The sequence below is a fragment of the Vibrio sp. Hal054 genome, from assembly GCF_037162405.1.
Taxonomy (GTDB): domain Bacteria; phylum Pseudomonadota; class Gammaproteobacteria; order Enterobacterales; family Vibrionaceae; genus Vibrio; species Vibrio diazotrophicus.
Window position 1 is genome coordinate 1,903,157 of the sequence record NZ_JARLUT010000001.1, and the last position, 57,671, is coordinate 1,960,827.

General features: G+C 43.9%; 56 protein-coding genes, 1 tRNA gene, 2 riboswitches and 1 other annotated feature (2 of these 60 running past the window's edge). Of the genes, 15 read left to right on the top strand and 42 right to left on the bottom strand.

Annotated elements, in window-relative coordinates; all coding sequences use genetic code 11:
* Together glgC and topA are read right to left on the bottom strand one after the other, a co-directional pair.
* On the bottom strand, positions 1–403 hold the start of the coding sequence (gene glgC, locus P4S58_RS08815) for a glucose-1-phosphate adenylyltransferase (RefSeq protein ID WP_042481987.1). It extends 815 nt beyond the left edge of the window; 403 of the gene's 1,218 nt are visible here — the first part of the coding sequence; its start codon is at positions 401–403; the stop codon falls past the left edge of the window.
* A 336-nt stretch (positions 404–739) separates the two neighbouring features.
* Positions 740–3,370 (bottom strand): type I DNA topoisomerase, encoded by a 2,631-nt coding sequence (topA, locus tag P4S58_RS08820; protein WP_102963514.1) that lies wholly within the window; start codon positions 3,368–3,370, stop codon positions 740–742.
* A 417-nt stretch (positions 3,371–3,787) separates the two neighbouring features.
* On the opposite strand from topA, the gene P4S58_RS08825 reads away from it, so the two are divergent.
* Entirely contained in the window at positions 3,788–4,036 is a 249-nt protein-coding gene (locus P4S58_RS08825; protein ID WP_102952986.1) for a DUF2498 family protein, read from the top strand.
* 34 nt (positions 4,037–4,070) lie between these two features.
* Here P4S58_RS08825 and aroA read toward each other — a convergent pair whose 3' ends face one another.
* Both aroA and P4S58_RS08835 read right to left on the bottom strand, forming a co-directional pair.
* Positions 4,071–5,351, bottom strand: coding sequence for a 3-phosphoshikimate 1-carboxyvinyltransferase (aroA, locus tag P4S58_RS08830; protein WP_337163651.1), 1,281 nt, complete (start codon positions 5,349–5,351; stop codon positions 4,071–4,073).
* Between the two features lie 135 nt (positions 5,352–5,486).
* On the bottom strand, positions 5,487–5,942 hold the full coding sequence (locus tag P4S58_RS08835) for a glycine zipper 2TM domain-containing protein (protein WP_042481980.1): 456 nt from the start codon (positions 5,940–5,942) through the stop codon (positions 5,487–5,489).
* Between the two features lie 29 nt (positions 5,943–5,971).
* Here P4S58_RS08835 and aat point away from each other — a divergent pair, with 29 nt between their 5' ends.
* The 3 genes from aat to infA all read left to right on the top strand — a co-directional run bounded on the left by aat (position 5,972) and on the right by infA (position 7,713).
* Entirely contained in the window at positions 5,972–6,703 is a 732-nt protein-coding gene (gene aat / locus P4S58_RS08840; protein ID WP_337163653.1) for a leucyl/phenylalanyl-tRNA--protein transferase, read from the top strand.
* A gap of 9 nt (positions 6,704–6,712) precedes the next feature.
* A complete protein-coding gene (locus P4S58_RS08845) occupies positions 6,713–7,414 on the top strand; it encodes an arginyltransferase (protein ID WP_042481976.1) in 702 nt (233 codons plus the stop codon).
* Between the two features lie 80 nt (positions 7,415–7,494).
* Positions 7,495–7,713 (top strand): translation initiation factor IF-1, encoded by a 219-nt coding sequence (gene infA, locus P4S58_RS08850; protein WP_001040192.1) that lies wholly within the window; start codon positions 7,495–7,497, stop codon positions 7,711–7,713.
* 226 nt (positions 7,714–7,939) lie between these two features.
* On the opposite strand, the gene P4S58_RS08855 is transcribed toward infA, so the two are convergent.
* The 11 genes from P4S58_RS08855 to clpS form a co-directional block, all read right to left on the bottom strand.
* Positions 7,940–8,788: a hypothetical protein gene (locus P4S58_RS08855; protein WP_337163654.1), complete on the bottom strand. Its 849-nt coding sequence runs from the start codon at positions 8,786–8,788 to the stop codon at positions 7,940–7,942.
* Positions 8,785–9,927: a beta-ketoacyl synthase N-terminal-like domain-containing protein gene (locus P4S58_RS08860; protein WP_102952981.1), complete on the bottom strand. Its 1,143-nt coding sequence runs from the start codon at positions 9,925–9,927 to the stop codon at positions 8,785–8,787. The genes P4S58_RS08855 and P4S58_RS08860 overlap by 4 nt, the downstream gene beginning before the upstream one ends.
* A 4-nt stretch (positions 9,928–9,931) precedes the next feature.
* Complete coding sequence (locus tag P4S58_RS08865) at positions 9,932–10,201, bottom strand: acyl carrier protein (protein WP_102952980.1); 270 nt, start codon at positions 10,199–10,201, stop codon at positions 9,932–9,934.
* Complete coding sequence (locus P4S58_RS08870) at positions 10,198–11,358, bottom strand: ABC transporter permease (protein WP_337163655.1); 1,161 nt, start codon at positions 11,356–11,358, stop codon at positions 10,198–10,200. Before P4S58_RS08870 ends, P4S58_RS08865 begins: the two co-directional genes overlap by 4 nt.
* The gene (locus tag P4S58_RS08875) at positions 11,351–12,271 is read right to left on the bottom strand and encodes an ABC transporter ATP-binding protein (protein ID WP_269348895.1); all 921 of its coding nucleotides are present in this window, start codon (positions 12,269–12,271) and stop codon (positions 11,351–11,353) included. Before P4S58_RS08875 ends, P4S58_RS08870 begins: the two co-directional genes overlap by 8 nt.
* Positions 12,271–13,269, bottom strand: a complete 999-nt coding sequence (locus tag P4S58_RS08880; protein WP_337163656.1) for a BtrH N-terminal domain-containing protein — start codon at positions 13,267–13,269, stop codon at positions 12,271–12,273. The genes P4S58_RS08875 and P4S58_RS08880 overlap by 1 nt, the downstream gene beginning before the upstream one ends.
* The gene (locus tag P4S58_RS08885; RefSeq protein WP_102967857.1) at positions 13,262–13,687 is read right to left on the bottom strand and encodes a hypothetical protein; all 426 of its coding nucleotides are present in this window, start codon (positions 13,685–13,687) and stop codon (positions 13,262–13,264) included. Before P4S58_RS08885 ends, P4S58_RS08880 begins: the two co-directional genes overlap by 8 nt.
* On the bottom strand, positions 13,687–14,880 hold the full coding sequence (locus tag P4S58_RS08890; RefSeq protein ID WP_337163657.1) for a beta-ketoacyl-ACP synthase III: 1,194 nt from the start codon (positions 14,878–14,880) through the stop codon (positions 13,687–13,689). Before P4S58_RS08890 ends, P4S58_RS08885 begins: the two co-directional genes overlap by 1 nt.
* A complete protein-coding gene (locus tag P4S58_RS08895) occupies positions 14,837–15,751 on the bottom strand; it encodes a hypothetical protein (protein ID WP_102963505.1) in 915 nt (304 codons plus the stop codon). Before P4S58_RS08895 ends, P4S58_RS08890 begins: the two co-directional genes overlap by 44 nt.
* Before the next feature lie 401 nt (positions 15,752–16,152).
* Positions 16,153–18,420 carry an ATP-dependent Clp protease ATP-binding subunit ClpA gene (gene clpA, locus P4S58_RS08900; protein WP_042481962.1) on the bottom strand — a complete coding sequence of 756 codons (2,268 nt, stop codon included), beginning with the start codon at positions 18,418–18,420 and terminating at the stop codon, positions 16,153–16,155.
* 35 nt (positions 18,421–18,455) lie between these two features.
* On the bottom strand, positions 18,456–18,776 hold the full coding sequence (clpS, locus tag P4S58_RS08905) for an ATP-dependent Clp protease adapter ClpS (protein WP_042482186.1): 321 nt from the start codon (positions 18,774–18,776) through the stop codon (positions 18,456–18,458).
* Positions 18,777–19,305: 529 nt separating this feature from the next.
* Between clpS and cspD the strand changes: the two genes are divergently transcribed.
* Positions 19,306–19,527 carry a cold shock domain-containing protein CspD gene (gene cspD, locus P4S58_RS08910; protein ID WP_042481960.1) on the top strand — a complete coding sequence of 74 codons (222 nt, stop codon included), beginning with the start codon at positions 19,306–19,308 and terminating at the stop codon, positions 19,525–19,527.
* Between the two features lie 132 nt (positions 19,528–19,659).
* Here the strand turns inward: cspD and P4S58_RS08915 are convergent, their stop codons facing one another.
* The gene (locus P4S58_RS08915; RefSeq protein ID WP_337163658.1) at positions 19,660–21,888 is read right to left on the bottom strand and encodes an NADP-dependent isocitrate dehydrogenase; all 2,229 of its coding nucleotides are present in this window, start codon (positions 21,886–21,888) and stop codon (positions 19,660–19,662) included.
* 314 nt (positions 21,889–22,202) lie between these two features.
* Here P4S58_RS08915 and P4S58_RS08920 point away from each other — a divergent pair, with 314 nt between their 5' ends.
* Positions 22,203–22,901, top strand: coding sequence for an rRNA large subunit pseudouridine synthase E (locus P4S58_RS08920; RefSeq protein WP_337163659.1), 699 nt, complete (start codon positions 22,203–22,205; stop codon positions 22,899–22,901).
* On the opposite strand, the gene thiD is transcribed toward P4S58_RS08920, so the two are convergent.
* Positions 22,885–23,703: a bifunctional hydroxymethylpyrimidine kinase/phosphomethylpyrimidine kinase gene (gene thiD / locus P4S58_RS08925; protein WP_337163660.1), complete on the bottom strand. Its 819-nt coding sequence runs from the start codon at positions 23,701–23,703 to the stop codon at positions 22,885–22,887. The genes P4S58_RS08920 and thiD overlap by 17 nt on opposite strands.
* A gap of 82 nt (positions 23,704–23,785) precedes the next feature.
* Positions 23,786–23,883: riboswitch (TPP riboswitch) on the bottom strand.
* A gap of 108 nt (positions 23,884–23,991) precedes the next feature.
* Between thiD and P4S58_RS08930 the strand changes: the two genes are divergently transcribed.
* Positions 23,992–24,067: transfer RNA gene (locus P4S58_RS08930), tRNA-Lys, on the top strand.
* A 31-nt stretch (positions 24,068–24,098) separates the two neighbouring features.
* Here the strand turns inward: P4S58_RS08930 and hisIE are convergent.
* The 9 genes from hisIE to P4S58_RS08975 form a co-directional block, all read right to left on the bottom strand.
* Complete coding sequence (gene hisIE / locus P4S58_RS08935) at positions 24,099–24,710, bottom strand: bifunctional phosphoribosyl-AMP cyclohydrolase/phosphoribosyl-ATP diphosphatase HisIE (protein ID WP_042481952.1); 612 nt, start codon at positions 24,708–24,710, stop codon at positions 24,099–24,101.
* Positions 24,707–25,480, bottom strand: a complete 774-nt coding sequence (gene hisF, locus P4S58_RS08940; protein ID WP_337163662.1) for an imidazole glycerol phosphate synthase subunit HisF — start codon at positions 25,478–25,480, stop codon at positions 24,707–24,709. The genes hisIE and hisF overlap by 4 nt, the downstream gene beginning before the upstream one ends.
* The gene (gene hisA, locus P4S58_RS08945; protein ID WP_337163663.1) at positions 25,462–26,199 is read right to left on the bottom strand and encodes a 1-(5-phosphoribosyl)-5-[(5-phosphoribosylamino)methylideneamino]imidazole-4-carboxamide isomerase; all 738 of its coding nucleotides are present in this window, start codon (positions 26,197–26,199) and stop codon (positions 25,462–25,464) included. The genes hisF and hisA overlap by 19 nt, the downstream gene beginning before the upstream one ends.
* 53 nt (positions 26,200–26,252) lie before the next feature.
* Complete coding sequence (gene hisH, locus P4S58_RS08950; RefSeq protein ID WP_102965995.1) at positions 26,253–26,870, bottom strand: imidazole glycerol phosphate synthase subunit HisH; 618 nt, start codon at positions 26,868–26,870, stop codon at positions 26,253–26,255.
* The gene (hisB, locus tag P4S58_RS08955) at positions 26,870–27,943 is read right to left on the bottom strand and encodes a bifunctional histidinol-phosphatase/imidazoleglycerol-phosphate dehydratase HisB (RefSeq protein WP_337163666.1); all 1,074 of its coding nucleotides are present in this window, start codon (positions 27,941–27,943) and stop codon (positions 26,870–26,872) included. The genes hisH and hisB overlap by 1 nt, the downstream gene beginning before the upstream one ends.
* A gap of 13 nt (positions 27,944–27,956) precedes the next feature.
* Positions 27,957–28,997 carry a histidinol-phosphate transaminase gene (gene hisC, locus P4S58_RS08960; protein ID WP_042481943.1) on the bottom strand — a complete coding sequence of 347 codons (1,041 nt, stop codon included), beginning with the start codon at positions 28,995–28,997 and terminating at the stop codon, positions 27,957–27,959.
* Positions 28,998–29,002: 5 nt separating this feature from the next.
* Positions 29,003–30,310 (bottom strand): histidinol dehydrogenase, encoded by a 1,308-nt coding sequence (hisD, locus tag P4S58_RS08965; RefSeq protein ID WP_269348883.1) that lies wholly within the window; start codon positions 30,308–30,310, stop codon positions 29,003–29,005.
* Between the two features lie 5 nt (positions 30,311–30,315).
* On the bottom strand, positions 30,316–31,212 hold the full coding sequence (gene hisG / locus P4S58_RS08970; RefSeq protein ID WP_042481938.1) for an ATP phosphoribosyltransferase: 897 nt from the start codon (positions 31,210–31,212) through the stop codon (positions 30,316–30,318).
* Between the two features lie 53 nt (positions 31,213–31,265).
* Positions 31,266–31,402, bottom strand: a sequence feature (His leader region).
* A 187-nt stretch (positions 31,403–31,589) separates the two neighbouring features.
* Positions 31,590–33,191 (bottom strand): Na+/H+ antiporter NhaC family protein, encoded by a 1,602-nt coding sequence (locus P4S58_RS08975; RefSeq protein ID WP_337163670.1) that lies wholly within the window; start codon positions 33,189–33,191, stop codon positions 31,590–31,592.
* Between the two features lie 116 nt (positions 33,192–33,307).
* Positions 33,308–33,490, bottom strand: a riboswitch (Lysine riboswitch).
* Positions 33,491–33,892: 402 nt separating this feature from the next.
* Between P4S58_RS08975 and P4S58_RS08980 the strand changes: the two genes are divergently transcribed.
* Positions 33,893–34,303, top strand: a complete 411-nt coding sequence (locus P4S58_RS08980; protein WP_042481934.1) for an H-NS family histone-like protein — start codon at positions 33,893–33,895, stop codon at positions 34,301–34,303.
* A 93-nt stretch (positions 34,304–34,396) separates the two neighbouring features.
* Here P4S58_RS08980 and P4S58_RS08985 read toward each other — a convergent pair whose 3' ends face one another.
* Complete coding sequence (locus tag P4S58_RS08985; protein WP_337163672.1) at positions 34,397–35,701, bottom strand: inosine/guanosine kinase; 1,305 nt, start codon at positions 35,699–35,701, stop codon at positions 34,397–34,399.
* A 262-nt stretch (positions 35,702–35,963) separates the two neighbouring features.
* Between P4S58_RS08985 and mnmA the strand changes: the two genes are divergently transcribed.
* The 3 genes from mnmA to purB all read left to right on the top strand — a co-directional run bounded on the left by mnmA (position 35,964) and on the right by purB (position 39,234).
* Complete coding sequence (gene mnmA, locus P4S58_RS08990) at positions 35,964–37,085, top strand: tRNA 2-thiouridine(34) synthase MnmA (RefSeq protein ID WP_337163674.1); 1,122 nt, start codon at positions 35,964–35,966, stop codon at positions 37,083–37,085.
* 11 nt (positions 37,086–37,096) lie between these two features.
* Complete coding sequence (hflD, locus tag P4S58_RS08995; protein WP_337163675.1) at positions 37,097–37,714, top strand: high frequency lysogenization protein HflD; 618 nt, start codon at positions 37,097–37,099, stop codon at positions 37,712–37,714.
* Positions 37,715–37,863: 149 nt separating this feature from the next.
* Complete coding sequence (purB, locus tag P4S58_RS09000) at positions 37,864–39,234, top strand: adenylosuccinate lyase (protein ID WP_102941640.1); 1,371 nt, start codon at positions 37,864–37,866, stop codon at positions 39,232–39,234.
* 59 nt (positions 39,235–39,293) lie between these two features.
* Here purB and P4S58_RS09005 read toward each other — a convergent pair whose 3' ends face one another.
* The 9 genes from P4S58_RS09005 to htpX all read right to left on the bottom strand — a co-directional run bounded on the left by P4S58_RS09005 (position 39,294) and on the right by htpX (position 46,358).
* Positions 39,294–39,824, bottom strand: a complete 531-nt coding sequence (locus P4S58_RS09005) for a DUF3833 domain-containing protein (RefSeq protein ID WP_337164548.1) — start codon at positions 39,822–39,824, stop codon at positions 39,294–39,296.
* The gene (locus tag P4S58_RS09010; RefSeq protein ID WP_102965999.1) at positions 39,824–40,381 is read right to left on the bottom strand and encodes a chalcone isomerase family protein; all 558 of its coding nucleotides are present in this window, start codon (positions 40,379–40,381) and stop codon (positions 39,824–39,826) included. Before P4S58_RS09010 ends, P4S58_RS09005 begins: the two co-directional genes overlap by 1 nt.
* Positions 40,332–40,856: a DUF2878 domain-containing protein gene (locus P4S58_RS09015; protein WP_102967867.1), complete on the bottom strand. Its 525-nt coding sequence runs from the start codon at positions 40,854–40,856 to the stop codon at positions 40,332–40,334. The genes P4S58_RS09010 and P4S58_RS09015 overlap by 50 nt, the downstream gene beginning before the upstream one ends.
* A 2-nt stretch (positions 40,857–40,858) precedes the next feature.
* Positions 40,859–42,100, bottom strand: coding sequence for a cyclopropane-fatty-acyl-phospholipid synthase family protein (locus tag P4S58_RS09020; protein ID WP_337163678.1), 1,242 nt, complete (start codon positions 42,098–42,100; stop codon positions 40,859–40,861).
* A complete protein-coding gene (locus P4S58_RS09025; RefSeq protein ID WP_337163680.1) occupies positions 42,024–42,872 on the bottom strand; it encodes a DUF1365 domain-containing protein in 849 nt (282 codons plus the stop codon). Before P4S58_RS09025 ends, P4S58_RS09020 begins: the two co-directional genes overlap by 77 nt.
* The gene (locus P4S58_RS09030; protein WP_337163682.1) at positions 42,872–44,149 is read right to left on the bottom strand and encodes an NAD(P)/FAD-dependent oxidoreductase; all 1,278 of its coding nucleotides are present in this window, start codon (positions 44,147–44,149) and stop codon (positions 42,872–42,874) included. Before P4S58_RS09030 ends, P4S58_RS09025 begins: the two co-directional genes overlap by 1 nt.
* 12 nt (positions 44,150–44,161) lie before the next feature.
* Complete coding sequence (locus P4S58_RS09035; protein WP_337163683.1) at positions 44,162–44,887, bottom strand: SDR family NAD(P)-dependent oxidoreductase; 726 nt, start codon at positions 44,885–44,887, stop codon at positions 44,162–44,164.
* On the bottom strand, positions 44,884–45,303 hold the full coding sequence (locus tag P4S58_RS09040; RefSeq protein WP_112404731.1) for a nuclear transport factor 2 family protein: 420 nt from the start codon (positions 45,301–45,303) through the stop codon (positions 44,884–44,886). Before P4S58_RS09040 ends, P4S58_RS09035 begins: the two co-directional genes overlap by 4 nt.
* A 188-nt stretch (positions 45,304–45,491) precedes the next feature.
* Positions 45,492–46,358, bottom strand: coding sequence for a protease HtpX (gene htpX, locus P4S58_RS09045; RefSeq protein ID WP_042481914.1), 867 nt, complete (start codon positions 46,356–46,358; stop codon positions 45,492–45,494).
* A 266-nt stretch (positions 46,359–46,624) separates the two neighbouring features.
* Between htpX and P4S58_RS09050 the strand changes: the two genes are divergently transcribed.
* Positions 46,625–46,798 carry a hypothetical protein gene (locus tag P4S58_RS09050; protein WP_167828591.1) on the top strand — a complete coding sequence of 58 codons (174 nt, stop codon included), beginning with the start codon at positions 46,625–46,627 and terminating at the stop codon, positions 46,796–46,798.
* Positions 46,799–46,890: 92 nt separating this feature from the next.
* Here the strand turns inward: P4S58_RS09050 and bioD are convergent, their stop codons facing one another.
* Genes bioD through bioB form a run of 4 tightly spaced genes read right to left on the bottom strand, consistent with a single transcriptional unit; the run spans position 46,891 to position 50,570 of the window.
* Positions 46,891–47,583, bottom strand: coding sequence for a dethiobiotin synthase (gene bioD, locus P4S58_RS09055; protein ID WP_337163687.1), 693 nt, complete (start codon positions 47,581–47,583; stop codon positions 46,891–46,893).
* Positions 47,580–48,383, bottom strand: coding sequence for a malonyl-ACP O-methyltransferase BioC (gene bioC, locus P4S58_RS09060; RefSeq protein ID WP_042481910.1), 804 nt, complete (start codon positions 48,381–48,383; stop codon positions 47,580–47,582). The genes bioD and bioC overlap by 4 nt, the downstream gene beginning before the upstream one ends.
* Positions 48,380–49,534, bottom strand: coding sequence for an 8-amino-7-oxononanoate synthase (bioF, locus tag P4S58_RS09065; protein ID WP_337163690.1), 1,155 nt, complete (start codon positions 49,532–49,534; stop codon positions 48,380–48,382). The genes bioC and bioF overlap by 4 nt, the downstream gene beginning before the upstream one ends.
* Positions 49,518–50,570 carry a biotin synthase BioB gene (gene bioB / locus P4S58_RS09070; protein ID WP_042481905.1) on the bottom strand — a complete coding sequence of 351 codons (1,053 nt, stop codon included), beginning with the start codon at positions 50,568–50,570 and terminating at the stop codon, positions 49,518–49,520. Before bioB ends, bioF begins: the two co-directional genes overlap by 17 nt.
* A gap of 200 nt (positions 50,571–50,770) precedes the next feature.
* Here bioB and bioA point away from each other — a divergent pair, with 200 nt between their 5' ends.
* From bioA to P4S58_RS09085, 3 genes are all read left to right on the top strand, one after another.
* Complete coding sequence (gene bioA, locus P4S58_RS09075) at positions 50,771–52,060, top strand: adenosylmethionine--8-amino-7-oxononanoate transaminase (protein ID WP_337163693.1); 1,290 nt, start codon at positions 50,771–50,773, stop codon at positions 52,058–52,060.
* A gap of 286 nt (positions 52,061–52,346) precedes the next feature.
* A complete protein-coding gene (locus P4S58_RS09080; RefSeq protein ID WP_337163695.1) occupies positions 52,347–53,495 on the top strand; it encodes an efflux RND transporter periplasmic adaptor subunit in 1,149 nt (382 codons plus the stop codon).
* 8 nt (positions 53,496–53,503) lie between these two features.
* Positions 53,504–56,641 (top strand): efflux RND transporter permease subunit, encoded by a 3,138-nt coding sequence (locus tag P4S58_RS09085; RefSeq protein WP_337163697.1) that lies wholly within the window; start codon positions 53,504–53,506, stop codon positions 56,639–56,641.
* A 114-nt stretch (positions 56,642–56,755) separates the two neighbouring features.
* On the opposite strand, the gene nirD is transcribed toward P4S58_RS09085, so the two are convergent.
* Positions 56,756–57,097, bottom strand: coding sequence for a nitrite reductase small subunit NirD (gene nirD / locus P4S58_RS09090; protein WP_337163698.1), 342 nt, complete (start codon positions 57,095–57,097; stop codon positions 56,756–56,758).
* A 2-nt stretch (positions 57,098–57,099) separates the two neighbouring features.
* Positions 57,100–57,671, bottom strand: the 3' end of a protein-coding gene (gene nirB, locus P4S58_RS09095) for a nitrite reductase large subunit NirB (protein WP_337164549.1). Its footprint extends 1,909 nt past the window's final position; the window shows 572 of its 2,481 coding nt (coding positions 1,910–2,481); the start codon falls outside the window, past its right edge; the stop codon is at positions 57,100–57,102.

Sequence of the window (57,671 nt, forward strand, 5' to 3'; positions counted from 1 at the left end):
ACATTTGACGAATATCCATTTTGTAGACGTGGTCAGAGCCAAAAATACAAACATCTGCAGCGCCTGATTGTTCAACAAAGACAATATTCTGATAAATAGCATCGGCCGTACCTTCGTACCAACGTTTACCATCACGCATTTGTGCAGGAATAATGTCGATAAAACGATTAGTAATGCCAGAAACGTTCCAGCCTTTTTTCATGTGAATATAAAGGGATTGTGATTTGAATTGAGTTAGAACATAGATCCTCATTAAGTCTGCGTTAACAAAGTTATTTAGGGCAAAATCAATCAACCGGTAGCTGCCACCGAAAGGCACCGCGGGTTTTGAACGCGTTTCGGTTAATGGCATTAGACGAGATCCTTCGCCGCCAGCCAATATCATTCCTAGTACACCAAACATATATAACTCTCCATTTATTATATTGACGTCTACCTTGCGTTTTTAGTTGGGGGGGACAAGGTAGCGTTGCAGACTGTGCCATGCTTTTTCAAAGAACTGACAGGAAAAGCAACAAGTTACATATCTGCTCTTAAGTTTATAGCAGTAGAAAGTATGTAGAAGATGACATTCCCGTTCATTAGTTATGGGTAATATTCTAAAGTATGAGTTTCAGCACAAGTTCGATGATTCTAATTACACTAACCAGACAATAACCCGTTAGCGAAACGTGCAATTTCAAAAAAGAAAAAAGGGTAGCTATTCGCTACCCTTTTCTATTTAAATCCGAAGATTCATTTAGGATTTTTTACGCTTATCCGTAATGTCCCATTTGCCATCAATGTAAAGCGCGGTCCAGCCTGATGGCTTACCATCGTTCTCTGTACGCACATAGTGTTCTTTAGTCTTACGGCTAAAACGAACAACAGCAGGACGACCATCAGGATCTTTCTCTGGTGCAGTCGCCAAATAATGGAATTTCTCTGGAAGACGTTCCTTATATTTAGCCAGTTCTTCAACTAAAGGCGCGCGAGTTTCGCGAGATTTAGGGAAGTTACTTGCTGCAAAGAACAAACCAGCTGCGCCATCACGAAGCACAAAGTAGGCGTCAGAGTTTTCACATGGTAGTTCTGGGAAATGTACTGGTTCTTCTTTTGGTGGAGCAACTTCACCATTACGAAGAATCTTGCGAGTGTTTTTACACTCCTCGTTAGTACATCCCATGTACTTACCAAAACGGCCATTTTTAAGCACCATGTCTGAGCCACATTTATCACACTCAACAACAGGGCCATCGTAACCTTTAACCTTGAACTCACCTTGTTCGACAATGTAACCGTCACAGTTCGGGTTATTACCACAAACATGCAGCTTACGCTTATCATCAATCAGGTACGCATCCATTGCCGTTTCACAAATTGGGCAACGTTTCTTCGCACGAAGAGCCGCCGTTTCAACATCTTCTTCTAATACGTTGATAATGCCTTCTTCGTCACCAAGGTTGATCGTTGTCTTACAACGCTCCTTCGGCGGCAATGCATAGCCAGAACAACCTAGGAACACACCTGTTGAAGCTGTGCGGATTCCCATCGGGCGTGAACAGGTAGGGCAAAGAATACTGGTTTCAACGATATGATTTGGTTTCATACCGCCATGATCTTCATCTTGCTCTGCTTTTTCCAAATCCGTACTGAAATCGTTAAAGAAGCTATCTAGAACCTCTTTCCAGCTGGTTTCACCGACTGCGATTTGGTCCAGCTTCTCTTCCATACGCGCAGTGAAATCGTAGTTCATCAGGTCATCGAAACTTTCGTCTAGACGGTCAGTAACGATTTCGCCCATTTTTTCGGCATAGAAACGACGCTGGTCAACTTTTACATAACCACGGTCTTGAATGGTTGAGATAATTGAAGCGTAAGTCGACGGACGACCAATACCACGTTTTTCAAGTTCTTTAACCAAAGCCGCTTCCGTATAACGAGCTGGCGGTTTAGTAAATTGCTGTCTTGGATCCAGCTTCTCAAGCGAAAGCTTATCGCCTACTTTCACTGCTGGAAGAATTTGGTCTTCATTCTTACCTAGTGGGCGTTGAACACGAGTCCAACCATCAAACTTCAGAATACGGCCTTTCGCTTTCAAGGTGTATTCAGCAGCTTTAACGCTGACTGTTGTTGAATCGTATTTGGCGTCAGTCATCTGACAAGCCACAAACTGGTTCCAAATCAGTGCATACAGTTTGTGAGCGTCCGCTTCCATACCTTCAAGGTCGTCGGCTTTCACTTCTACACTAGAAGGGCGAATCGCTTCGTGCGCCTCTTGCGCGCCCTCTTTGCTGCCGTAAACTTTCGCTTTTGCAGGTAAGTAATCCGCACCAAACTCAGAACTGATGTATTCGCGAACCGCTTCCACCGCTTCTGAACTCAAATTGGTTGAGTCAGTACGCATGTAAGTGATGTAACCCGCCTCGTAGAGGCGCTGAGCTAACATCATGGTCTTCTTAACACCGTAGCCTAAGCGAGTACTTGCCGCTTGTTGCAGAGTCGATGTTATGAACGGAGCGCTTGCTTTACTGCTGGTTGGGCGGTCTTCACGTTTGCACACTTCATAAACGGCTTTTTGCAACGCAGCCACAGATGCCATGGCATCCGTTTCATTGGTAGGTCTGAAAGCTTCGCCATCTTTCTGCGCAACTTGAAGACGAAACGCTTCTTTAGCTGGCGTTGTTGTATCCGCGTGAATATCCCAAAACTCTTCAGGAACGAATGCTTTAATCGCACGTTCACGCTCTACCAGTAGTTTTACAGCAACAGACTGCACACGGCCCGCAGATAAGCCACGAGCGACTTTTTTCCACAACAGTGGAGAAACCATAAAGCCCACAACACGGTCCATAAAACGGCGTGCTTGCTGCGCGTTAACGCCATCCATGTTCAAGTCTCCAGGTTTTTGGAAGGCTTGTTGGATAGCATTCTTAGTAATTTCGTTAAACACTACACGTTTGTATCGCTCTTCATCGCCACCGATGATCTCACGAAGGTGCCAAGCGATAGCCTCTCCCTCGCGGTCCAAATCGGTTGCGAGATAGACGTGGTCAGCATCTTTCGCAAGTTTCTGTAGCTCTGCTACAACTTTTTCTTTACCTGGCAGAATTTGGTAATTCGCTTCCCAACCATGATAAGGGTCAATACCCATTTTTTTGATTAGGGCGCTGCGCTCTTTCTCTTTTTTAAGGCGAGCTTTTTCTTCTACGCTTAAATTTTTTGATACCGCAGCAGCTTTTTTGGCAGCTGTTGTTGCAGTGCTTTGACCTGCGGTTGGTAGATCGCGGACATGACCGACACTAGACTTAACAATGAAGTCTTTTCCAAGGTATTTATTAATTGTTTTCGCCTTGGCTGGTGATTCCACTATAACGAGTGATTTACCCATAATTTGACTCAAATGCCCTTAATCACTATGAAAACGCTCAATCAAACGGCGCTCTACAAGGTTGCTTCTTTTTTTACTATCGAGCCGAACAACAAGAAGATCAACTTGTTTTTTTAAAATCCTTTTTATTTGCTCGACAAATCGACGAATTGTGCTTCTACGTTCAAAAACCCGCACATACTAGAATGGCTGATTCCCAGACGCGACTATAAACGAATTAAATATGGAGCAAATCACAAAAGTAGCAATTGCACAAATCCTACCATTTCTGTTTTCGATCATGGAATTGAGCACAAGTAGCATTACACTGCCAGATAAATACTCAAACAGTGTGCTGAGTTGACAACCGCCTACCAAGGCAATTTAATTGCCAGTGTTAATTCAGTTTCAGATTTCGTTTTATGAGGTAACACATTAATGAATGATAAAAAAACCGTCAGTGAGTTTGAACTGCTACTAATTGCGAACCAATTAATTCAAGACCACGAGCAGTACTTCGAAGGTTTAAGAGCAGACAGTGTTGAAGAAAAAGACGACGTTCTGGTATTTAAAGGCAACTATTTTCTAAACGAAAATGGCTTACCAACCGAGAAGACTACAGTGGTATTTAACATGTTTAAATACCTAGCTCATCAGCTGTCGAAAGAGTTCAGTGTCGAAAAATAATAAAAGCCTCATTTGAGGCTTTTATTTCAACGGGTTAATGACTCAGATTTGCAAATTTCTCAAAATAATCTGGGAAAGTTTTTGATGTACATTTCGGGTCATTAATCGTCACTGGTGTATCACTTAAGGCAACTAGCGAGAAGCACATGGCCATACGATGGTCGTCATAAGTGTCAATCGCAGCGTGAGTTAGCTTAGCTGGAGGCGTGATAACGATGTAGTCCTCACCCTCTTCCACTTCTGCGCCCACTTTTCGCAATTCTGTCGCCATAGCGGAAAGACGGTCAGTCTCTTTCACGCGCCAGTTATACACGTTGCGAATTGCTGTAGTGCCTTTGGCAAAAAGAGCGGTTGTAGCAATGGTCATCGCCGCATCAGGAATATGGTTGAAATCAAGGTCAACTGCATTAAGTTCACCGCGACGCGAGATAACGTAATCCTCGCCCCACTCAATTTCTGCGCCCATTTTCTCAAGCGCATCAGCAAATTGAATATCCCCTTGAATACTGTTTTTCCCAATACCCGTCACTTTAATCTCACCACCTTTGATTGCTGCAGCAGCAAGGAAGTAAGACGCAGAAGAGGCATCGCCCTCCACCAAAAAGTTACCCGGTGATACATAGTTTTGACCAGCACGAACAACAAACTCTTGGTAATCATGGTTTTCAACCTGAACACCAAACTGTTCCATGATATGCAGGGTGATGTCGATGTAGGGTTTAGAAACCAATTCACCAATAATTTTGATCGTGATGTCGCCTTTAGCAAGCGGAGCTGACATCAAGAATGCGGTCAAAAACTGGCTTGAAATTGAACCATCAATTTCTACCGTTCCTGACGCTAAACCAGTGCCTTTAATACGTAGTGGCGGAAAGTTCTCATTTTCTAGATATTCAATATCCGCACCTGCTTGACGCAGGGCATCCACTAAGTGACCAATTGGGCGTTCCTTCATACGAGGTTCGCCAGTCAGTACATAGTCACCCGAGCCTAAACACAATGCTGCGGCAAGTGGGCGCATTGCTGTACCCGCATTACCCAAAAACAGTTCTTGAGCCTGATCTGCGGTAAACGGCTTACCTAGACCTTCAACTTCACACACTGTTTTATCGTCAGATAATTGATACTGAACACCGAGTTTGGTAAGTGCGTTCAACATATGGCGAATATCGTCACTGTCGAGCAAATTAGTAAGTCGCGTTGTCCCTTTGGCTAAAGCCGCCAACAACAAGGCGCGGTTTGATACACTTTTCGAACCTGGGAGATTCACTTCTCCACTGATTTTTTGAATGGGTTGTAACGTAAGGCTTTCCATTAATGCTGTGTTTCCTTGCACCGCTCTCATATCTCTTTTTATCTGGAGCGATGTAAAATTCTTCGTACTGGCAGACTAACTAAATTCAACCGTGAAAACTAGCCTAAATCTCTAGTCGTCGTGAATTTTTAGTCATCACATTTCTTTGTCCACACGAACGCCATCGTCAAAGTATAAAATTCGCACTTTATCTTTTTTGCTGAACAGCATTTGAGGGTCGACATCTTGGATAACATCAATCCATTTTCCGTCTTTCGTTTCTATCAAAAGTTCCACTAATCGATACTCAATGCTGTAAGTTCGATTCGCATTCTTATGCGCGATACTTCCTCCCGCAATAGCACCTACTGCCGTGGCAACTTCCCGCCCATGACCATCACCAAATTGATTGCCGATCACACCGCCAACCACAGCGCCCAACAAGGTTTCCCAGCCGTTTGCTTTCGACTGAACAATATCTTGTTGGGAAATGTAGCGAACGCTTTCTATCGTTCCAAATACGACTTCGTTTACGGGTCTTGCTTGGTTACGTTGATAACTGGCATTGGCAAACAACGGAAAAATCAATATGATCCATATCCATTTTTTCATTTTCTCTCCTAATCAAAGCTGGGGTTTCGATGACGATTTATCTTCCAGAGCTGGCTGCTAATGATTACGGCTTCCCTTCACCTTATGAAGCATTAGAAGATCCAAACGGTCTGCTGGCTTTTGGGGGAGATCTCAACCCAAATCGAATTTATAACGCCTATAAAAATGGTATTTTCCCTTGGTATGGTCCCGGTGAACCCATTTTATGGTGGAGCCCATCTCCGCGAGCAGTATTTGACCCTAAGACATTCAAACCAGCCAAAAGTGTGAAAAAATATCAGCGTAAACAACAATATTTGGTCAGCATCAACCATGCGACTAAACAAGTCATTGAAATGTGCGCTGCAACTCGATCGCCAGAACAGACTTGGATTCATGCAGAAATGCGCGAAGCCTATAGTGAGCTGGCGGATCTTGGCAAATGCCACTCCGTTGAAGTATGGCAGAAGGAACAGCTTGTCGGTGGTTTATACGGCATTCAGATGGGGCAGATTTTTTGCGGTGAATCCATGTTCAGCACGCAAACCAATGCTTCCAAAGTTGCGTTATGGTATTTCTGTCATCATTTTGCAAAGCATGGTGGGCAGCTCATTGACTGCCAAGTAATGAACCCACATCTCGCATCATTAGGTGCATTTGAATTACCACGTGACGAATTTATAAATTCGTTGCTATCTTTTAGAGATAAAGCAATAAAAGAAGCGTGTTTCAAACGCCAGTGGCTCAGTATTAGCATTACAGATGAATCTGAGTCTGTTTAGGAGTAAAGCGTGAGTTCTGATATACACCAAATTAGAATTGGCCTGACAAACAATCACCCATGCAGTTATCTCAAAGACCGCATGGAGCGTGTTGCTGTCGCACTTGATAGCAGTATGCAGTCTGACGAAAATTATGAAATTCTTCTCGCGAATGGTTTTCGCCGAAGTGGCGATACGATTTACAAACCCCACTGCGATACATGTAGCGCCTGCCATGCTTTGCGTGTTTCTGTTCCTAGTTTCACCCCTTCAAAAAGTCAGAAGCGTTTAATCAACAAAATGAAGCCGCATCTGACTTGGGAACTTAAACCCAAGTTAGATGAGAACTGGTTCTCTCTCTACTCTAAATACATTAAGGCTCGTCATCGCGATGGCACCATGTATCCACCGCAGAAAGATGAATTTGATAAATTTGCTAATTCCCAATGGCTGAACACCCAGTTTCTTCATATTTATGAAGATAATCAGCTCATCGCGGTTGCAGTAACCGATATTCTGCCTAATAGTGCGAGCGCGTTTTATACCTTTTTTGACCCAGAATCCTCACTATCTATTGGAACTCTGGCTATTTTGATTCAGTTGGAATATTGCAAAAACAGCCGTAAACAGTGGCTTTATTTAGGTTATCAAATCGACGATTGCCCCGCTATGAACTATAAAGTGCGCTTCCAACGCCATCAAAGGCTAGTAAATCAGCGTTGGCAAGGGTAGAATACGCCCCAACTTAACTTGTTTAACAATCATCGGCACGATAGGTCGTTGATTTGCGCCACATTTCTAAAGAGGATTAAATGGCTAAAGAAGACGTAATTGAGATGCAAGGTACTGTCCTTGATACTCTTCCAAACACAATGTTCCGTGTTGAGCTTGAAAACGGTCACGTAGTAACGGCTCACATCTCTGGTAAAATGCGTAAAAACTACATTCGTATTCTAACGGGTGACAAAGTTACTGTTGAGATGACTCCATACGACCTATCAAAAGGCCGCATCGTCTTCCGTGCTCGTTAATCTCTGATTTTCGAATACAACAAAAAGCGGAGCTTAGGGCTCCGTTTTTTGTTACGGTTCTAATGAATACAACGCATCTTGAAATGTAAGGGACAATTTAGCTTTCTTTTGGGGATCACCCTCTACCAATAGAAAACACAGAGGGAGCTATTTAATTGTTGAAATGCTTGATGTGTTAAATCCAGAATGGGAAGCACAAGCTCCCCGTCATTTCACTACCGAACCTTTAGACTGAAACTTCCGTTTTTATCTTCGTGACACAATACTTCCCATCTAAGAAGTTGATAAGCTGCAGTATACCTACCCTAGTTTCAACAAATTGGTTTATCGTATAAAGCATATTCGTTTCATAGAAGTCACAAGCTACATCGAACAGTTCAAGATATTCACACGCCATTACTTTCGCTCGCGATACCTCATCCATTCTGTCACTCATCGCAACATAGCTGGGTTCTACTATCGAATCTAAATATCTTGTGAAGCCATCGTAATCCATCATCTCTGATACATGTACAACTTGAGCTAATGCATTGTTTTCCTCTTGGCTCAGTAGTAGCCAGTTAGAACCTTCCCCAATTATCACGTCATCATTGAGATCTATGTAGCTATGAGGAGAACTGGTCTCGCTCGGCAGCTCATCGATTCCACCAAGCAAGATCTGGGATTCTCGGTTCAGACGTAATTTAGCGTCTGAAAGTCGCAATGCGTTTTCAACCACAAAACCTTGGTGTGATAAATTCAAATTCGTGCTGTCTAAACCCAGATATTTGCTGATGTAAAAACCAGCGGTGTTGCTTAATGAGTTAATAAAATCCACTGGCTTAGGGGGTGTTTTTTCAATATATCGCTGCTCGCATGAACGGCAAAATACAGACAAATCACCCTGACCAGAAACCAGATAAAGAGCGGTGTTCGTGGATACACCTTTTATACCCGATACGCCCAATATTCCTAGTTGAATAAAGCGGTCCGTTCTACGGATATAACTCGGAGCAACTTGTTTGCATTCCTGCTTAATATCAACCGAAAGATCTCGGTGAACATAAAATGAAGAGACTTGCTGGATATACATCATGCTTCCTGCTTTTCAATCAAAAAAACATTGTTATTGCCGCCAAAACCAAAGCAATTGATCAAAAAGACACCTTGTTTACATGAAATAGGCTCTTGAGTAGGAGACCAGTTCATTTCAGGGTCCACCGTTGAAAAATTAGGCGTTTGTGGAATGAAACCATGGTCAATGGCATTCATCATCAACACTAATTCGCTCGTTCCACAACTCCCTAACGTATGGCCTATATAAGGCTTCAGAGAGAAAAACGGAGGGGCTACCTTAAACACTGACCTCATACCATTAATTTCGGCTAAATCGCTCAAATAACTCGCTGTGCCGTGCGCCTTAATGGCACGAATATCCTGACATGATACACCCGCATTATCCAAAGCTTGTTGAATCACTTTCGCCACACCAGATCCATCAGGATTAACACCTGTGACACTGTGAGTTTCACAACGGGCATCTCCGCCAAGAAAGTGCCAAGGAGATGCCTTGATATCGCTACGACTCATGAGAATCACACTTAATGATTCTCCTAGTATCAAACCATCTCTGGTCATATCAAACGGCTTACAACTTTCAGTCGCCAAAAGTTGCATAGAGACAAACCCCTCCACAGAGTGGTCAGCAAAAGTTTCAATCCCGACCACTAATGCGTAATCGAGTATCTGACTTTCAAGCATAGTGGCGGCGTCTAAAATTGCATTTGAACTTGAAGTACAGGCTGTATTGTATGTGAGGCTAAAATCATTTAATCCAAAATGCGCACTTAGTCGTTCAGCATATCTCCCGTTCCCAACTCTCTGCTTTGCAATGGATAGTGTTTCTTGTTGCTTGATGCTTTCACCAAGGGGAACAGACAAAGATAGATCATTAGAAGCACAGCCGACGAACAAACCACATCGCGAGCGCTGACTAGGCTCAATTGCGCACTGCTCGAAAATCGAATCGATTAATGCTGTTAAATATGGAACAGGGTCGAACAACGCATCGAACTTTCCTTCATTCCGTATCGCATAGTAAGGAATCGTTCGTTTTTGGTCGAATACCTGAATGGCTTTACTCTGAACGAAAAACTCACCATTCTGTAACGCTTCTACTTGCTGATGTTTGTCGCCCAAAGCACTAAGAACTTCTCCCGCTAAAATAGTGATCATGAAACTATTCCGGTTGCAGATGATCGGCAAGATGATTCACCGTGGTGACCACACGGCGGAACTCTTTCGGGTCCACTAAACGCAAGTTAAAGTGTCGTTGAAGCAGCATAGAGATCTGTAATCCGTCAACGGAGTCAAACTCAAGTTCACTCTCTGGAGAAAATAGCATCACGTCATCAGACAGTTCATTCGCGTCAATGTCATCACGATCGCACTCTTCAAGAATCATTGTCTTTAGTTTTAATTTGAATTCATTATCCAAAGAGCCTCTCATGCTTCTTTCCTTTTTTTAAATGTAAATATAACAGCCGCAAGGCTAAGAGATATCAAGCCAAACAGACTCAAAGCGATAGCTTCTGGAATGATGTCTCGCACTCCACCACTACGCAAAAAAATATCTAAGAAGCCCTCAAGCCCCCATGACATCGGAGAGATGTTGCTCAATGTTTGCATCGATTCTGGCATCACAACCTTTGGCACCATAACTCCGCCGATAGCACCTAAGAGAATATTAATTATTCCGCCTATGGTTGTTGCTTGCTCCACACTGTCTACCGAAGTCGCAATTAAAATAGACAGACCAATAGCAGAGATACTTAACGCTATAGAGACCAATATCAATCCAAAAACAGAACCGGAAATCGTCAAAGGTGCCGCTCCGAAATAAGGAACGACGAACATACCGACCCCAATCATTAGCCATACCTGAACTTGGTTTATCAACATATAGGGAATGATTTTCCCAGCAAACAAATTAAGAATGCTAACATTCATCGTCAAAAGCCGTCTTAATGTGTTCTGCTTTTTCTCATTGATAAAGATGGTGGACATCGGAATGATGACAAAAAATAAACCGAAGACTATCCAAGAGGGCACACTTTGCTGCGTTGACGTTGGTTTTTCATTTTGTGCAAACTTAGCATAATTCACTTCAATAAATTCTTCGTCGAAAGACTTAACGTCTCGCCCGCCACGCGAACCAAACTGCTTTTGAATAGCTGAACTCATAGTGTCTAACTGATGTTTCATCACAATCAGTGACATCTGACTTTTAAAAATGCTTAACAGTGATGGAGAAGTATCAGCGGCAACCGTCAACTTAATATCTGATAAATCGCTTTCAAAGCCTTCAGGTATATCAACTATAAACAGAACCCCTTCATCTTCAGGGGAGCGGTACGTCTCTTCACTGTAATCCCGTTGTGAGAAAGATGGAGTCTCTGCCAATTCCTCTACTAATGTTTGACTGGCATGAGTCTGGTCTCTATCTATCACGATATAACTCATCAGAGATTTATCGTCATTCATGACATCTTTTAAGGCGATAGACATAATCAGGATAAACACTGCCGGCATAATAAACAGTGCCGCTAACGCATGTTTATCGCGACCTATTAGTAAAAACTCTTTCGTAAGCATCGCCTTAAACATCGTTGCGATCCTTAGACGTTAGCTGAATAAACATCGATTCTAAGGTTGTTGTTCCATAGCGGATATTTTTGACTTTACGTTGATTTGCTTCCAGTGAGTTAAGAACCTGAGTAATCACTGAAGCCTCTATGGTATTGAGCAGCAGGGTTTCGTTATTGATCACTTGCACCATCTGTTGCGCCTCAAAAAGACCATCGATAGATTGATTCTGAGGATAGAGTTCAACAACTACCTGTTGCGCCTCATGATTGTTAACCATCTCATCAATGGTTCCCTGCTTGATTATTTTCCCTGCGTTAATAATCGCAACTTCATCGCAGATCTTCTCAATTTCAGGCATGTAATGAGAGGTATAGACAATCGTTTTATTGTCATTGGCGTAGGCTTTAATACTGTCCAAAATCTCATTACGTGACTCAGGATCGATACCAACCGTCGGTTCGTCGAAAAACAGAATGTCAGGGTTATTCAACAGGCCAATTGCAATATTCAGTCGACGCTTTTGTCCGCCGGACAAAGTTGATGCCTTTCGTGTCAGCATTGAAGATAAGCGGTTTGTTTCGATGGCATATTCAAAATTTTGATGAAAACGTTCACCTTTAATCCCTTGAATACCAGCGAAAAATTTCAAATTCTCTTTCACAGACAAGTGTTCATAAAACGCGAGACTTTGGGGTATCAACGAACAACGTTCACGGATTTCCTTAAGGTTTTTCGCCAAAGGCATCCCAAAGAAACTCACGCTACCCGCGTCATAAGTTAATAAGCCATTCAATATAGACATGAGTGTGGTTTTCCCTGCCCCATTCGGCCCAAGTAAACCAAAGATAGAGTTGGAAGGAATAACTAATGATAAATTGTCTAACGCTTTAACTTCATTGTATGACTTGGTTAGTGCCTCGATTTGGATCATTAAAAGGCTCTCAGAAGTGATTGATAAAGCTTTTGTTCTTGGCCTGCAATGGATTCTAGTTTGGATGCAATCACAGAATAATCAATTGCTTGCTTATTTCTCGGACGAATCACTTTAGCAATCAGTAACGCAAACTCTCGCCATTCATCACCTATTGCCGTCATATCTTTTGATGCCTTTTCCAAAGCTTGATTATGAATAAGTGCGGCAGATTCTTGCAGAAATGACGCGTATATATATCGGAACCCTGCACCTCCCGTACCAATTTCTTCCTGCATACGAATGATATGACCTAAAAACAATTTGGCGTAATGCTCGTCTTTGTTCTCTAGCGCTCGGATATGTTTCGCCAGAAAATACATGCCCTTAAGTCCCGCAATAGGTACTGGTGTTTTCAACATGGATTTGGCGGTTTTCTTGATACTTTTTCTGATGATCTCAGGGTAATCAACCGATGAAGGTACATAAGTTGGATAATAGAGTGCACCTTTAGGTGCCATAACGCCCTTAACAAAGCGGGCTTTTTGCAATGCCGTTTCATCAGAGGAAACCAGATGTTCGAACACCGGATCGCTAATGGTATAGGTATTGTCTTCTTTACCAACAACAACAAGGTTATGAGCATTAAAATGAAAACGCATTTCCTCAGGAAAATATGGAAGCCAAAACACAGAGGTTTGCGCACCTACAATTTTTCCGTCAGCCAATAACGAATCGAGCCTTTTCGTACCTTGTTCTGGTTTGGAAAATGTCTCTACTTTCATTTTCACCCCTAATGCCCTTTGCACACCTTTTATGATTGATTTAGGCATAGAGCGATAGGCTATCAAAGGCATTCCGCTTAGCTTAACAAACGGAAGATAAGCAAAAGTAAGTGCACTGGATAGACCAAACACCATTGGCTCAGATAAAGGCAGACCATGATGGGCCAGTAACGATGACATGACTCCACTTTCGCAGTGCGCATAGTGTTTGTGAGAAAACTCATTACTACTCATGATCGTTTTCCTCAACATTGAGCTCTGGCAAGGTGGACAACTGTTCAACGCTGATCCCCAACGCCTCACTGTATGCATTCAACTTTTTAATTGGAAGCTTGGCAAAAACTGTAGGTTTCATATGACGTTTAACCCGCCATTGGAACCACCCTACTGACTGAGCCAAAACCATAAGATCCATACGTCGAGCATACATATGGTAATACAAAGGAGATTTCTCTCCGCTTTCAACCAGTTTATAAGCTGCTATCGCCTGACGCTCAAATTCATTGAGCGCTTGCTTAGTCACCAACTCTTCAGCTTCCCAACCCGACGATGCCACGACACCGTATTCACCAGACTCACTGGTGGCATACAAAGCTTTAGCGTTATTAGCGTAAGTAGAAGACTGATCTTGAGGTACCTTATTCGCTTCCATTACACCACCTTAAGCTGCATAAAGGCGGTAGAAAAACGCCCGCTTTCTGGTACGTAACACAACAATGTGTCACCTACTTTTAACTGTTTTGAATGGAAGAGCTCTTCCAAAATGATATAGATAGACGCAGATCCCGTATTCCCTTTGGTCGATAAGTTAGTAAACCATCGCTCTTGTGGGATATCGCAATTAGCCTCTAACATGCCTTGATACAATCGATCGCGGAAATATCCAGAAGAGTAATGAGGTAGGAAGTAAGTGATCTCATGAGGATTCACTTTACCACTGGTAACAAGATCTCTTAGCGGACGTGTCACTGTATATTCCACTATATTTTCGTTTAATTGTTTTACGTCCTGTTTTACGGAAAAGATCGATTTGTCTAGCCACGACTGAGTAGAGTATTCTCTCCACCCTTTTAAACATCCATTTTCTAGTTTTTCAGCCCCCGCATACATACAAGCATCCAGCTCGTTTGCATAGGACTTCTGCTCAATCCATTCTATTTCGAGCGAAATACCATGGTCATTTTTTTTGTTGCTAAGAAGAGCAGCACCGGCGCCATCGCTTAACATCCAACGTAAAAAGTCTTTTTCAAATGCGATTTCAGGCTGACGTTCGAGCTCTTCTACCTTACTTGATACTTCTGCTTCAAATTGGCCCGCTCTCATCATAGCGGATGCATTTTCGGAACCAGTAACAACTGCATTGCTGCTTTGACCACTTAATATGGACATATAGCCATACTTAAGAGACATGGTTCCTGCTAAGCAGATTCCCGCCAACGCGACCACTTCACAGCTAGGGATTTTAAGTTCACCATGCACCATTAACCCATGGTTGGGCAGCAACTGGTCTGCGATAGTTGTACCACAAGCAAGAAGCTCTATTTCTTTGATATCAAAAAAATCTGAGTTAAGCCGTTTAATTGCTTCAGCAGTGAGTTGTGCATTCGTATGTGTTGTACTGCCTGTCTCTGGATCAATCGCATAATATCGCTGCTTAATTTGATTGGAGCGTAGTATAAGATTTTTAGCTCTTGATGGACGATCGCCAACTTGTCCTAAAACACTTTCTATCTGCTTGTTGCTTACCGCCTCATTCGGCAAAAAAGCTTGGACATCGTTTATATATACTTTTTTATTCATTTTATCGTCCGGAGGGTTTTTCATAGTATTTAATGCTTTTTTCAATCGAGTCTTTCATCAATGGTGAAATAAGCTTCTTAGCAAGTAAATTAATTGGAACCAGAGTGAGAATCATTGCAACTAAAAACAACACATAGACAGTAATGATCACTTTACGAGATAAAGCGCCCGGCTTTCCCGATAATTGAATTAGCTTTCCCCAAATCATAAACGAACGAGTCGCTATTTTTTCGGAACTAATTAACTTACCGTTAACTTTAACGGCATCCAAATTAGTCAAGAGGGGTTTCTTCTCTTTTTCCAAATCCTGCTCTAATGCCATAGCTAAGCGTTCACCAAACCGAGCACTTTCTTTAATATCTTGTTCGCTCACTCCAGCCGCAGGAAATATCCAAAAAGGATCTTTTTTACCTGTTAACAACCAACGAGGCGTAGTGATAAATGAGTAAATAGTGCCACTTTGATCGGTTAAAACCGCATTATCAATCAAATGTCCACCACACTCAGTTATTAGAGCTTTCATTTTCTCTTGAGCCATAACCCACATATCACGACAAGCAATAAGAGTAACAACTGGTTTATCTTTTAATAGCTGTTTAGCTTGCTCTGTTTTTAAAAAACCCGTAATTGGAATAGCAGGAGCCAAAAACCAAACTGTATACGCGATAATAACTAAATCATACTCATCAGCTAAATTTGAAGCGGATTTTAACTCACAACCATTCATATAAATTGCTTCTGGAAATGCGTCAAAAAAAGGGTAAAAAGACCATGGATATGGATAAGGTTTAACTGGCTCCAAAATGTGATAGTCAACATGTATATCATCACTTTGGCAAAGAGATTTCGTCGATGATTCAACAAACTTTGAAAGCTGGCCACTTTGAGAGTAAGAAACAACTAGAACTTTTTTCATATAAAGGCTTAGATTGATAACTAGCAGTAGAATTAAATAGATAATCTATATGTGTATATTGATGCAAGATTACCATTAATTCATGAAATGTGAATATTTTATCCAAAACTAAAGTTTTAGATACGGTATTCACAAACATAAAACCAAAGCTCTCTTTTTAGATTTACTTCACAAAATTCAGCTTATTTTTTAATACTCGAAAACTTATAAGTTGTTATTCGGGAATCGCTTGCGATGAAGAATATACATATGAATCTCTTAAGCAAGGGCTTAATATTCTCATAAAACAGAAATAGCGTATTCGTTGCAAGATCAAAAATACCCGTCAGATTTCTCAATCTGACGGGTATTACATCTTAAAGATTCGCCTTTTTGGCTACTAGCTACACGCAGTTAAGGTCTCAATGCAGCACTTCCTCTTTAGCACCTAAGTATTCAAAGACAAGATGATCATCTTTCAGAGCCACCTTCACAGTTCCGCCATCAACCAATGCGCCAAATAGCAACTCATTAGCCAGTGGTTTCTTCAACTGATCTTGAATGACACGTCCCATTGGGCGTGCACCCATTTCACGGTCATAACCTTTCACAGCTAACCAATGACGAGCATCTTCTGAAACTTCAAGAGATACACCACGAGCATCCAATTGTACTTGTAGCTCGACGATGAACTTATCAACCACTTGGTGAATTACACTTTCATCCAAACTGTTAAACCAAATAGTATGGTCTAAACGGTTACGGAATTCTGGTGTGAACACTTTCTTGATTTCTGACATCGCATCATGGCTATGATCTTGCTGAATCAAACCAATGGATTTCTTCACTGTTTCAGCCACGCCAGCGTTGGTTGTCATCACTAAGATGATGTTACGGAAATCCGCTTTGCGACCGTTGTTGTCTGTTAGCGTGCCGTTATCCATCACTTGCAATAGCAAGTTAAAGATATCAGGGTGCGCTTTTTCAATTTCGTCTAGAAGAACAACCGCATGTGGGTTCTTAATCACGGCATCAGTTAACAAACCACCTTGGTCATAACCAACATAACCTGGAGGAGCACCGATCAAACGGCTCACAGAGTGTCGCTCACCGTATTCAGACATGTCGAATCGGAGTAGTTCAATACCCAACAGTTTAGACAGTTGAACGGTGACTTCTGTTTTACCTACGCCCGTTGGACCAGCAAACAAGAATGAACCGACAGGACGATTATCCGCGCCTAAACCAGCACGAGTCAGCTTGATGGATTCGGTTAACACATCAATCGCATTATCTTGACCGAACACCAGCATCTTCATTTTCTTATCCAGATTTTTCAGGATATCTTTGTCCGACGAAGAGACGGATTTCTCTGGGATACGAGCCATTTTTGCAACCATGGACTCAATCTCAGCCACACCGACTGTTTTCTTACGGCGACTCGCTGGCATTAGGCGAACACGCGCACCAGCTTCATCAATAACATCAATAGCTTTGTCCGGTAAGTGACGCTCATTGATGTACTTCGCAGACAATTCAACCGCAGCACGAAGTGCCTTGTTGGTGTAACGCACGTCGTGGTGAGCTTCGTATTTTGGCTTCAAACCCATCAAAATTTTGGTGGTGTCATCCAACGAAGGTTCTACAACGTCAATTTTTTGGAATCGGCGTGAAAGCGCGCGCTCTTTCTCAAAAATGTTGCTGTACTCTTGATAGGTGGTTGAACCAATACAACGCAACTTACCGCTACTTAGTAGAGGTTTAATTAAGTTCGCTGCATCAACCTGACCACCAGACGCAGCACCGGCACCAATGATGGTATGAATTTCATCGATGAAAAGAATCGCGTCTTTCTCTTTCTCAAGTTGTTTAAGAATAGTTTTAAAACGTTTCTCAAAGTCACCACGGTATTTTGTACCCGCAAGTAGTGAACCAATATCCAGAGAGTAAATAACGCTGTCTTGGATCACTTCCGGTACTTGTCCTTCAACGATTCTCCAAGCCAAACCTTCCGCTATAGCGGTTTTACCTACGCCTGCTTCACCCACCAATAATGGGTTGTTTTTACGTCGACGACATAGCACTTGAATCGTACGTTCAAGTTCTTTATCACGACCAATCAGAGGATCTATCTGACCTTGACCAGCTAACTGGTTTAAGTTCGTTGCAAAGCTTTCTAGTCTTTCATCGGCTGAAGAATCGTCTGAACTCTCCGTACCAAACGAATCGGAAGATGGGTCTTCACTTGAACTCGATGCTTTAGTAATTCCGTGGGAAATATAGTTAACGATATCCAAACGACTAATATCGTTCTTCTTCAATAGATAGGCTGCGTGAGATTCCTGCTCACTAAAAATAGCAACCAGCACGTTAGCACCCGTGACTTCACTGCGACCAGATGATTGAACATGGAACACAGCACGTTGTAATACACGTTGAAAGCTGAGCGTTGGCTGAGTCTCACGTGTTTCGTCGTTATCTGGGATGAGAGGGGTTGTCTGGTCAATAAATACGTCAAGCTCTCGACGTAAAACGTCAACATCTGCCTGACAGGCCAATAATGCTTCCTTCGCTGCATCGTTTTCTAACAATGCAAGTAGGAGGTGCTCGACGGTCATGAATTCATGTCTTTTGTCTCGCGCTCGAGCGAACGCGCCGTTTAGACTAGACTCTAGTTCTTTGTTAAGCATAAGGCCTCCTTAAAGAACAACCACATCTGCAAATGTTACGCTTTTTCCATCGTACAAAGCAGTGGATGCTCGTTTTCCCGTGCGTACATTGTCACCTGAGCGACTTTCGTTTCTGCAACTTCAGCAGTAAACGTGCCACAAATTGCTTTCCCTTCATAATGAACTCTGAGCATCACTTGTGTCGCTTTTTCTATGTCCATAGAGAAGAAGCGTTCAAGGATTTCTATTACAAAATCCATCGGTGTGTAGTCGTCATTATTCAGTATAACGTTATACATCGACGGCGGTTTTGTTGCTGTTTTTTCTCGCTCCAGTAGATCTGAGTCTGGAGTAACCCATTCGAAGTTTTTACTCATGATGGCCGTATTTAGGAGTGTTTCTCTTAAAAATGTCTCTTCTCTTACTATGTCATCACTTTTGATAACTAAGGCGCTGTCAGTGAAGGTGAAAAACAATCCTTACTTAGAGACTAATGCAGCAATTGTATCGCTGCAAATAAAACATTGCTATTAACAAACGAGTTTATTCTAAACGTTCAAAAACTCGTCACCTTTATGTAACACTATTTGGTTTAAAGTCCCAAGCTGAGTCAGTCATAACCAGCATGAATGCTTGTTTCACGATTGACATCAAATGAATTGGGGATATCTCAAAAGTGATTTGCTTATAAAAGTATGCATTTTTATACCATTCTCCTATTGACTGTGCTCAATCATTGACTACATTGGTCAAATAGTGACTAAAAATTTGGCAGCGGCTGAATCGATATTCACTAATTGGAGTAATCAACATCAAGTCATTTGATCAAACTATCTACGTAGTAAATCAATAAGAGTAATTTCTCCGCAACAACATCAGTAACAAAATGCATGAGGGACGTATAGCATGGCTACAGGTACAGTAAAATGGTTCAATAACGCCAAAGGATTTGGTTTTATCTGTCCAGAAGGCGAAGATGGAGACATTTTTGCTCATTATTCTACTATCCAAATGGATGGCTACCGCACACTGAAAGCGGGACAGCAAGTAGCATATGAAGTTGAACAGGGACCTAAAGGCTACCACGCTAGTAGTGTCGTACCTATTGAAGGGCAACAATCTAAATAGTTCGCTGCCGAGTAAATCCTTACCATTTACTGACCCATTGGTTATTAAAATGCTAACGATTTATAAATTGATAGATATGAAAAACCCGCCAATTGGCGGGTTTTGTATTTTATCGTCAAGCGTCGTTTGAGCTTATGCGCGATCTACGATACTGTTCAGTGTTGAACTTGGACGCATTAGATTAGAAACCATCGCATCGTTTAATGCATAGTAACCACCTAAATCACCCGCAACGCCTTGAGCATCATTTAGCTCAGCAACAATTTTCTCTTCGCTAGCCAATAGCTGCTCAGCCACTGGTGCAAACTCAGCCGCAAGATCGGCATCTTGAGTCTGTTCTGACAACGCTTCTGCCCAATATGTCGCTAAGTAGTAATGACTACCACGGTTATCTAGCTCACCTACTTTACGTGATGGCGACTTGTTAAGATCTAGGAATTTACCTGTCGCTTTATCTAACGCGTCAGCCAATACTTGCGCTTTCGCATTGCCAGTCACCACACTTAGATGCTCTAGAGAAGCAGCAAGCGCTAGGAATTCACCCAAAGAATCCCAACGTAGGTGGTTCTCTTTTTGGACTTGCTGTACGTGCTTAGGAGCAGAGCCACCAGCACCTGTTTCAAACAGACCTCCACCATTCATTAGTGGAACGATTGAAAGCATCTTCGCAGAAGTGCCTAGTTCTAGAATTGGGAACAAGTCAGTTAAGTAATCACGTAGTACGTTACCTGTTACTGAAATCGTATCTTTACCTTCTTTGATACGTGCTAGAGAGTATAGCGTTGCATCTACAGGTGAAAGGATCTTGATTTCTAGGCCAGAGGTATCGTGTTCAGGCAGATACTGATTCACTTTCTTAATCAGCTCAGCATCGTGAGCGCGTGCTTCGTCTAACCAGAATACTGCTGGTGTATTTGTAGCACGTGCACGGTTTACTGCAAGCTTAACCCAGTCTTGAATCGGTGCATCTTTAACTTGGCACATACGGAAGATATCGCCAGCTTCAACTTCTTGTTCAAGCAATACATTGCCCGCTGCATCAACAACACGCACTGCACCGTCAGCATCAAGAATGAAGGTTTTATCGTGTGAACCGTATTCTTCCGCTTTTTGAGCCATCAGACCCACGTTTGGTACGCTACCCATAGTCGTTGGGTCAAATGCACCGTGCTCTTTACAGAATTCAATTACAGCTTGGTAAACGCCAGCGTAACAACGATCTGGGATCACTGCTTTAGTATCTTTCTGCTTACCGTCTGGACCCCACATTTGACCTGATGAGCGGATCATCGCTGGCATAGACGCGTCAACGATAATGTCGCTAGGTACGTGTAGGTTGGTAATACCGCGGTCAGAGTCAACCATCGCCAGTGGCGGTTGAGTTGCATAAACCGCTTGAAGTGCAGCTTCAATCTCTTCACGTTGTGCCTGAGGTAATGCTTGGATTTTCGCATACACATCACCTAGACCGTTGTTTACATCAACACCAAGTTGCTCGAATACGTCACCGTACTTGTCGAACACTTCTTTGTAGTAAACCTTAACAGCATGACCAAAGATGACTGGGTCAGACACTTTCATCATGGTTGCTTTCATGTGTAGAGAAAGCAGAACATCTTGTTGTTTTGCGTCAGCAATCTCTTTTTCGAAGAACTCTACGAGAGCTTTCTTGTTCAAAACGCTTGCATCAATAATTTCTTTGTCTTTCAGTGCAAAAGGCTTTTTCAGTTCTTTCGTTGAACCATCTTTGCCTACAAACTGAATAGAGACTTGTGTTGCACCGTCTACAGTGACCGATTTTTCAGTACCAAAGAAATCTTTTTCACTCATGCTAGAAACGTGAGATTTAGAATCCGCAGACCAAGCACCCATTGAGTGTGGGTTCTTCTTCGCATAGTTTTTCACTGATGCAGGAGCACGACGGTCAGAGTTACCTTCACGCAGTACAGGGTTTACCGCACTACCTTTGATTTTGTCGTACGTTGCTTTAATCGCTTCTTCTTCGTAAGTTGCAGGCTCTTCTGGGTAATTTGGAAGTGCAAAACCTTTGTCTTGAAGTTCTTTGATCGCCGCTTTTAACTGAGGAACCGATGCTGAGATGTTTGGCAGTTTGATGATGTTCGCTTCGGGAGTTTGTGCAAGTTCACCGAGTTCCGTCAGAGCGTCACCAACGCGCTGGTCTTCTTTCAAATGCTCTGGGAAGTTAGCAAGAATACGTCCTGCTAAAGAAATATCACGAGTTTCAATTTCAATACCCGACGATGCCGTAAATGACTGGATAATAGGCAGCAATGAATAAGTAGCTAGAGCTGGGGCTTCGTCAGTGATTGTATAAATAATTGTAGGTTTATCTGTTGGCATGAACTTTCCCTATTTGTTCTAACAACACACGGGCATGTGTTGTGTGAATGTACGGCTCAAGCGGGAAACATCCCAAACTTGTGCACGATAGTCTCACTCTTTCTTTTTTGTATTCGAATACGTCTATGTGTTTTAGACCACAACGAGTCTTAAATACAGTCCTTGAGTGAAGATAGTTATAATTAAACAAAATTAGGATAATAGTCTATCATCTTGTCGTTTATCCTATTTCTGGGCGCGAAAATTGTAGCGCAAAAGCGAGTTTCAGAAAACTTTCAAACACACTTCATTTACATTTTTGCAAGGTAGTTAACATGTCATCCAGCTCGCGTAGAAGCACTGCTAAGGCTCCTCACTCGACTCATAAACCGCGTTTCAAACAAGGGAATCGTTCTTCTGGGCGCACTTCAACAAGCCAAAGAGCACGTAAACCTGCGGTTCAGAAACCAAAAGTGAACATTGAAGATCGTAAAGTCATTGTTTTTAATAAACCTTATGACACGTTAAGCCAGTTTACTGATGGTGAAGGCAGAAAAACGCTCGCCGATTTCATAACAGTAAAAGATGTATATGCAGCAGGCCGCCTCGATCGCGATAGCGAAGGTCTAATGGTGTTAACCAACGATGGTATTTTGCAAGCCAAACTGACTCAGCCAGAATCAAAATCGCCTAAAACCTACTGGGTTCAGGTTGAAGGTGCACCGACAGAGTCAGATTTAGAACAACTTAGAAATGGAGTGACATTAAAGGACGGGTCAACGCTTCCTGCGCAAGTCGTGGTGATTGAAGAGCCCCATTTGTGGCCTCGGAATCCACCAGTGCGCTTTCGCGCAGCCATTCCAACCACTTGGCTTGCGATTACCATCATTGAAGGTCGTAACCGTCAAGTAAGACGCATGACAGCGCACATCGGCTTCCCTACTCTGCGTCTGATTCGCTACTCAATCGGTAATATTGAGTTGGGCGACCTTCAGCCTGGAGAGTGGAAAGAAATTTCTATTGATGCAGCATAAAGAAATGATCGACGGGGCCTCGGCCCTGTCCAACATCAAGTAAATCAGCATGTCCTATCGCTTGGGTAATGTATTCCTTCGCATGACTGACCGCTGAAAGCATATCTTCTCCCTGAGCCAAAAACGAAGCAATGGCCGAAGACAAGGTACAACCCGTCCCATGAGTATTGGGAGTGTGAATTCTCTCAGCACTTAATCTGTGAGTTTCATTTTGGGTAATCAACAGGTCATCACTCTCATCAGACGCCTCTAAATGCCCGCCTTTGAGCAATACCGCAGAAGTACTTAACTGACGCATTGCAGTAACCATCTGCTCAATTTGCTCAGCGTCTCTTGGCATATCGAGTCCTGTCAGTGCTGCGGCTTCTGGTAGATTTGGCGTAATAATGCTTGCGAGAGGCAACAAGCGTTCTTTCAAGCTGTCTATCGCCGTTTCTTTAAGCAGTAAATCGCCACTGGTTGCCACCATCACGGTATCCAAAACAATGTGTTCTGGTCGATATTGTTCCAGCTTATCAGCTACCAAATTGATGATATCGGTATCCGCCAACATGCCAATTTTTACCGCGACAATATTGAGATCTTGGAATACTGCATCTAACTGACTTTCAATATGAGCTAAAGGAATGGGCAAGATATCAAACACACCCAATGTATTTTGAGAGGTAATCGCGGTGATAACCGAAGCGGAGTAACTGCCAGTCGCGGATATCGCTTTGATATCGGCTTGAATACCCGCACCACCACCACTGTCCGATCCGGCAATAGTCAGTACAACAGGAATTGTGTTGGATTTAGGCATAACTGTTCCTTTGGGGTAGGACGTACAAGAACAGTCTCTCGAAAGCGCATCTGAGATAGATACCAGAACGAGATATACAATCGCAAAGATTGGATTAGTTCCCTACGTCAGTATTAACTGAATCAGGTTCAACGGGTCTCGCAATGCGATCTCAGCCCAAAGGCTCCCCGACTAATGGCGGACAGAATAACAATTAAATTGTCCGTTTTGCAATTTATAACTTTCACAACGATAAGTGGCCGAATCGAGACTATAATTCGTTGTATCAAAGTGTATTTTTCAATATGTAGGCCGTTAACTCAGTTGGTAGAGTAGTTGACTCTTAATCAATCGGTCGCGGGTTCGAGCCCCGCACGGCCTACCAATACGTTCTCTTCAACTTATTGAAGCTATGGCTACTTATGACGCTCTTTGAGTTTATTAATCACATCACTCATCGACAGACCTTGGTCTTGAAGCAAGACAAGCAAGTGATAAATCAAGTCCGCAGACTCGCACACTAACTCCGCCTTATCGCCCGACGTCGCCGCAAGCGCGACTTCAACACCTTCTTCGCCCACTTTCTGCGAAATGCGTTTGGTGCCACGTGCATAAAGACTAGCTGTGTAAGAGGAGTCTGGGTCGGCACTCTTGCGGGCAGCCAATAGCTGCTCAAGTTGATGAAGCCACACCATTTGTGATTCCTCTTGCGCATCGCCGTCCCAACACGTTGTTGTCCCTGTGTGGCACGTTGGGCCAATCGGATTTACTTTCACTAGCAAGGTGTCTTGGTCGCAGTCCAAAGCAATATTTTTCAATTGCAACACGTTGCCAGAGGTTTCACCTTTGGTCCACAGGCGCTGCTTGGTGCGCGAATAGAAAGTGACTTGTTCTGTTTCCAATGTTTTCGCTAGTGCTTCTTGGTTCATGTAGCCCATCATGAGCACTTGGCTTGAACCGAAATCCTGCACTATTGCAGGAACAAGACCATCAACCTTTTCCCAATTAATACGTTCCGCTAGGCTCATAGTCTCACCTCAACCGCTTGTTGTTTTAAATATTGCTTGAGTTCACCAATATTGATGATTTGTTTGTGGAATACAGACGCTGCTAACGCACCATCCACATTCGCCAACTTGAATGCATCGGCGAAATGCTCCATTGCGCCGGCACCGCCAGAAGCAATTAATGGAACATGGCACACCGAGCGAACCATGTTCAGTTGCTCAAGGTCGTAACCGTTACGCACGCCGTCTTGATTCATCATATTCAATACGATTTCGCCCGCGCCACGTTTTTGCACTTCCTGAACCCAATCTTTGGTTTCCCACTTGGTCGCTTTAGTGCGCGATTCATCACCTGTGAACTGGTAAACCTGATATTTACCCGTCTCTTTGTCGAAGTATGAATCGATACCGACAACGATACATTGCACACCAAACTTATCTGCAAGGTCAGTGATTAGCTGAGGATTGGCTAATGCTGGTGAGTTAATCGAAACTTTATCTGCTCCAAACTCCAGAATACGCGCAGCATCTTCGGCTGATTTAATACCACCAGCCACACAGAAAGGAATATCAATGACTTCTGCAACGCGAGCTACCCAACTTTTATCAACCACACGGCCATCGCTTGAGGCGGTGATATCGTAAAACACTAACTCATCTGCGCCCTCTTCCGCATAACGTTTGGCTAGCGGAACGATGTCACCAATGATTTCGTGATTACGGAACTGAACACCTTTCACAACCTGACCGTCACGAACATCCAAACAAGGGATTATACGTTTTGCCAACATGCGAACGCCTCCTCTGTGGTGAATTTGCCATCAAGCAGAGCACGACCAACAATCACACCTGCAACACCACTGTCTTTCAGTGCTTCAATATCCGCTAAACTGCCGATACCACCTGAAGATTGGAACTGAACTTGTGGGTATTGTTTGCAAAGGTCAACATACAGTTCAACGTTAGAGCCGGCTAGCGTTCCGTCACGTGAAATGTCGGTGCACAGTACATGTTTCAAACCGACGGTTAGGTAGTCTTCAATCAGTGCTTCGATGGTGACACCTGAATCTTCCTGCCAGCCAGAAATCGCCACTTTGCGAGTACCGTCAGCATCGATATTAATATCCAAAGCCAACACGATTTTTTCTGCGCCGTATTTGGTCATCCAACCCTTAACAAGCTCAGGTTGCTTAACAGCGGTTGAGCCAACCACAACGCGTTGCGCTCCAGCTTCCAGTAAATCAATCACGTCTTGTTCGGTGCGAACACCACCACCAATTTGAATATTAGCGGGGGTACCTGCGAGTAACTTAGCAATAAGGTCTAACTGACGTGCACTGGTGTCTTTTGCGCCGGTTAAATCCACTAGATGAAGCCAGTCAGCGCCAGCTTTGTTGTATAAATTAAATTGTTCTACTGGGTCGACTTTATATTCTGTCACTTGGCCGTAATCGCCCTGATAGAGGCGTACAACCTGACCTTCAATTAAATCTAATGCGGGAATAATCATTTCTGTTCCTTATTCGACTTGCCGCTTTATCGCTTACAGCTTCCGTTTATTATTTAGAGCTCTAGAAAGTTCTGAATTAATTTAGAACCGGCTTTTGATGAACGCTCTGGGTGGAATTGAACGCCGTAATAGTTGCCATTTTGAATCGCTGCGCTAAATGGATTTCCGTAGTCACATTGTGCGATAGTGTAATCACCAACTGGCATTGCAAAGCTGTGTACAAAATAGAAGTACTCACCCTCTTCAATATCTTTGAATAGTGGGTTTCCAGCTTTAGCTGAAACTGTATTCCAGCCCATGTGAGGCAATGGCAAATCACCGGTTTGCATTAAGCGAACTTCACCTTCAACTAAGCCTAGACATTCAACGATATCATCCGCTTTCTGTCCTTTCTCTTCAGAAAGTTTGCCTAGCAGCTGCATACCTAAACAGATGCCAAGTAGCGGTTTATCTACCTTAGCCACAAGCTCGATTAAGTTACGTTCTTCAAGGTTCTTCATCGCTTCGCTAGCTGTTCCTACCCCCGGTAAGAACAACTTATCCGCAGCAAGAACCACTGCTGGGTCTTTTGAAATCGTCACTGGGTAGCCCAAACGTTCAATGGCGAATTTCACTGAAGAGACGTTGGCACAACCCGTATCGATAATGACAACTTTTTGTTCATTCGCCATTAGAGAACCCCTTTGCTGCTTGGCAACTCATTTCCTTGTACTTGAATAGCTTGACGCAGTGTACGACCAAACGCCTTAAACAAGCTTTCAATAATGTGGTGAACATTCTCACCAGTAGAAGACAAGTGCAGAGTGCACGCGAGCGTGTCTGTTAGTGAACGGAAGAAGTGATATACCATCTCAGTGGATAAGTCGCCTACTTCTGGGCGGCTAAACTCAGCGTCGAATTTCAAATAAGGGCGACCTGATAGGTCTAATGCACATTGCGCTAAACATTCGTCCATCGGCAGCGTGAAACCAAAACGACCAATACCACGCTTATCGCCTAAGGCTTCTTTAATCGCCTGACCAAGTGCCAAAGCGGTATCTTCAACCGTGTGGTGATCGTCGATGTGCAGGTCACCATCCACTTTAAGCTTTAATTGGAAACCACCGTGAGTGGCGATTTGATCAAGCATGTGGTCGAAGAAACCTAAACCGGTTTCGATTTCGTTACCGCCCGTTTCATCCAAATTCACCGCGACCTTGATATCAGTTTCTTTTGTCTTACGAACCACACTTGCAGTACGAGCCTTAACGGTGAGATCTTTGACAATTTGAGGCCAGTTCATGGTTTCAGGATTGTACTGAATACCGCGAATAGCCATGTTCTCTGCCAGTTGCAGATCCGTTAATCGGTCGCCAATTACAACCGATGATTTAAAGTCAACTTTGCCGCCTTGAAGGTACTGTTTCACCATCCCTAACTTAGGCTTACGACAAGAGCAGTTATCTTTTTCAAAGTGAGGACAAATCAACACATCATCAAACTTCACACCTTGAGAAGAGAAGATATCCATCATCATGTTGTGTGGAGCATCGAAGTCTTCTTGTGGGTAGCTGCTTGTGCCTAAACCATCTTGGTTGGTGACCATAACCAAGCGATAACCTGCATCTTGTAGAGTCAGCAAACTTGGGATAACAAAAGGTTCCAGTTTCAGTTTGTCTAAACGGTCAACCTGAAAATCCACCGGAGGCTCAACAATTAAGGTGCCGTCACGGTCGATAAAGAGAATTTTCTGTTGGGTGCTCATTGTAGAATCCTTTCTATTGGTAGTAGTTACGAATAAACGCGACCGTCTTTTCGCACTCTTCTCTATTGCCTACGCTAATGCGCACGCAGTCTTCAATTGGTGAATTACGTAAAATAATACCTGCGTCCCAAGCGGCTTTGAACAATGCATCGCCATCAGGGAATTTAACCAGCAAATAGTTGCCCCAACCTTCAAACACTTGAACGCCACTCACCATAGACAGACCTACTTGCATGTAAGCTCGGTTAGCATTCAGATCCAGCACTTGGTATTTAGCACGTGCAAGACCAGCTTCAGACAGCGCTTGTGTCGCAATTTCAGCCACAGGTACTGGCACTGGATAAGGTGCGATGACCTTTAACAGTACATTGATTAGTTCTTCATTGGCCAAGGTAAAACCACAACGTAACCCTGCAAGAGCAAACGCTTTAGATAGCGTGCGTAGAATCGCCAAGTTTGGATACTGTGCCAGCAAATCGACCGTTGATGCTTCTGGGCAGAAATCGATGTAGGCTTCGTCCATCACGACAATCGCGCGGTCTTTGGTCATTTCTAGCAGAGTGACAATGTCCTCACGCTTAACCAAGTTCCCCGTTGGGTTATTTGGGCTACAAACAAATACCAGCTTTACGTTTTCCAGATTGGCTTCGATGTTGGCTAAATCTAACTGCCATTCTGCGGTTAGCGGTACTTTCTTGCGTTCAACGCCAATAGTTTCAGCACTGATTGCGTACATGCCGTAAGTCGGTGGGCAGAACAAAATCGCATCTTGGTTTGGCTCACAGAAAGCACGCACCAATAATTCAATACCTTCATCCGCGCCACGAGAAGTTAGTACTTGCTCTGGCTTCACCCCTGCATATGCTGCATAAGCGTTGATTAACTCTGGTGGCTGGCATTCGCTATAACGGTTTAAGCGAGCAAAATTGGTTTTGTATTCGTTGTTGAATGGCGATTCGTTTGCGTTTAGCCACACATCACCACTTCCGCCAATACGGCGAGCAGAAAGATAAGGCGTTAATTCTTGAACTTGTTTACGAGCGAGTTTTTCCATGATGATTACGCCTTCTGTCCTTTTTCAATAGCAAGCTTTTCAATACGAATCGTAACGGCACGTTTGTGTGCGTCTAAGCCTTCTGCTTCAGCCATTTTTACAACTGTTGGTGCCAGTGCTTTCAGACCATCAGCGCTTAGCTCTTGTACTGTCATACGTTTGCTGAAATCCGCTAAACCTAAGCTTGAATAAGTGCGGGTATAACCGTAGGTTGGCAGCACGTGGTTAGTACCTGAAGCATAATCACCCACTGATTCTGGTGACCAGTCGCCCAAGAAAATTGAGCCTGCATTGTCTAACAGCGGCACTAATTCACGAGGATTCTTAGTCTGAACAATCAGGTGCTCTGGACCATAGTAGTTAGAAATTGAAACAGCCTGAGTTAACGACTCTGCAATTATGATTAAGCTTGAAGCGAGAGCTTTTTCAGCAGTTGCTGCGCGAGATAGCGACTTAAGCTGTTTTTGAACCGCATCAGCCACTTGATCCGCAACGACTGGTGAAGGTGTGACCAAAACAACTTGAGAATCGGGACCGTGCTCAGCTTGGCTTAGTAAGTCTGCAGCAATAAAATCGGCGTCCGCAGTGTCGTCTGCAATCACTAACACTTCTGATGGACCTGCTGGCATATCGATCGCTGCGCCACGGAAATCATTACTCACTTGGCGTTTTGCTTCCGTTACATACGCATTGCCTGGACCAAAAATCTTATCCACTTTCGCTACGCTTTCCGTACCGTAAGCCATTGCTGCAATTGCTTGGCCGCCACCAACGTTATAAACCTCATCGATCTTACAAAGCTTAGCGACATAAAGAATTTCATCAGCAATCGGCGGAGGAGAACACAACACGACTTTACGACAACCTGCAATTTGTGCTGGAACACCAAGCATCAATACGGTTGATGGTAATGGCGCGCTGCCACCAGGAATGTACAAACCCACTTTGTTGATTGCGCGAGTCACCTGTTCACACACAACACCTGGCATAGTTTCAACTTTAATCGGTGCTGCTTTTTGTGCTTTGTGAAATTTAGAGATGTTGTTGTAAGCCAATTCCAACGCTTGCTTCATTTCGTCATCAAGACGCTCACATGCCGCGTCAATTTCTTCTGCCGAAACACGAATTGAATCCGGTTTACACTTATCGAATTTCTCAGTCAGTTCTAACAGAGCAGAGTCACCTTCCGCTCGAACTTTGGCAATAACTTCCGCAACCGCAGCAGTGATATTCGCACCTTCAGCGATAGCTGGACGTTCCAATACTGAGTCTTGCTGAGTTTCACTCAGCGATTGCCAAACAATCGTTCTCATCGGGATTACTCCATCATCTTCTCAATTGGTAATACAAGAATAGAACTTGCACCAAGTGCTTTTAACTTTTCCATTGTTTCCCAGAACAAATTCTCAGCACTGACGAGGTGCACGGCTACGCGAGTTTTATCAGCAGAAAGTGGTAACACTGTTGGGTCTTCTGCGCCTGGAAGTAGCGCCGTGATTTGAGGTAGTTTTTCGACTGGTGCGTGCAGCATGATGTATTTCGATTCTTTCGCTTGTTGCACGCCGTTCATACGAGTAAGAAGACGGTCAATCAACGCAGCTTTATCTGGAGCAAATTCACCAGTACGTTGGATCAGCTTCGCTTTTGATTGGAAAATCACTTCAACTTCTTTTAAGCCGTTCGCTTCAAGTGTCGCGCCTGTTGATACCAAGTCAGCAATTGCATCAGCAAGGCCTGCACGTGGAGCTACTTCAACTGAGCCAGTTAACATACAGGTACTAAAATCGATACCTTGTTCTGCCATGTACGCTTTTAGAAGTTGAGGATAGGTCGTTGCAATACGTTTGCCTTTAAGATCTTGTGGGCCGTTGTATTCCACATCTTTGTCGATTGCGATTGAAAGACGGCAACCACCGAAGTCCATACGACGTAGGTCTACGAATTCGCTTGGCTGGTTTAGAGCAATACGGTCATAACGGGTTTCTTCTAACACGTTTTCACCAACAAAACCCAAGTCAACCACGCCATCCATAATCAAACCTGGGATATCGTCATCACGAACAAGAAGCAGGTCAATTGGCATATTTAACGAGTGAACCACTAAACGTTCGCCCATAACATTAAATTTAACCCCACATTTCTTTAGTAGGCTCTGGCATTCGTTGCTTAAACGACCTTTCTTTTGGACTGCTATTCTTAGGCGTTGTGTTTGCATTACATTCTTCCTTCGTAAAATATTGAAATCTTTAAGTTTTAATTAATCTAGATAGTAAAAAACCCTTGAGAGATTGGTCTCCCAAGGGTCTAAAATCTTAAAATTACTTTGATTTAACCACCGGGAGAATCCTGTCTCCCGGGTATGCGTACATCTCCCGAAAGACTCTTAGGGATGATGGTGATGATGAATATTCATGACAAAATTACGCATACTTAATTACACCGAATGTGTTTACTGGATTGCCTTCAACACTATCTAAGCTCGTCTCATTTTTCAACAAAAAATTTCACTTTTTTCCATCTTTTTCTGGTAGCAACTTTTCGAGCATAAAAAAGGAGGCTGAAGCCTCCTTTAATTTCCTGAAATAAAAAGCATTAAGCTTCGTTACAGGTCACCAACTTAGATTTTGCCAATGCGTTAAATACAAAGCACACTGCGATAAATGCCACTGTGGATGCAGCTAACGAAGCCAGCACGGATAGCGTCATACCAAGAACAATAAAACCAACGCATGATACACCTGCGACCGCTAGAGCATATGGAAGCTGAGTTGCCACGTGGTCAATATGATTACAGCGTGCGCCAGTAGAAGACAAAATAGTGGTGTCTGAAATTGGAGAACAGTGGTCACCAAATACAGAACCCGCTAGTACCGCGCTCAGCATAGGTAGCATCAGAGCAATCTCAGTTGCACCTGCCATATCACCTGCGATTGGCAGCATGATACCGAACGTGCCCCAAGAAGTACCAGTAGAGAAAGCCATAATGCCTGATAGCAAGAATAAAATTACTGGCAACCAATGTGGGTCGATGTTGCCTTGAGCTAACGAAGAGAGGTACGCGCCCGTTTTCATGTCACCGATTACTGAACCAATTGTCCACGCGAAAACAAGAATTAAGATCGCACCAAACATCGATTTAGCACCAATCCACAGCGCACGTGCAGTTTCAGTGATCGCGATACCTTGTTTAACCACAGTGAATAGAGCAACCGCTAAACCAACTAAGCCACCGTAAATCAGTGATGTATCAACCTTGGTATTTTCAAATGCACCTAGCACGTTAAACGCTTTGCCATCAACTGCTAATGCTTGACCACCGGTATACAGCATTGAACCAACGGTCGCGATAATCAGTAGTACGATTGGGAAAATAAGGTCTGAAACTTTGCCCTTTTCACTTTCACGGATATCAAGCTCATCATTTAAATCGCGAGCTTGTTCGTCATTCTCAGACATATCATCATCGAAACCTTGGCCTTGAGAAGCATTGATTTCGTGTTGGCGCATCTGACCGATATCCATTTGGAACCATACAACTGCAAACACCATTAATAGTGCAAATACCGCATAGAAGTTCATCGGAACCAAACGCAGATAAGCACCAAGCGCAGAATACTCAGTAATACCGTGTGATACCAAAATGCCGCCGATGATGGTCATGATGTATGCGCCCCAGCTTGAAGCAGGCATAACAACACACATTGGTGCAGCAGTAGAGTCTAGGATGTAAGCCAGTTTAGCGCGTGAAACATAAAAGCGGTCAGTAACAGGACGAGAAATTGAGCCAACCGCTAAGCTGTTGAAGTAGTCATCAACAAAAATGAAAACCCCTAAAAACGCAGCAAGTAGCTTTGAACCACGTTTGCTTTTCACGCGAACTTGGGCCCACTCGGCGAATGCACGAGTACCGCCAGAAAGCGTTAATAGTGCAGTCATCATTCCCAGCAGCAGCAAGAAGCCAACAATACTCATATTCCAAGTATTCAGGCCACCGTCTTCAACAAATACGTTTGTTACTTTGGTGCCGACATAACTAATTGCATCACCAATGGAGTAATCAGCAAGTAATAACGCGCCAAGGGCGATACCCATTCCAAGAGAAACAAGTACACGACGAGTAATAATAGCGAGACTCAACGCCACTAACGCAGGGACTAGTGACAAAGGAGACGAAGCAAAATCTAATAAATTCATGATCTTCAAAAACCAATAATATTTCGGTTAGAGATCTACTGCAGATAAACCACATCGAATATGTTCAATGCGATTAATGTTGAACTAAGCGAAAGGGAAGTGAACACTCCACCCAACCCTACAGTAGCGCTCCATAGTTTAACAACAATATAGACTATGGCAGTGTTGCCCCTATTCGATGACAACCCCAGCTAGCAGATTGATGGCCTGACTAACTTCGGCGATATGGCCTTTCTCCGGTATTCATTGGCATCACCCCAATACTGGATACTGATCAACATCGCTCCTCTACGTCGAAGATAGAACAATTACCTACGCAAACTTATTATTGCGTGATTATTGAGCTTACTCCGCTTTAGGTGTGACGTATTGTACTTAACAAAACTGTCAATGCAACATACAATTTCATTTTTCATTACCTCTATTTATTCACAGCGTGAATGAATTATATTTCATAACCTAACTCATAGAGTTTTAGACCTAATTACATTAATTGCATAAAAATAGTCCGTACCTGACGCTCTGAAGTCCTAATATTACCTTTCTTTTTTTAAGGCTAAGTTTTAAAAGGCTAACTTTAATTACTACCTATGGTGGAAATTTCAGAATATTTACATTAATGTTGAATTAATTATATTGTAAGAACTAATAAGTCGGTTTATTATTACCCCGTTAATTATTTAATTAAACAGGATTAAGAAATGTCGGAAATCACTAAAACTCTATTAAATATTCGTAGTCTTCGTGCATTTTCACGCGATCTAACTTTAGAGCAACTTGAAGAAGCGCTTGATAAATTAACGATCGTAGTTGAAGAGCGTAGAGAGTCTGAAGAAAAAGAACAAGCTGCTCTAGCTGAACAAGAAGCAAAATTAGCAGCAATTGCTGAGCAAATTGCTAATGACGGTATTGATGTTGAAGCATTAATTTCTGCTCTTGCTGGCGAAACAAAATCTAAATCAAAAGCAAAAGGCAAACGCGCACCTCGTCCAGCGAAATATAAATACATGGACAATGGCGTAGAGAAAACTTGGACAGGCCAAGGCCGTACACCTTCAGCAATTCAAAAAGCTTTAGATGAAGGCAAATCTCTAGAACAATTCGAAATTTAATTTTCTAGTTATCAAAAAAGGCTCCGAATTCGGAGCCTTTTTTATACCTATTATTAAATCATATTGATAGATGTAACTTTATTCAGGCTAGCGTTATCTTTCCCAATATGCTTCTTCTAAGCTATCTTCACGCTCAGGAAGACCTCGAGATAAACGAGGAGAATGCTGAGCTAGCACTTCATAACTTACACGGTTTGCATATTTACAAACTTGTGAGAAAGAAGAATAGGTTAAGAAATTATGTTGGTGCTTACTTGAATTAGGCACATTACCTTTATGATATTTATTGGCTGCCATGTCATGAAGCAATGCAGACAAAGCTGCATCACCTGCCCCATTCGTGTTCTTAATTTTCTCTGGACCACCCATATAAGGTGAAATATGAGAATAAACTCGAGTTGGATTTTCGCAGCTCAGTCTTGTTGCTGGGCGACTAAATTCGAAGCGATTGAACTCTGGAATAGCACCCGGCAATAATGGTAAAGAAGTCTCTCTTTTACTTTCTTCTTCGGTATAACCCGCCATATATAAACCAACAGGCCCTGCGGTACATAAAACTAAATCAACCCAATCTAATGCTTTATCCGATGCCATTAATGGATCACTTTCACCCGTTAATGCTTCTGCTTCATCTTCATTCATTGCAACAACAGAAACGTAATCACGCAAAAATTCTTTCCAATATTTAGGATCATCCTGAATAACGAATTTTGTTCCTAATGTTAATACAACTGGCACGTCATATTTCTTTGCATATTCAATTGCGCGCATTGTAGCTTGTGGCATTGGGTCGCCTTCTTTACAACGAACCAAATATGCGGTGATCACTAACGCAGATGCATTTTTAAATATTTTTTCAGGAATGCTGTCTGGGTGAAGCTTATTCATTTGGCCTTCGCTAATTGCAAAAGTACGCTCACCGTCTTCTGTAATTAAAGCGAAACAACGCCCGATTGCTCCGTCAACACCTTGCAGATAATTTAGATCCATCCGGCTAGAGGTATTACATAAATAACGATAACCGTAGCTGCCAATTTTAATATCTTGGCTCATCACACCCAATAGCGTTGAACGGTCATCGGCTAGCACAGAATAATTGTGCAAGGTATTGCCGATAGTTCCACCCGCAAATTCATTTTTGATTAAACCATTTTGCTTTAACTCAGTGTATAAAGCTTCAGCGGTCTCATCATCAATCACTAAAGAGTGACCTTTGCTCAGGCCATAACGCTCAATGAGTTCGGAATCCACTTTCGCTTCAATATCAACCAAGGTCTGATCAATACCGATAATATGTGTGCGAGATAATCTCTTATTATCTTGCGCTTGGATAACTAATGGATCACGTGCATCGACTGGAAAGTAATGCTTTGACTTACGTTGGCCAGGAAATTTCATAACGATAATTTAGGTGCGTGAGAAGAAAAGAGCCGGAATTTTACCCTGCGTCCAGTAAGGCGGCAACTCAACAAAGGATAGCAAACGTTTACGTGGACAAAGTTTTTTACACAAGAAATTTAGATAACGATTACATTTCTATTTATGGCATCAATAAAGCTTAAATACACCAAATCAGAAGTGTGAACTCAGTCTCTGATCTGTCCTCAAAAAAGTCTTTCTGTTAGAATCTGCGTCCAAGTCAATCAAGTGGTATTAAGTCATGTCAGATAACCGCAACGCAAACAGCCAAAAGAAAGTCATTGTAGGCATGTCAGGTGGCGTTGATTCTTCCGTTTCAGCATATCTTCTTCAACAACAAGGCTATCAAGTAGAAGGCTTGTTTATGAAGAACTGGGAAGAAGACGATAACGAAGAATATTGTACGGCAGCAGAAGATCTTGCCGATGCACAGGCTGTCTGCGACAAACTTGGTATCTATTTACACACGATTAATTTCGCAGCGGAATACTGGGACAATGTGTTCGAATATTTCTTAGCGGAATACAAAGCGGGTCGCACACCAAACCCAGACATTCTTTGTAACAAAGAAATCAAGTTCAAAGCATTTTTAGAGTTTGCAGATGAAGTGTTAGATGCAGACTATATAGCTATGGGTCACTATGTTCGTCGCACCTTCGTAGAAGAAGGTGAAAAGCCACAAATGCTACGTGGTAAAGACAACAATAAAGACCAAAGCTACTTCTTATATACACTGAGCCACGAACAGGTTGCACGCAGTTTGTTCCCGGTCGGTGAATTAGAAAAACCAGAGGTTCGCCGTATTGCTGAAGAGCAAGGTTTAATCACAGCGAAGAAAAAAGATTCAACTGGTATCTGTTTTATCGGTGAGCGCAAATTTACAGACTTCTTGTCTCGCTATTTGCCTGCTCAACCGGGTAAAATTGAAACTCCTGAAGGTAAAGTTATGGGCGAACATCAAGGCCTTATGTACCACACATTAGGGCAACGCAAAGGCTTGCACATTGGTGGTCAAAAAGGTGGCGGCGGTAACGAAGACCCATGGTACGTTGCAGAGAAAGATCTCAAACGTAACGTACTTATCGCAGTACAAGGCGCAGATCATCCGTTATTGAAATCATACGGATTAATGGCTTCACAACTACATTGGGTTGATCGTACGCCAGTGAAAGAAGCGTTCCGCTGCTCAGTGAAGACACGTTACCGTCAAACTGACATTCCTTGTACCGTTATCCCTGTGGATGACAACAACATCAAGGTTATGTTTGATGACCCACAAGTCGCAGTTACCCCAGGACAGTCTGCTGTTTTCTACCAAGGCGATGTATGCCTAGGTGGCGGCATTATTGAACAACGTATTTAAGGAGTATTTACGTGGCTAACACAATTTATGACCGAACTATCGCATTTGCTGGAATTTGCCAAGCTGTCGCTTTAGTGCAAAAAGTAGCGAAAGACGGTTACTGTGATTCAGACGCGTTTGAAACTTCACTGCGTGCAATTTTAGCAACGAATCCAAGTAACACTATTGGTGTTTTCGGTAGCGAAGCTGATTTGAAGGTCGGTCTTGAGTGTCTAGTTAATGGCATAGACAGCACCCCTTCAGGCAGTGCTATTACTCGCTACATAATTAGCTTACTGGCTTTAGAGCGTAAGTTATCCAGTCGTCGAGATGCGATGTCTCAACTGGGTGATCGTATTCAAATGTTCGAACGCCAAGTAGAACATTTTGATTTACTTGATGAACAGATGATCAGCAACTTAGCGAGTGTTTATCTTGATGTAATCAGCCCTATCGGCCCTCGCATTCAAGTTGCAGGGACTCCAGCGGTATTGCAGCAAACTGCTAACCAACAAAAAGTACGTGCACTACTATTATCCGGTATTCGTTGTGCAGTACTTTGGCGTCAAGTCGGCGGCCGACGTCTTCATCTGGTCTTCGGACGCAAGAAGATGGTTGACCAAGCCAAGATATTACTGGCCAGAATGTAATCGTTAGCTCGCACAATGCGAGCTAATTTTTTTGCTCATCGTTTTGAGTAGTAGAAATCTCGCGCAATCGTTTGCGCAATATTCGTGACAATTGCCATTGATACTGGTATAAAGCACACGAAATTTAGAAACCAATTCAGGAGAAGATCATGGAACTGTCAGCATTGACTGCTGTTTCACCAGTAGACGGCCGTTACGGCAGTAAAACTATTGCACTACGCAGTATTTTTAGTGAATTTGGCTTACTTAAATACCGTACTATCGTTGAAATTCGCTGGTTACAGAAGCTTGCAGCAACAGCTGAGATTGCAGAAGTTCCTGCATTCAGTGAAGAAGCAAACAAATTCCTTGATAGCGTTGCAGCAAACTTCAGCGAAGCTGATGCACAACGTATCAAAGATATCGAACGCACAACTAACCACGACGTAAAAGCGGTGGAATATTTCTTAAAAGAAAAAGTTGCTGGCGTTCCTGAGCTTCACGCAGTTAATGAATTCATTCACTTTGCATGCACTTCTGAAGACATCAACAACACTTCTCACGCTCTGATGCTTAAAGAAGCTCGTGATACGGTTATTCTTCCTGAAATCCGTAACATTATTGATGCTATCCGTGGCCTAGCGGTTGAATATCGTGATATCCCACTTCTATCTCGTACTCACGGCCAGCCTGCTTCTCCATCGACTATGGGTAAAGAGATGGCGAACGTTGCGTACCGTATGGAACGTCAATACAAGCAAATCGCGAACGTTGAAATCCTAGCGAAAATCAACGGTGCTGTAGGTAACTACAACGCGCACCTTTCTGCTTACCCAACGGTTGATTGGCACAAATTCAGCGAAGAGTTCGTTACAGAATCTCTTGGCGTAACTTGGAACCCATACACAACTCAAATCGAACCTCACGATTACATCGCAGAGCTATTTGATGCAGTGGCACGTTTCAACACGATTCTTATCGACTTCGACCGTGACGTTTGGGGCTACATCGCTCTAGGTCACTTCAAGCAAAGAACAATTGCTGGCGAAATCGGTTCTTCAACCATGCCACACAAAGTTAACCCAATCGATTTCGAAAACTCAGAGGGTAATTTAGGTCTGGCAAACGCTGTGTTTACTCACCTAGCACAAAAACTGCCTATCTCTCGCTGGCAACGTGACCTTACAGACTCAACGGTACTGCGCAACCTAGGCGTGGGCGTGGGTTATGCAATCATTGCCTACACGTCGACTCTGAAAGGTATCAGCAAGCTAGAAGTGAACCGCGAAGCTCTACTGGCTGAACTGGATAAGAACTGGGAAGTTCTAGCAGAGCCAGTACAAACAGTGATGCGTCGTTACGGCATTGAAAAGCCATACGAGAAGCTAAAAGAGCTCACTCGTGGTAAACGTGTTGACGGTGAAGCAATGCGTAACTTCATTGATGGCCTAGAACTGCCAGAAGAAGAAAAAGCGCGTTTGAAAGAAATGACACCTGCAAGCTATATCGGTCAAGCGATTGAGCTAACTGACAAGCTATAAGCTGTAATTCGATTAAGAAAGGGAGGCACTGCCTCCCTTTTTATTTGCCATAAGTTTATTTATTGACTCTTTTCGAAGAACAGCGTTACCTGCCCCACTTCAATACCAAACTTTTTAATCTTGGTGATGTTAAATACCCGACTCTCATCTTGACGGTAAAGCCAGTCATCAAAAGTCACCTCAATTTCACCATCGTCCATTTTTAACAAGAAATCATACTTCCACTGAAGTGCATTGCCGACTTCCTGCCCGATAGCGTCACCAATAACATCGTCAGCTCGCCCAAGATAGAAACCATTCGACGAACGCTGAATAGCCCAAACCCGTTGGCTCTTCTCGCCATCGTCAAAGACAAAATCTTCGGTCAGTGTCAGAGTGTTGCCGATAATATGCCCTTCAATATCCACTTCAAAGCGTCGAGTCTGCTTGTCAGTATAATCTTGCACCATTCCCCAAGCTTTCGTGTTGCCCTCGAAATAACCGAACAGGTCGAATTTCGGTTCGCTTTGATGATAATCCGATAACTCGGCGCTGCATGCTGTCAATAACAGCAATACTGACGCCACAAAACTCTTTTTAACCCAACTCATCATCGATTCATCCCTAATAGTTGTTGGCGCAAGGTTTGATATTCCGTTTTAGGTGATAACCAAATGGCTAAAAACGCATCATTCAGTGACTCATCGTCTATCGTTCCCACCACTTTCTGTTCACCAACGTTGGAAATATAGACGAACTCACCCTCAGTGCCATCCGTAACATAAATCAGCTTTTCACCAGTTTTCACACTGGGAAATATAGTTGTTAACTTTGGCATCCAAGTGGTTATCTTCTCATCACTGAAACCTTGTTTCTGCCACTGTTCTTCTGTTGCTTCGAGCAACTGAGTACTACTGATATCCCTGAGATAGCGAATTTCCAACGCTATGGGATGCGGTGAAATATCACCCTCTAGTTTGTACTTGCCATCTGGCGAACGTAACTGGGAGGAGTAAATATCCAGCCACAGCCAAGAGAGCGTCGCCTGACCAACAATTGGCCACTGTTGCCATTGACGAACAACATCATTTGTATTTCCCGTTGCGCTGACATTAGCGCTAACGAGTACTATCAGTGTCAGGATTATTGACCGAAACTGAGCAATCATTTGTAAACACCCTCATGATTAACCACGCTACACCAGCCCATTGCACAGTTAATACGACTAGTGAACCTACAACGGATAATGAAAATTCAACCGCTGAAAATTTATATCCAGCCCAGTAACTCAAGGCACCACAGACCCCGACAAACAGCATCACCAAGCCTTTACGGTATTTGCTTAAGTGCGGTACCCATTGTCTTGCGTACCAGACAAACACCAACCAGAGAGCGGCGAGCCACACAGGTACGTGAGCGCTTTTAAATACCAATAGGCCAAATGCGCTATTAAAGGAATCTAAAGCAATTCCTCCGACACCAAGCGCTAATATCCTGCCAATGTCATCACGGCTTGAATAGGCAGCGTAACCTAACGTCACTAGCCCCAAAGCTAAAGTCAGCCACTGAAAGCGCTCCTGTCCCAGAACAGCGAGAAACCAGATTATCTGGAACCAGAGTGATACGACAAATAGGCGCCCCACAGTTAGCCTCGTTGCAGCGTCATATGTATGGTGCTTATGGTTCGCGCGTTAAAGCCACCTTCGCAATAGCAGAAGTAGTAACGCCACATACGAATAAAGCGTTCGTCATAGCCGAGCAGTGACACTTGCTCAAGTGACTGTTCAAAACGCAGCCTCCAGTCTTTCAGGGTTTGAGCATAATCGAGCCCTAAATCAAAAATATCTCTGGTAATCAAATCACTATGCTGAGTAGCCGTTTGAGTCAGCACCGTAACCGACGGTAAAAATCCGCCTGGGAAAATATATTTCTGAATAAAATCAACATTATTGCTGTAATAGTCGTAACGCTGATCGGCGATGGTAATCGCTTGTATTGCCATTAAACCTTTTGGTTTTAGTAACGACTGACACTTCTTGATGTAAGACTTAAGATACTGCTTACCCACTGCTTCAATCATTTCGATAGAAACCAGCTTATCGTACTGACCTTCCAACATTCGGTAGTCTTGCTTAAGTAAAGTGACGCGGTCACCTAAACCTGCGCGCTCAATTTGCTCTTTTGCATAACTGTATTGTTCTTCCGAGATGGTGGTGGTAGTGACATGGCATCCGTAAGTTTGAGCCATGTAAATCGCCATAGCGCCCCAACCGGTACCGATTTCAATCACATGGTCACTCGGTTTCAGTTGTAACTGCTGGCAGAGGCGTTCCATCTTGTTAATCTGCGCTTGCTCTAACGTGTCATTTGGCGATGAGTACAACGCACTTGAGTAGAGCATTCGTTTGTCTAGGAAGGTCTTGTAAAGTTCATTTCCCAAATCATAATGCGCTTCGATGTTTTCTTTGGCCTGATCAACGGAATTTCGTTTGAACCAATGGCCAACCTTATACGCCCACTGCGTCAACCAACTGCTGCGTTGCTCGATTCTGTCTAACGCACTCATGTTTTTCGCCATAAGTTCCATTAGAGCCGTTAGATTTGGGCTATCCCACCAGTCATCCATATACGCTTCTGCGGCTGCAATGCTGCCACCTTTCAATAGTCGCGAATAAAAATCAGGATGTTTAACCCAGATCACTGCATGAGGTTCATCTTGATTTTTATGACCAAACTGCTGCTGATTAGACGCCTGATCAGAAAAAGACTCCACAATCGTTAAGCTGCCGACATCCAAGTACTGCAAACATTTAAATGCAACGTTGCGAGCGCTTTTCTGCCACGCAGATAAGCTGGTTGGCATATCCATAGAAGTCACATTTATCATTGCGTATTCTCCTTACTACGATTGTTTTCTTTTTTTGTGTGTTCGGATGATCATGAATCGGCACACCTTTCATCCATAGTTTCAGCGCATGCAAGTAAATTCCTAATGTCACTTTTATCGCCATAACCGGCGTTTTTGCTAACAAAGCAAGCAAACCTTTGGTGGTAAATTCTTGGCCTTTCATAGCCAGTGTTGCGTCGAATGCTTTACCTTCGCGATGACATTCCAAATGCACCATAAGAGACTCAGTCAACGGCTTTAACTTCCACTGGTACTGCTGATCTATCGGATTAAACGGAGAAACATGAAACGCTTTGTCATGTTGCCAGTTCTCTCCGTCAGCGCCCATTTCAGCCGGTATCGCGTAGTAGTGGCGTTCATTCCAAGGTGTATTGCTGACCTCTGCCAGCAAATAACGCCACTCACCATTTTCGTCATAGATGTAATAAAAATTCACAGGGCTGAAATAGATACCTAAGTAGCGCAAGTGAATCACGGCAAGCACCTTGCCTTCTATTCGGTTGCCCGTGAGTTCAAACACTTTATCTTGTATAGCCTGTTTGAGTTCACCGTCGCCAAGGTAATCTTCACGGCGCAATCTTGCCCAGTGCCACCATTTCTCGCCTAGTCCCCATACTTTTTGCGATAACGAAGTCCATTCATCCAAGTCAATGCAGGGCATAAACAAGGAATAGGTCAACGCATGGTTCTTAGGAGTGAAGCGTCTGTGCCTCACACTGCCTACGAGCAGTTGGCTGTTGAGGGCTGACATTACGCAGCCCCTTTCATCTTGGCTTCATTAACGCGCGCAATATTGGTCACCACATCTAACGCACTTCGTACGCCATCTTCATGGAAACCGTTGTGCCAGTATGCTCCACAGAACCAAGTATGATTTTCTCCGCTGATTTCTGCTTTACGTTGTTGCGCTTTAATCGACTCTTCGGTAAACACTGGATGGTGATAAACAAAGCTGCGAAGAATCTTGTTCGGATCGATGTGCTCACTGCTATTTAGTGACACACAGAAAGTCTCTGGTGCATCAATATGCTGCAAAATGTTCATGTTATAGGTGAGTGAAGGTAAGTGAGAATCCTGCCCTTCATCCCCTCTCAACCAATAGTTCCATGACGCCCAAGCCGCTTTACGCTTAGGCAGCAAATTGGTGTCGGTATGCAAAATGACTTCGTTTGCCTGATAACCAAGCTGAGACAAGATTTGCTGCTCACTTTCTGTTGCGTCTTCCAGCATCGAAAGCGCCTGATCGCTGTGACAAGCAAAAACCACTTCATCGAACCACTCGGTTTTGCCAAGACTTGTCACTTCAACACCACCAGCAGCACGTTTTACTTTGTCGACAGGTGAACTGGTTCGAATACTCTGTTTAAACCCTTGGGTAAGTGGCTCAATGTAGGAGCGAGAGCCGCCTTGAATAACGTTCCATTTAGGACGATTGCTGATATCAAGCAGCCCGTGATTTAAGAAAAAGCGCAGGAAAAACGTTAATGGAAACGCACGCATATCCGCCAGAGACGACGACCAAATAGCTGCGCCCATTGGAAGAATGTAGTTTTCACAGAAATAATGCGAAAAGCCATGATGATTGAGAAACTGCCCAAGAGTTTGCAGATTGACTTCAGACTCCTTGGCTTCTTCTTTGGCTAACTTATTAAAACGCAGAATTTCGGAAATAAAATGATAGAAACGAGGGTTCAGCCAATTACGTTTCTGAGCAAACAGAGTCATGATCGTATGCCCATTGTATTCAAGACCATTCGCATCATTACGAACACTGAAACTCATTTCGGTCGGCGTCGTTGTCACACCTAACTCGGCCATTAAACTAATAAAGTTAGGATATGTACGATCGTTGTAAACAATAAAACCGGTATCTACCGCGTAAGTTTTTCCGCCGAGTTCAACGTCAACCGTCGCTGTATGCCCACCAATATAATCATTGGCTTCAAATACCGTAATGTCATGCTGTTCATGCAGATAGTAACCGCAAGACAAACCAGAAATACCTGTACCAATAATTGCAATCTTCATATTGTTTTCCTTTTAAGACCGAAACAGCAGACCAGTCACTGCGTGCTGCCATGAGTAAGGTAATGACCCCAGTATTCTTAAAATCCAGGTAAATCGTTTGGGGAAATAAATGTTGGACAACCCTTTATCTAAACCTTTCTGAATCGCTTCTGATGCTTGTTCAACGCTGATGAGCATGGGCATAGAAAAGGTATTTTTCGCGGTTAGCGGCGTATCAACGAAACCAGGGAAAATTGTAGATACTTCGACGCCTCGGTCGCGCCAATCCAAGCGTAATGAACGAGCGATGTATCCGACTGCAGCTTTGGATGCACCATAAGCTTCCGCTCGCGGCAGTGCCAGCTCACTGGCGATTGAACTCACCACCGCCACTCTGTGCCCTGAGACTAAATGAGGCTCTATCGCTTCAATAATATTGGTCAAACCGAACACATTGGTTTGAAACACTCGCTCAACCAGTTTCGAATCCATTTCTCCATTATCGATATACTCACAATTGCCCGCATTAAGAAGCCAAAGGTCTGGAGTCAACGGTAAACTGCGCAGCGCATTGAAGGTCTGCACTCGATCCGTAATATCAAACTCGCAAGTCTCAATATTTGAATACGCTTCATCTAGCTTAGCCAAAGATTCTTTATTTCTCCCACAAGCAATAACTTGCCAGCCTCGTTTGGCATAATCCAACGCCAATTGCTGTCCAATGCCAGATGTTGCTCCAGTAATCAGTACCGCACTCATTGGCCCAACCTCCGCTTAATGCTTTTAATGACTCCACCAAGTAAAGGGATGTGCTCGTAAAGCATTTCGCCCAGATCAAAGTAATCTCGGTGGGATATAACCTTGCCGTCGGCAAATTTAAGGTGGCTCATACCATTAACATCAATAGGATTGCCGCCAGATAACTTGGGGTGCTGCAAATGCATGGTCCAAGTGATAAATCCGTCATTGTCAGACTGATGTTGTTCGGCAATTGAAAACTCACATCGCTCAACATTCTGATAAAGGTTAGCAAAATAGCTTTGCAGTGCTTCCAGCCCTTCTATCCGATGCGCCGCATCTTCAAATACCACCTGCTGGTGATAAACCTCTGGCAGCAAATGCAAATTGTCTTTACTGAGCTGCTGATAAAACTGGGCGATAACTTGGATATCCATATTCGCTAAACCTGTACAAATTTATTTTCCGTATAAGTTAAGTGTTAGGATAGCGCACAAAGAAAAGTTGTACAAAAAAATATTTGTACAACTTTTTGTAAGAATTCTTTAGCAGAGAAATTTAACAGTATGCAAGGGAGACAAATGGAAGGCACAAAAAAGCCAGCTAAGAAGCTGGCTTATAAATTTTAAGAATTGCGCAATGCAGCAATACGTTTATCTAGCGGTGGATGGCTCATCAGTAGCTCAGTCATCGTACGCTTACCGTTGATACCGAACGCCATCATAGAACCTTCCAATTGAGGTTCGTAGCTCATCTTCAAGCGCTCTAGTGCCGCAATCATCTTGTGCTTACCCACCAATTGAGCAGCGCCCGCATCAGCATGGAATTCACGATGACGGCTGTACCACATGGTAATGAAGCTTGCTAGGAAGCCTAACACCAATTCAAGCACCATAGAGACACCGAAGTACACCATCATGTTGCTGCCCTGACCTTCTTCGTCACTGTTACGAGAAGCAACAATGTTAGCAATGAAGCGCGACAAGAAGATCACGAATGTGTTCACAACACCTTGCATCAAGGTCATGGTAACCATATCGCCGTTTGCAATGTGGCTAACTTCATGAGCAAGCACAGCTTCGGCCTCATCACGCGTCATGTTATGTAGCAGGCCTGTAGAAACCGCCACTAACGAATCATCACGTTTTGCACCAGTAGCGAATGCGTTCATATCTGGAGAATCGTAAATAGCAACAGTAGGCATACCAATACCTGCTTGCTGCGACTGACGCTTCACAGTTTCCAGCAGCCAGTGCTCCATTTCGTTACGTGGGTTTTCAATTACAACACCACCCACTGAACTCAGAGCCATCCTCTTTGACATTAAGAGTGAAATAAATGAACCGCCGAAACCAAACACGGCTGCCATTACGAGCAATCCAGATAAACTACCCGGTTGCATCCCTGTAGTGGCATAAACAATATTCAAAACAACACTTAGCACCATTACGACGGCTAGGTTGGTTGCCAAGAATAACAATACTCGCTTCATTAATTATCTCCGTTGAGGAAAGCTGACTATTAACCCAAAGCCGGTGAAGTATTCCACACAAAGGCTTCAGGACTTTTCTAATACATAGTGTCTGCGATTTAAAAAACAAGGTTAAGTGTTAAATTGAAACATTTAATGTCAATTATGTGGCTATAATGTAAACAGATCCGATCTCTGTAGAGTTAGACTTTTGTCGTATTGAGGCACAGGTCGAAAGAGATTAAATTCCGAGTAGTGAGAGAGACATCATAACGAAGGATATCATCATGGCTGAAGCTCAAAGTTACAAAATGGCAATCGACCTACTCCGCTGCCATTTAGGCTTAACTGAAGAAGAAGCGAAGTTGCAACTGGGTATTGGTCAAGAACAATCTGTGCAACAACATATCGCTGAAACTCAACAAGCATTCGCTATGCTTGGTTTGAACAAAGAAGTGTAATCAAACAGATTTTAAAAAGGGCTGCATAATCTGCAGCCCTTTTTGTTTTGTCTGTCCCCAAGCTATTTCAGGATACTTGGTTTAGAACCCGACTACGCGAGCTCCTTTTCCATCAAAGGTTCAAGATTGATGTACTTTCCAAGTTCAGTGCGTTTAGCGCTTGGGATATATGGGATTTCGCCAAGTTTCGGCGCATGGATACGAGATTCCAACACCTCAATAATTTCAGCATAGTGCTCGGTGCCCGGGTTAATACGGTTTGCCACCCACCCAACAATTGTCAAACCATCTGCTTCAATACTTTCCGCCGTAAGCAGAGCGTGACTTAAACAACCAAGTTTCACACCCACCACTAATACAACGGGTAGTTTCTCTTGTTTGACCCAAGACGATAAACAATCTGTGTCAGAGACAGGCACTCGCCAGCCACCTGCACCTTCAATCAATACGGTGTCCGCTTTTGTTTTCAGGTAAGCCAGTTTGTCACTCAATACCTTGTAATCAATTGTCAGATTCTCGTGTTTAGCTGCAATGTGTGGCGATGCAGGCAATTCTAGCGCATATGGATTGACGTCGTCATACGGCATTTCTTGTGTCGCTACTTTCATGAGATGAAGAGCGTCAGAGTTTCGTAAACCTTGCTCCGTTCTCTCACAACCCGCCGCTACTGGTTTATAGCCAATTGTTGTAAATCCCTTATTGGCAATCGCTTGCAGTATCGCTTTTGAAGCCACTGTTTTACCAACATCGGTGTCCGTACCCGCAATAAATAATGCATTTATCATCGATAAATTACCCCTAAACAAACCTGATACGTTGCAGGTAAAGAACCTTGCTGACTTCGAAATCGTTCATAGGCCCGCTCTACTTGAATCAGTGCCCGTCTTCCCGTCAACCCCTGAGATCTTGAATGGATATGGTTCGCCCCGATGCCCTTTAGATCGCGCATAAGCTCAAAAGCGCTGTCATACCAAACAATCATCTCGGCCAAGTTTAAGTGATGCTTAGGAATCTCGGCTTGCGCTAACGCAACTTTTACCTGATTGAAAGAGATGAACTCATTAACATGTTGATGAGAATCAATTTTCCGCCATGACTGCTTAAGCTCAGCCAAGGAGCCATCAAGCAACGTAGAAAAGTAACCACGACCTAATGGTTTGAGTACTCGTCGTATTTCCGCCAGAGGCGTAGATAAATCATCACACCACTGAAGAGCCAGACTTGAAAAAACAATATCAAACTCGCCAGAAGGAAAAGGCAGTTCTTCCGCATCGGCATGAACATACGTGACCGAATCCTCACCACAACGCTCTCTCGCCTGCTCAAGCATAGCCGGAGAGAGATCGGCGCACACCACATTCGCCCCTAGCTGCTTAAGTTGTTGTGAAAAGTAACCCGTCCCGCAGCCCAAATCGAGAACCCGAAGCCCAGATAAATCTGCGGGTAGCTGCTTTAATAAGCGATGACCAACATCGCGCTGAAATGCCGCGTGTTTATCATAGGTCGCGGCGGCTTTGCTAAAGGCGCTTGAAATAGCAGATTTATCTTTGCTTTCAATCTCTGAGTGTAAGGCAAGTTCACTCATTTGTTTGACTCCATACACTGAGATAAAGCGTTGGCTAACGCCGTGATATCTTCGATACTGTGATTGGCCGTCAGCGTGATACGTAATCGAGCTGAGCCTTCAGGAACCGTTGGCGGGCGAATAGCTGTCATCCAAAAGCCCTTATCTTTAAGTTGTCGCGCAACGTTAAGTGCCTGTTGAGATTTACCCAAAATAAAAGGTTTGATCGGTGTAGATGTCGCGACATAGCCGTCAGCTGACTGCAATAGTTCATCATAAACCTGAGACAGCTCATGAAGCTTTTCGCGTCGCCAATGCTGAGTCTGAATCATGCCAACGGCGTGAGTAATGGCATAAGCCTGCGCTGGAGGGATAGCTGTCGAATAAACATGATGTCGTGCGAACTGAGTCAGATAGTTCCCCATTTCTTCACTGCACAGAATAGCCGCGCCCGAGAGTCCAAATGCTTTGCCGAACGTCACTACCAGTATCTCGGGATGAATACCCGCTGCATTGCAACTGCCGGCTCCATCTTCGCCTAAAACGCCCACACCATGAGCATCATCGACCATCAACCAAGCATTGTTTCGTGTTAGCTGATGAATTTCTTTCAATGGAGAGCTGTCGCCATCCATACTAAAGACGCCTTCCGTCACCACCAACGCATTTTGGTCACCAGAGAGCAGTTGAGATAGGTGTTGGAGATCGTTGTGCTTAAAGCGCTTCATTGCTGCTTGGCAAAGCATCCCAGCTTCCATTAATGAAGCATGATTTAGCTTATCTTGTAGCAGTAAATCGTCTTTACGCATCAAAGTAAAAAGCAACGCCTGATTAGCACTGAAGCCAGAGCCAAACAATACTGCTCTTTCGTAGCCCAGCCACTCACATAGCGAGCTCTCCAAACTGGCATGCGCCGCTGAGAAACCTGTCACCAAAGGAGAAGCACCACTTCCTGCGCCATAAATATCCAGTCCGACTTGCCACGCACGCGTCAGCGCTTTATCACTGGCAAGCCCCAGATAGTCATTGCTGGAGAAGTTGATAAACTCAGTGTCACCACACTGAGTTGAGACCTGATTTCCGCCTTCTAGCACCTGAAGCGAGCGAGTTAAACCGAGATTTTCCCGTTCGAGCAATGCACCTTGAACGCGAGATCTAAACTGTTGCGTCATAGAATAAATCGTCTGCAGTTGGACGAGAGGCAACGCGTTCTACTACGCGATCAAGAAGCTCATTCTCAGCGATTTCATCCGGTTTCTGCGCTACTTGCTGGCTGTTAATTCCAAGCTTTTTAAACAACAACATATCGCTGTCTTCTGCTGGGTTTGGTGTGGTTAATAACTTGCAACCGTAGAAGATTGAGTTTGCGCCCGCCATAAAACACAGCGCCTGCATCTGCTCGTTCATTTTTTCGCGCCCTGCCGATAAACGCACCGCAGACTTAGGCATCATGATGCGAGCGACCGCGATCAAACGAATAAAGTCAAACGGTTCAACATCTTCAACCTCTTCCAGCGGCGTACCTTTTACTTTCACCAGCATGTTAATTGGCACACTTTCAGGGTGAACCGATAAGTTAGCCAGTTCAACAAGCAAACCCGCGCGGTCGTTTGTGCTTTCGCCCATACCAATAATGCCACCGGAGCAGATTTTCATCCCTGCTTCGCGCACGTGAGAGAGCGTATCTAATCGATCCTGATAAGTACGGGTTGTGATGATGTTTCCGTAATACTCAGGAGAGGTATCAAGGTTGTGGTTGTAATAATCCAAGCCAGCTTCAGCCAGTTCACTCGCTTGTTCTGCATTCAACATTCCCAGAGTCATACAGGTCTCCAGACCCATATTTTTCACACCTGAAATCATCTCTTTAAGGTATGGCATATCTCTACTTTTCGGGTTTTTCCACGCGGCACCCATACAGAAACGTGTTGAACCTGAATTTTTCGCTTTCTGCGCGGCATCAAGTACTCGCTCAACTTCCATTAAGCGTTCTTTCTCCACATCGGTACGATAATGCGCGCTTTGAGGACAATACTTGCAGTCTTCAGGGCAAGCGCCGGTTTTAATCGACAACAAGGTACTCACTTGAACATGGTTGTGAGGCTGGTACTGACGATGAACCAACTGAGCTTCGAAAAGCAGATCCATAAAAGGTTTTTCAAGCAGTGTTTTTACTTCAGACACTGTCCAGTTGTGACGAATTTCCACGTGTAATCCTTATTGATAATTATTGTTCTGTGCCTTTCTCACTGAGGGCTCTTATCTCGCTTAACTCGCCGATCAAAAACCGAACGCTTCTAGGCATTTATGCTTGGTTAGTCTAACGACACGCGATAAACTGTCAACACAATAGATCTCACAAAGTTTACGTTAGATTATTTTTTAATCACATTAATTGCGAGTTTAGAATGGACTTAACCTTTGATCGCCAGCATATATGGCATCCTTACACTTCAACGTTGACACCTCTGACCTGCTACCCCGTGACACATGCAGAAGGTGTTCATCTCTATTTAGAGCAAGGGGAACAACTGGTTGATGGCATGTCTTCCTGGTGGTCAGCGATACACGGTTACAACCACCCTCTGCTTAATCAGGCGGCGCATCAGCAGATTGATAAGATGTCTCATGTGATGTTTGGCGGGATAACCCACCAGCCAGCAATTGATGTGTGCAAAAAACTCCTTTCACTTGCTCCAAGTAATATGCAGCAAGTCTTTCTGGCAGATTCAGGATCTGTTGCTGTAGAAGTCAGCCTGAAAATGGCGTTGCAGTATTGGCACGCCAAAGGGGAAAGCCGCTCAAAATTCCTGACACTACGCCACGGATATCATGGTGATACCTTTGCTGCGATGTCTGTAACTGACCCCGACAACTCCATGCACAGCCTTTATAAAGGCTTTCTTCCTGAGCACATCTTTGCAAACTCACCACAAGGCAACTTTTGGCAAGAGTGGGATGAGTCCGATATTGAAGATTTTCGTCATAAGCTGATCCAACATCACCAGCAAATAGCCGCTGTGATACTTGAACCAATCGTGCAAGGTGCCGGCGGGATGCGTATCTATCACCCAGAATTTTTGCGCCAAGTTCGACAGCTTTGTGATGAATTCAACCTGCTGTTGATATTGGATGAAATCGCGACCGGATTTGGCAGAACGGGGAAATTGTTTGCGTGTGAACACGCCGATGTACAGCCAGACATTCTTTGTGTAGGCAAAGCATTGACTGGTGGCTATATGACTCTTTCTGCCACTCTGACCACGCAAAAAGTTGCCGATACGGTTTGTGGCGGTGAAGCAAGTTGCTTTATGCATGGCCCAACGTTTATGGGTAACCCGCTCGCTTGCGCTGTAGCTTCAGCCAGCTTAGACATCATTGCCACGGAACAATGGCAAAAGCAGGTTAAACAGATTGAGACTTTCTTTGCCGAGGAGCTGGTGCAGTTTGAGTCGTACTCTGAAGTGAAACAGGTTCGTTATTTAGGCGCTATAGGAGTTATTGAAACCCATCATCCTGTCCACATGGAGAATATTCAGGCTCTGTTTGTTGAGATAGGTGTATGGATTCGTCCATTTGGCCGCTTGATTTACATTATGCCACCATACATTAGCCAGCCTGAACACCTGCACAAACTGCTTAACGCCATTAAAGCAGCATTGCTGGAGCCCGCCTGTTTTACCCGAAATGAGAATTAAACTTTCCAAATTGGCAAGTACGGTTTTCCTGACGAAATTGCAAAACTGAACATTATCGGACATTTCTAACCCCTCCTTTTCTTTAATATTGCCCCCAAAGCGAATTGTAACTTTCTATTACATACTCGATTCGCAAAAACAATAAAAAGCAAAAGCTTCTGACTTAGCGTTGAACTACTCATCGCTAAGACGGAAGTTAACCCCGTTGTCTATTCAAAACAGGCTCATCCAATGACAGCAAAAAGCTGCGTTAAGAGAATAACCATCAAACCTACAGGTCCTAATAATGAGATTCGACAACAAGTATGTCCTAACTTCTACAGCTATTGTTTCCCTACTTCTATTGGGCTGTAAGGACGTCACACAAAAACAGCAAGTTGCCGCGCCTATCGTCGAAACGGTGACAATGCAGGCTTCGGAAATTACGCCTTACCATTCTTTTATTGGCAGAACGGTCGCTGAAAATGACATCGATATTATGCCAAGAGTGAATGGTGAACTGACTGAAGTTCACTTTAAAGATGGCGATATGGTGGAGAAAGATCAGGTATTGTTCCAAATCGATCCTCGTCCATATAAAGCTGCACTCGCATACGCGAAAGCTTCATTACAAAAAGCGCAGGCAGAACTCTCTCTTGCTAACCGCGAAGCAGACAGAGCGAAGAAGCTGATTAAAGACAAGAGCATCAGTGAACAACAGTACGATGATGCCATCGCTAAACTGGCGACAGCAACAGCCTCTGTGAAAGGTGCGGAAGCCTCGTTACTTTCATCGCAGCTAGACCTTGAATTTTCAACCATCCGCGCTCCTTTTTCAGGTCGTGTCGGATTTAGCAACTACCGTGTGGGTGACCGCATCACAACATTGCAGTTAAAACCTTTAGTCTCCCTGACACAAATCGACCCTATCCACTTTCGATTCAATATTGATGAAAAACTTTATCGACGTATACGCAACGTTGTCGATGCAGTAAGAGCCGAAGACGGCAAACTCGATGTCGACTTAGACCTAAATTTATCTGACGGCAGTGAATACCCAGCAGACGGTAAAATTTACGCAGTAGGCAACAAAATCGACCTTGATACAGGTTCAATTCAAGCCGAAGCCACCTTTGCCAATACCAAATACTCACTGATGCCGGGTGAGTACGGCAACCTAACCATTAGCTTGAAAGGCAAAACCATCGAAGGGTTACTTGTCCCTGCCGCATCAGTGCAGCAAGACCAGTCTGGTGACTACGTCATGGTGGTAAACAGCGACAATGTCGTGGTGCGCCGTGAAATCGACTTGGGGCAAACATACGGAACCAACAAAGCAGTGACCGCCGGACTAGCTGAAAACGAAAAAGTGATTGTGAAAGGATTACAGAAAGTTCGTGTCGGTATGAAAGTACAAGCCAACGATGTCACCGTTCCAGCGAATAAAGCGAGTTAGGCATAATTATGTTAAGTAAATTTTTTATCTATCGACCTAAGTTTGCACTGGTTATTTCGCTGGCGATGACACTAATGGGGCTTATCGCTCTGAAAGTATTGCCAGTTTCTGAATATCCACAAATTTCTCCTACCGTGATTACCGTCAGTACTATGTATCCCGGTGCAAGTGCTGATGTGGTGAAAAAAACCGTTGCACAGCCAGTTGAGGCGAAGGTGAACGGGGTTGAAGACATGATCTACATGTCTTCCGTTATCGGGAATGACGGTTCATATACCTTGCGCGTCTACTTTCGAGTTGGCGCAGATGGCGATATGGCGCAAGTTCGAGTCAACAACCTTGTCTCTCAAGCGTCTTCCTCTCTGCCGCAAGAAGTTAACCAAATCGGTGTTACTGTTCGTAAGAAATCTTCCGACATGCTTGGCGTTATCACTTTGCGTTCACCAAAGCAGACACACGACAGTATCTACCTTTCCAACTACGCTGACCTGAATATCGTTGAACGCTTAAAACGTATTGAAGGGATGAGTGATATTACCCTGTTGGGTAAAAAAGACTATTCGATGCGTGTTTGGCTGCAACCCAACAAACTGGCGTCGCTAAAGCTGTCGGCATCGGATGTGATTGGAGCAATCAAAACGCAAAACGTACAGGTCGCAGCCGGTAAAATTGGTGGTATGCCTGCTCCAGACGAACAACAACATCAGTACGTTTTACAGGTGAAAGGGCGATTACAAACCGCAGAAGAATTTGAAAACATCGTCGTTAAAGCCAATGCGAATGGTTCATTAATCCGTCTAAAAGACGTGGCGCGCATTGAAGTCGGCGCTCAGGGCTATGAAGCCGATGGCCGAATGAATAACGAGCCAGCCGCTGTGCTTGCACTCTATCAGTTACCGACTGCCAATGCGTTGGAGGTAATGGAACGCATTAAAGAAGCGATGAAACAGTACGAACGTTCATTCCCTGATGACCTCGTGTATGACATTGCGTACGACTCAACCGAGTACGTAGAAACATCGATCGATGAAGTTTATGAGACGCTGATTATTGCCGTGTTGCTGGTGACATTGGTGGTCTACGTGTTCCTGCAAAACTGGCGTGCAACCATTATCCCAACGCTGGCGATTCCAGTTTCAATCATTGCGACCTTTGCCGTAATGGGCGTTATGGGTATGACCATCAATACCATTTCGTTATTTGGTCTGATTCTCGCCATCGGTATCGTGGTGGATGACGCCATCATCGTGGTCGAAAACGTGGAAAGGGTCATACATGAAGAGCACCTAGATCCTATTCCCGCCACTATCCAAGCAATGAAAGAAGTTACGGGGCCTGTACTGGCGACGACTCTGATCCTTCTTGCTGTGTTTGTTCCGGTTGCCTTGCTACCGGGAATTTCAGGAAAAATGTTTAACCAGTTCGCAGTTACCATCTGTGTGTCGGTATTGATTTCGGCCGTGAACGCGCTAACACTGACACCAGCCCTATGTGCTTTGATGCTGAAGTCAGAACATTCTACGCCTATCGCTCCGCTGCGTGCATTTAACCGTGGTTTTGAAGCGATTACATCTAAGTACCGAGGACTTGTGGGCTTTCTTGGTCAACGCATGTTGCTGAGCATAGCGATTTATGGCGCTTTAATTGCCACACTGGCCTTTAGCTTTATGCAGATCCCTTCAGCTTTCGTTCCAAACGAAGATAAAGGCGTATTTATGGTTGAAATGCGCTTGCCTGACGCAGCGGCTTTGCAACGTACAGCGCCATTGATGGAAAAATACGTAAATGAGCTCCGCCAGCTCGACGGCGTAGAAAACGTGGTTTCTGTGGCGGGCTTCTCGGTGATTAATATGGCTGCGATTCCCAACTCAGGTATGTTGATCATCAAACTGGATAACTGGAGCAAACGTAAAGATCCGGCTTTACATCAACGTGTTCTGATGCAAAAAGTGGGACAGATGCTTAATGCCAACCCAGATGCAGCGTCATTTGTGTTTGCAACTCCTGCGATTAAAGGCATGGGCGCGGTTGATGGCTTCAACTTGATATTGCAGGACAACTTAGGTCGTTCTCCTCAAGAATTGGCGAGCACGACCGCGGATTTCGTAGCAAAAATAAACCAGCTGCCAGAAGTAGCGAGAGCATTCTCAATCTTCCGCGCCAATATTCCGCAGCGTTTTATTGATGTCGACCGAGATAAAGCCATCTCATTGGGCGTGCCATTGAATGAAATATTCTCCACCTTACAATCACAACTGGGCGGGGCCTATATTTCCGATTTCAATAAATTTGGTCGTTCATATCAGGTAAAAGTTCAAGCAGAACAACAATATCGCGACAATATTGATGATATCGGTCGTCTCTATGTGCGCAGTGCGACAGGAAACATGGTGCCACTAGGTACACTGATAAAAATCAAACCTATTTTTGGCCCGGATACGCTTTCAAACTACAACATGTTCAGTGCAGCAACCGTCAATGGTGCGCCAGCCGCAGGCTTCAGTTCCGGTGATGTGGTTAAAGCGATTGAGAAACTGGCTGCAGAAGAACTGCCAAGCGGCTATTCGTACGAATGGTCAGGTATGACCTATCAAGAACTGAAAGCTGGCAACATGGCACCGATTGCCTTTGCGCTCTCTTTGATATTCACCTACCTGTTCTTGGTTGCTCAGTATGAGAGTTGGACCATTCCGGCAGCGGTAATGATGGCAGTGCCAATTGCAGTATTAGGCGCGGTTGCCGCATTGATCATGGCAGGCCAAGCGTTCGACCTTTATGTACAGATAGGTGTGGTGATACTGATAGGTATGTCCGCCAAGGTAGCGATTTTGATTGTTGAGTTCGCTAAAGTTCTGCGCGAAAACAGAGGGCTATCAATCCTTGAGGCGGCGATGGAAGCGGCTCGAATCCGTTTCCGAGCGGTGCAGATGACCGCGTTTGCATTCATTTGGGGGGTATTCCCACTGGTAATCGCTTCCGGCGCTGGTGCGGCATCACGTCACTCACTCGGCTTCGCTGTGTTTGGTGGTATGATCTTATCCACCTTTGTTGGCACGCTACTCACCCCAGTGTTCTTCGTGATGATGCAGACGCTGCGTGAGAAGTTTAAGAAAAAACCTAGCGTTGTTGTTGACGACAAATATTAAATAATAAGGGCGTCTTACCTAAGTAAGACGCCCTTATCTTTGCTATATGCCACCTAAATTCGCGATTAAACGCTCTTAATTCAAGACTTTTAACCGTTCGCTAGTCACTGGTATTTAGGCCGCAGCAACGTTTGAATTTGCCAGATACACTTCCCCATCGTCTATGTAAACAGACCATGTTTTTAGCTGGAATTCTGGCTTCTCAACACATTCGCCCGTTTCGAGTTTAAAATGTTGTTTATACAGCGGTGAGGCAACACAAATCTCACCATTCACATCACCGACGATACCGCGACTGATCACATTCGCCTGACCAATCGGATCCCAGTTCTGAACTGCAAACACTTTCTGCTGGGTATGAGGAATCAAGAACAGTGCAACCTGCTCACCCCCAATTAACGCTCCGCAACCTTGTAAAGGCATCAGTTCATCCAGTCTACAAATACGTTCCATCATAATTAAAGCTCCTGAACTACTGGGATACGCTGTTCGCGTATACGTTGATAAGGCAGCGCCATGCTTCCCTCTTGGTGGTTAATAAACGGACGGAATTTACGCAGTTTCTCTTCCGATTCAACCGTGCTCTTCCATTCACACTGATAGGAATTAATGACATGTGACATTTGCTGCTCTAACTGTTGACACAACTCTAGAGAGTCTTCAATCACGACTTGTTTCAGATACTCTAGTCCGCCCTCTAAACTCTCCAGCCATACTGATGTACGTTGCAGTTTATCTGCGGTGCGCACATAGAACATGAGTACGCGGTCAATCAGTGCAATCAGCTGCTCTTTTGATAGATCGGATGCCAGTAAATCGGCGTGACGAGGGCGCATACCACCATTACCACAAACGTAAAGGTTCCAGCCGTTTTCAGTGGCAATCACACCAATGTCTTTGCTTTGTGCTTCAGCACATTCACGAGTACAACCCGATACGGCGAATTTGAGTTTGTGTGGTGAACGTAGACCCTTGTAGCGATTTTCCAGTTCTATCGCCAAACCTACCGAGTCATCCACACCATAGCGAC

Coding starts and splice junctions, on each gene's coding strand:
- bioC (WP_042481910.1), bottom strand. CDS start 48,383: ATGAGTGAACTTGCCTTACACTCAGAGATTGAAAGCAAAGATAAATCT.
- P4S58_RS09030 (WP_337163682.1), bottom strand. CDS start 44,149: ATGAAGATTGCAATTATTGGTACAGGTATTTCTGGTTTGTCTTGCGGT.
- hisD (WP_269348883.1), bottom strand. CDS start 30,310: ATGAGAACGATTGTTTGGCAATCGCTGAGTGAAACTCAGCAAGACTCA.
- P4S58_RS09040 (WP_112404731.1), bottom strand. CDS start 45,303: ATGGATATCCAAGTTATCGCCCAGTTTTATCAGCAGCTCAGTAAAGAC.
- P4S58_RS09035 (WP_337163683.1), bottom strand. CDS start 44,887: ATGAGTGCGGTACTGATTACTGGAGCAACATCTGGCATTGGACAGCAA.
- P4S58_RS08855 (WP_337163654.1), bottom strand. CDS start 8,788: ATGATGTATATCCAGCAAGTCTCTTCATTTTATGTTCACCGAGATCTT.
- P4S58_RS08895 (WP_102963505.1), bottom strand. CDS start 15,751: ATGAAAAAAGTTCTAGTTGTTTCTTACTCTCAAAGTGGCCAGCTTTCA.
- P4S58_RS08865 (WP_102952980.1), bottom strand. CDS start 10,201: ATGAGAGGCTCTTTGGATAATGAATTCAAATTAAAACTAAAGACAATG.
- bioA (WP_337163693.1), top strand. CDS start 50,771: ATGGACTTAACCTTTGATCGCCAGCATATATGGCATCCTTACACTTCA.
- hisG (WP_042481938.1), bottom strand. CDS start 31,212: ATGCAAACACAACGCCTAAGAATAGCAGTCCAAAAGAAAGGTCGTTTA.
- nirD (WP_337163698.1), bottom strand. CDS start 57,097: ATGATGGAACGTATTTGTAGACTGGATGAACTGATGCCTTTACAAGGT.
- mnmA (WP_337163674.1), top strand. CDS start 35,964: ATGTCAGATAACCGCAACGCAAACAGCCAAAAGAAAGTCATTGTAGGC.
- aat (WP_337163653.1), top strand. CDS start 5,972: ATGACGATTTATCTTCCAGAGCTGGCTGCTAATGATTACGGCTTCCCT.
- hisF (WP_337163662.1), bottom strand. CDS start 25,480: ATGTTGGCAAAACGTATAATCCCTTGTTTGGATGTTCGTGACGGTCAG.
- P4S58_RS08860 (WP_102952981.1), bottom strand. CDS start 9,927: ATGATCACTATTTTAGCGGGAGAAGTTCTTAGTGCTTTGGGCGACAAA.
- P4S58_RS08915 (WP_337163658.1), bottom strand. CDS start 21,888: ATGCCAACAGATAAACCTACAATTATTTATACAATCACTGACGAAGCC.
- P4S58_RS09025 (WP_337163680.1), bottom strand. CDS start 42,872: ATGTCAGCCCTCAACAGCCAACTGCTCGTAGGCAGTGTGAGGCACAGA.
- hisIE (WP_042481952.1), bottom strand. CDS start 24,710: ATGAGCCTAGCGGAACGTATTAATTGGGAAAAGGTTGATGGTCTTGTT.
- cspD (WP_042481960.1), top strand. CDS start 19,306: ATGGCTACAGGTACAGTAAAATGGTTCAATAACGCCAAAGGATTTGGT.
- P4S58_RS08825 (WP_102952986.1), top strand. CDS start 3,788: ATGAATGATAAAAAAACCGTCAGTGAGTTTGAACTGCTACTAATTGCG.
- aroA (WP_337163651.1), bottom strand. CDS start 5,351: ATGGAAAGCCTTACGTTACAACCCATTCAAAAAATCAGTGGAGAAGTG.
- P4S58_RS08870 (WP_337163655.1), bottom strand. CDS start 11,358: ATGTTTAAGGCGATGCTTACGAAAGAGTTTTTACTAATAGGTCGCGAT.
- P4S58_RS09020 (WP_337163678.1), bottom strand. CDS start 42,100: ATGATAAATGTGACTTCTATGGATATGCCAACCAGCTTATCTGCGTGG.
- P4S58_RS08875 (WP_269348895.1), bottom strand. CDS start 12,271: ATGATCCAAATCGAGGCACTAACCAAGTCATACAATGAAGTTAAAGCG.
- P4S58_RS09085 (WP_337163697.1), top strand. CDS start 53,504: ATGTTAAGTAAATTTTTTATCTATCGACCTAAGTTTGCACTGGTTATT.
- P4S58_RS08885 (WP_102967857.1), bottom strand. CDS start 13,687: ATGGAAGCGAATAAGGTACCTCAAGATCAGTCTTCTACTTACGCTAAT.
- P4S58_RS08980 (WP_042481934.1), top strand. CDS start 33,893: ATGTCGGAAATCACTAAAACTCTATTAAATATTCGTAGTCTTCGTGCA.
- P4S58_RS08985 (WP_337163672.1), bottom strand. CDS start 35,701: ATGAAATTTCCTGGCCAACGTAAGTCAAAGCATTACTTTCCAGTCGAT.
- htpX (WP_042481914.1), bottom strand. CDS start 46,358: ATGAAGCGAGTATTGTTATTCTTGGCAACCAACCTAGCCGTCGTAATG.
- hisC (WP_042481943.1), bottom strand. CDS start 28,997: ATGGAAAAACTCGCTCGTAAACAAGTTCAAGAATTAACGCCTTATCTT.
- clpS (WP_042482186.1), bottom strand. CDS start 18,776: ATGAGTAAAAACTTCGAATGGGTTACTCCAGACTCAGATCTACTGGAG.
- P4S58_RS08880 (WP_337163656.1), bottom strand. CDS start 13,269: ATGAGTAGTAATGAGTTTTCTCACAAACACTATGCGCACTGCGAAAGT.
- topA (WP_102963514.1), bottom strand. CDS start 3,370: ATGGGTAAATCACTCGTTATAGTGGAATCACCAGCCAAGGCGAAAACA.
- hisH (WP_102965995.1), bottom strand. CDS start 26,870: ATGGCGAATGAACAAAAAGTTGTCATTATCGATACGGGTTGTGCCAAC.
- thiD (WP_337163660.1), bottom strand. CDS start 23,703: ATGCCTAAATCCAACACAATTCCTGTTGTACTGACTATTGCCGGATCG.
- P4S58_RS09050 (WP_167828591.1), top strand. CDS start 46,625: ATGGCTGAAGCTCAAAGTTACAAAATGGCAATCGACCTACTCCGCTGC.
- purB (WP_102941640.1), top strand. CDS start 37,864: ATGGAACTGTCAGCATTGACTGCTGTTTCACCAGTAGACGGCCGTTAC.
- P4S58_RS09010 (WP_102965999.1), bottom strand. CDS start 40,381: ATGATTGCTCAGTTTCGGTCAATAATCCTGACACTGATAGTACTCGTT.
- infA (WP_001040192.1), top strand. CDS start 7,495: ATGGCTAAAGAAGACGTAATTGAGATGCAAGGTACTGTCCTTGATACT.
- P4S58_RS09080 (WP_337163695.1), top strand. CDS start 52,347: ATGAGATTCGACAACAAGTATGTCCTAACTTCTACAGCTATTGTTTCC.
- bioD (WP_337163687.1), bottom strand. CDS start 47,583: ATGATAAATGCATTATTTATTGCGGGTACGGACACCGATGTTGGTAAA.
- P4S58_RS08975 (WP_337163670.1), bottom strand. CDS start 33,191: ATGAATTTATTAGATTTTGCTTCGTCTCCTTTGTCACTAGTCCCTGCG.
- P4S58_RS08920 (WP_337163659.1), top strand. CDS start 22,203: ATGTCATCCAGCTCGCGTAGAAGCACTGCTAAGGCTCCTCACTCGACT.
- P4S58_RS09005 (WP_337164548.1), bottom strand. CDS start 39,824: ATGAGTTGGGTTAAAAAGAGTTTTGTGGCGTCAGTATTGCTGTTATTG.
- hisA (WP_337163663.1), bottom strand. CDS start 26,199: ATGATTATTCCCGCATTAGATTTAATTGAAGGTCAGGTTGTACGCCTC.
- bioF (WP_337163690.1), bottom strand. CDS start 49,534: ATGACGCAACAGTTTAGATCTCGCGTTCAAGGTGCATTGCTCGAACGG.
- clpA (WP_042481962.1), bottom strand. CDS start 18,420: ATGCTTAACAAAGAACTAGAGTCTAGTCTAAACGGCGCGTTCGCTCGA.
- hisB (WP_337163666.1), bottom strand. CDS start 27,943: ATGAGCACCCAACAGAAAATTCTCTTTATCGACCGTGACGGCACCTTA.
- P4S58_RS08835 (WP_042481980.1), bottom strand. CDS start 5,942: ATGAAAAAATGGATATGGATCATATTGATTTTTCCGTTGTTTGCCAAT.